Annotated in this window: 45 protein-coding genes (2 of these 45 only partly in view); 21 read left to right on the top strand and 24 right to left on the bottom strand. The window is 59.0% G+C overall.

Annotated features, from left to right (window positions below; translation table 11 throughout):
• Positions 1–106: the start of an IclR family transcriptional regulator gene (locus C1Y43_RS05005; RefSeq protein ID WP_021509502.1), read on the bottom strand. 608 nt of this gene lie to the left of the window's left edge; only the first 106 of its 714 coding nucleotides appear in the window; its start codon is at positions 104–106; its stop codon lies off the left edge, out of view.
• Between the two features lie 170 nt (positions 107–276).
• On the opposite strand from C1Y43_RS05005, the gene C1Y43_RS05000 reads away from it, so the two are divergent.
• Genes C1Y43_RS05000 through C1Y43_RS04985 form a run of 4 tightly spaced genes read left to right on the top strand, consistent with a single transcriptional unit; the run spans position 277 to position 4242 of the window.
• Positions 277–969 carry a diguanylate cyclase gene (locus C1Y43_RS05000; protein ID WP_021509503.1) on the top strand — a complete coding sequence of 231 codons (693 nt, stop codon included), beginning with the start codon at positions 277–279 and terminating at the stop codon, positions 967–969.
• Complete coding sequence (locus tag C1Y43_RS04995) at positions 969–1907, top strand: hydroxyacid dehydrogenase (RefSeq protein WP_104187238.1); 939 nt, start codon at positions 969–971, stop codon at positions 1905–1907. The genes C1Y43_RS05000 and C1Y43_RS04995 overlap by 1 nt, the downstream gene beginning before the upstream one ends.
• Positions 1904–2836: an SMP-30/gluconolactonase/LRE family protein gene (locus C1Y43_RS04990; RefSeq protein WP_104187236.1), complete on the top strand. Its 933-nt coding sequence runs from the start codon at positions 1904–1906 to the stop codon at positions 2834–2836. Before C1Y43_RS04995 ends, C1Y43_RS04990 begins: the two co-directional genes overlap by 4 nt.
• A gap of 38 nt (positions 2837–2874) precedes the next feature.
• Entirely contained in the window at positions 2875–4242 is a 1368-nt protein-coding gene (locus C1Y43_RS04985; RefSeq protein WP_104187235.1) for an MFS transporter, read from the top strand.
• 123 nt (positions 4243–4365) lie between these two features.
• Here the strand turns inward: C1Y43_RS04985 and C1Y43_RS04980 are convergent, their stop codons facing one another.
• Positions 4366–5706 carry an MFS transporter gene (locus tag C1Y43_RS04980; RefSeq protein ID WP_021509507.1) on the bottom strand — a complete coding sequence of 447 codons (1341 nt, stop codon included), beginning with the start codon at positions 5704–5706 and terminating at the stop codon, positions 4366–4368.
• 335 nt (positions 5707–6041) lie between these two features.
• On the opposite strand from C1Y43_RS04980, the gene C1Y43_RS04975 reads away from it, so the two are divergent.
• Entirely contained in the window at positions 6042–6428 is a 387-nt protein-coding gene (locus C1Y43_RS04975; protein ID WP_021509508.1) for a thioesterase family protein, read from the top strand.
• A 29-nt stretch (positions 6429–6457) separates the two neighbouring features.
• Here the strand turns inward: C1Y43_RS04975 and C1Y43_RS04970 are convergent, their stop codons facing one another.
• Positions 6458–7516, bottom strand: a complete 1059-nt coding sequence (locus C1Y43_RS04970; RefSeq protein ID WP_104187233.1) for a nitronate monooxygenase family protein — start codon at positions 7514–7516, stop codon at positions 6458–6460.
• A gap of 409 nt (positions 7517–7925) precedes the next feature.
• Between C1Y43_RS04970 and C1Y43_RS24270 the strand changes: the two genes are divergently transcribed.
• A complete protein-coding gene (locus tag C1Y43_RS24270; RefSeq protein ID WP_021509510.1) occupies positions 7926–9212 on the top strand; it encodes a PAS domain-containing methyl-accepting chemotaxis protein in 1287 nt (428 codons plus the stop codon).
• A 32-nt stretch (positions 9213–9244) separates the two neighbouring features.
• On the opposite strand, the gene C1Y43_RS04960 is transcribed toward C1Y43_RS24270, so the two are convergent.
• Positions 9245–10312, bottom strand: coding sequence for an acyltransferase (locus C1Y43_RS04960; protein WP_104187231.1), 1068 nt, complete (start codon positions 10310–10312; stop codon positions 9245–9247).
• A 450-nt stretch (positions 10313–10762) separates the two neighbouring features.
• Between C1Y43_RS04960 and C1Y43_RS04955 the strand changes: the two genes are divergently transcribed.
• Complete coding sequence (locus C1Y43_RS04955; RefSeq protein ID WP_282097693.1) at positions 10763–13357, top strand: EAL domain-containing protein; 2595 nt, start codon at positions 10763–10765, stop codon at positions 13355–13357.
• Positions 13358–13387: 30 nt separating this feature from the next.
• Here C1Y43_RS04955 and C1Y43_RS04950 read toward each other — a convergent pair whose 3' ends face one another.
• Genes C1Y43_RS04950 through C1Y43_RS04935 form a run of 4 tightly spaced genes read right to left on the bottom strand, consistent with a single transcriptional unit; the run spans position 13388 to position 17366 of the window.
• On the bottom strand, positions 13388–14701 hold the full coding sequence (locus C1Y43_RS04950; protein ID WP_021509513.1) for an MFS transporter: 1314 nt from the start codon (positions 14699–14701) through the stop codon (positions 13388–13390).
• Positions 14688–15329: a DUF4286 family protein gene (locus tag C1Y43_RS04945; RefSeq protein WP_104187229.1), complete on the bottom strand. Its 642-nt coding sequence runs from the start codon at positions 15327–15329 to the stop codon at positions 14688–14690. The genes C1Y43_RS04950 and C1Y43_RS04945 overlap by 14 nt, the downstream gene beginning before the upstream one ends.
• A 2-nt stretch (positions 15330–15331) precedes the next feature.
• The gene (locus C1Y43_RS04940; protein ID WP_104187228.1) at positions 15332–16675 is read right to left on the bottom strand and encodes an amidase; all 1344 of its coding nucleotides are present in this window, start codon (positions 16673–16675) and stop codon (positions 15332–15334) included.
• Between the two features lie 10 nt (positions 16676–16685).
• The gene (locus C1Y43_RS04935; RefSeq protein ID WP_104187226.1) at positions 16686–17366 is read right to left on the bottom strand and encodes a DUF2848 domain-containing protein; all 681 of its coding nucleotides are present in this window, start codon (positions 17364–17366) and stop codon (positions 16686–16688) included.
• Between the two features lie 114 nt (positions 17367–17480).
• Here C1Y43_RS04935 and C1Y43_RS04930 point away from each other — a divergent pair, with 114 nt between their 5' ends.
• Positions 17481–18155 carry a GntR family transcriptional regulator gene (locus C1Y43_RS04930; RefSeq protein ID WP_058770544.1) on the top strand — a complete coding sequence of 225 codons (675 nt, stop codon included), beginning with the start codon at positions 17481–17483 and terminating at the stop codon, positions 18153–18155.
• 2 nt (positions 18156–18157) lie between these two features.
• Here C1Y43_RS04930 and C1Y43_RS04925 read toward each other — a convergent pair whose 3' ends face one another.
• Positions 18158–19177, bottom strand: a complete 1020-nt coding sequence (locus C1Y43_RS04925; protein ID WP_059011305.1) for a LacI family DNA-binding transcriptional regulator — start codon at positions 19175–19177, stop codon at positions 18158–18160.
• A gap of 263 nt (positions 19178–19440) precedes the next feature.
• Here C1Y43_RS04925 and ascF point away from each other — a divergent pair, with 263 nt between their 5' ends.
• The 5 genes from ascF to C1Y43_RS04900 all read left to right on the top strand — a co-directional run bounded on the left by ascF (position 19441) and on the right by C1Y43_RS04900 (position 24914).
• On the top strand, positions 19441–20880 hold the full coding sequence (gene ascF / locus C1Y43_RS04920; protein WP_104187224.1) for a PTS cellobiose/arbutin/salicin transporter subunit IIBC: 1440 nt from the start codon (positions 19441–19443) through the stop codon (positions 20878–20880).
• 25 nt (positions 20881–20905) lie between these two features.
• A complete protein-coding gene (locus C1Y43_RS04915) occupies positions 20906–22342 on the top strand; it encodes a 6-phospho-beta-glucosidase (protein WP_104187222.1) in 1437 nt (478 codons plus the stop codon).
• Positions 22343–22664: 322 nt separating this feature from the next.
• Positions 22665–23228: a YfiR family protein gene (locus tag C1Y43_RS04910; protein WP_058775074.1), complete on the top strand. Its 564-nt coding sequence runs from the start codon at positions 22665–22667 to the stop codon at positions 23226–23228.
• Position 23229: 1 nt separating this feature from the next.
• Complete coding sequence (locus C1Y43_RS04905) at positions 23230–24444, top strand: diguanylate cyclase domain-containing protein (protein ID WP_104187220.1); 1215 nt, start codon at positions 23230–23232, stop codon at positions 24442–24444.
• Positions 24441–24914: an OmpA family protein gene (locus C1Y43_RS04900; protein ID WP_104187218.1), complete on the top strand. Its 474-nt coding sequence runs from the start codon at positions 24441–24443 to the stop codon at positions 24912–24914. The genes C1Y43_RS04905 and C1Y43_RS04900 overlap by 4 nt, the downstream gene beginning before the upstream one ends.
• Before the next feature lie 8 nt (positions 24915–24922).
• Here the strand turns inward: C1Y43_RS04900 and C1Y43_RS04895 are convergent, their stop codons facing one another.
• Positions 24923–25879: a UV damage endonuclease UvsE gene (locus C1Y43_RS04895; protein ID WP_058775077.1), complete on the bottom strand. Its 957-nt coding sequence runs from the start codon at positions 25877–25879 to the stop codon at positions 24923–24925.
• Between the two features lie 105 nt (positions 25880–25984).
• Positions 25985–28015 carry a choline transporter gene (locus tag C1Y43_RS04890; protein WP_104187216.1) on the bottom strand — a complete coding sequence of 677 codons (2031 nt, stop codon included), beginning with the start codon at positions 28013–28015 and terminating at the stop codon, positions 25985–25987.
• A gap of 241 nt (positions 28016–28256) precedes the next feature.
• Here C1Y43_RS04890 and betI point away from each other — a divergent pair, with 241 nt between their 5' ends.
• Genes betI through betA form a run of 3 tightly spaced genes read left to right on the top strand, consistent with a single transcriptional unit; the run spans position 28257 to position 32044 of the window.
• Positions 28257–28853, top strand: a complete 597-nt coding sequence (gene betI, locus C1Y43_RS04885; RefSeq protein ID WP_058758824.1) for a transcriptional regulator BetI — start codon at positions 28257–28259, stop codon at positions 28851–28853.
• A 13-nt stretch (positions 28854–28866) separates the two neighbouring features.
• A complete protein-coding gene (betB, locus tag C1Y43_RS04880) occupies positions 28867–30339 on the top strand; it encodes a betaine-aldehyde dehydrogenase (RefSeq protein ID WP_104187214.1) in 1473 nt (490 codons plus the stop codon).
• A 25-nt stretch (positions 30340–30364) separates the two neighbouring features.
• Positions 30365–32044, top strand: coding sequence for a choline dehydrogenase (gene betA / locus C1Y43_RS04875; RefSeq protein ID WP_104187213.1), 1680 nt, complete (start codon positions 30365–30367; stop codon positions 32042–32044).
• A gap of 174 nt (positions 32045–32218) precedes the next feature.
• Here betA and C1Y43_RS04870 read toward each other — a convergent pair whose 3' ends face one another.
• Positions 32219–33136: a LysR family transcriptional regulator gene (locus C1Y43_RS04870; protein ID WP_104187211.1), complete on the bottom strand. Its 918-nt coding sequence runs from the start codon at positions 33134–33136 to the stop codon at positions 32219–32221.
• 99 nt (positions 33137–33235) lie between these two features.
• On the opposite strand from C1Y43_RS04870, the gene C1Y43_RS04865 reads away from it, so the two are divergent.
• Positions 33236–34567, top strand: coding sequence for an aspartate aminotransferase family protein (locus C1Y43_RS04865; RefSeq protein WP_104187209.1), 1332 nt, complete (start codon positions 33236–33238; stop codon positions 34565–34567).
• Here the strand turns inward: C1Y43_RS04865 and C1Y43_RS04860 are convergent.
• Genes C1Y43_RS04860 through C1Y43_RS04845 form a run of 4 tightly spaced genes read right to left on the bottom strand, consistent with a single transcriptional unit; the run spans position 34560 to position 39477 of the window.
• A complete protein-coding gene (locus C1Y43_RS04860; RefSeq protein ID WP_104187208.1) occupies positions 34560–36872 on the bottom strand; it encodes a molybdopterin-dependent oxidoreductase in 2313 nt (770 codons plus the stop codon). The two genes, C1Y43_RS04865 and C1Y43_RS04860, sit on opposite strands and share 8 nt — an antisense overlap.
• 34 nt (positions 36873–36906) lie before the next feature.
• Complete coding sequence (locus C1Y43_RS04855; protein WP_058758829.1) at positions 36907–37668, bottom strand: amino acid ABC transporter ATP-binding protein; 762 nt, start codon at positions 37666–37668, stop codon at positions 36907–36909.
• On the bottom strand, positions 37661–38584 hold the full coding sequence (locus tag C1Y43_RS04850; RefSeq protein WP_104187206.1) for an amino acid ABC transporter permease: 924 nt from the start codon (positions 38582–38584) through the stop codon (positions 37661–37663). Before C1Y43_RS04850 ends, C1Y43_RS04855 begins: the two co-directional genes overlap by 8 nt.
• Complete coding sequence (locus C1Y43_RS04845) at positions 38581–39477, bottom strand: ABC transporter substrate-binding protein (RefSeq protein WP_021509534.1); 897 nt, start codon at positions 39475–39477, stop codon at positions 38581–38583. Before C1Y43_RS04845 ends, C1Y43_RS04850 begins: the two co-directional genes overlap by 4 nt.
• Before the next feature lie 492 nt (positions 39478–39969).
• On the opposite strand from C1Y43_RS04845, the gene C1Y43_RS04840 reads away from it, so the two are divergent.
• Positions 39970–42150 (top strand): TonB-dependent siderophore receptor, encoded by a 2181-nt coding sequence (locus tag C1Y43_RS04840; RefSeq protein ID WP_104187205.1) that lies wholly within the window; start codon positions 39970–39972, stop codon positions 42148–42150.
• 55 nt (positions 42151–42205) lie between these two features.
• On the opposite strand, the gene C1Y43_RS04835 is transcribed toward C1Y43_RS04840, so the two are convergent.
• The 4 genes from C1Y43_RS04835 to C1Y43_RS04820 all read right to left on the bottom strand — a co-directional run bounded on the left by C1Y43_RS04835 (position 42206) and on the right by C1Y43_RS04820 (position 46472).
• A complete protein-coding gene (locus C1Y43_RS04835) occupies positions 42206–43678 on the bottom strand; it encodes an MFS transporter (RefSeq protein WP_199189138.1) in 1473 nt (490 codons plus the stop codon).
• Between the two features lie 48 nt (positions 43679–43726).
• A complete protein-coding gene (locus C1Y43_RS04830; protein WP_058770527.1) occupies positions 43727–44323 on the bottom strand; it encodes a TetR/AcrR family transcriptional regulator in 597 nt (198 codons plus the stop codon).
• A 132-nt stretch (positions 44324–44455) separates the two neighbouring features.
• Positions 44456–45370 (bottom strand): alpha/beta fold hydrolase, encoded by a 915-nt coding sequence (locus tag C1Y43_RS04825; protein ID WP_058775084.1) that lies wholly within the window; start codon positions 45368–45370, stop codon positions 44456–44458.
• Positions 45371–45578: 208 nt separating this feature from the next.
• The gene (locus tag C1Y43_RS04820) at positions 45579–46472 is read right to left on the bottom strand and encodes a MurR/RpiR family transcriptional regulator (RefSeq protein WP_058770525.1); all 894 of its coding nucleotides are present in this window, start codon (positions 46470–46472) and stop codon (positions 45579–45581) included.
• A gap of 407 nt (positions 46473–46879) precedes the next feature.
• On the opposite strand from C1Y43_RS04820, the gene C1Y43_RS04815 reads away from it, so the two are divergent.
• Positions 46880–49012, top strand: a complete 2133-nt coding sequence (locus C1Y43_RS04815) for a TonB-dependent siderophore receptor (RefSeq protein WP_104187203.1) — start codon at positions 46880–46882, stop codon at positions 49010–49012.
• Positions 49002–50162 (top strand): ABC transporter substrate-binding protein, encoded by a 1161-nt coding sequence (locus tag C1Y43_RS04810; RefSeq protein ID WP_369974296.1) that lies wholly within the window; start codon positions 49002–49004, stop codon positions 50160–50162. The genes C1Y43_RS04815 and C1Y43_RS04810 overlap by 11 nt, the downstream gene beginning before the upstream one ends.
• Positions 50163–50713: 551 nt before the next feature.
• On the opposite strand, the gene C1Y43_RS04805 is transcribed toward C1Y43_RS04810, so the two are convergent.
• The 4 genes from C1Y43_RS04805 to fdhF are packed head-to-tail and all read right to left on the bottom strand — an operon-like array spanning position 50714 to position 56490.
• Positions 50714–51658 carry a cytochrome d ubiquinol oxidase subunit II gene (locus C1Y43_RS04805; protein WP_104187202.1) on the bottom strand — a complete coding sequence of 315 codons (945 nt, stop codon included), beginning with the start codon at positions 51656–51658 and terminating at the stop codon, positions 50714–50716.
• 11 nt (positions 51659–51669) lie between these two features.
• Positions 51670–53040 (bottom strand): cytochrome ubiquinol oxidase subunit I, encoded by a 1371-nt coding sequence (locus C1Y43_RS04800; protein ID WP_104187200.1) that lies wholly within the window; start codon positions 53038–53040, stop codon positions 51670–51672.
• The gene (locus tag C1Y43_RS04795; RefSeq protein WP_021509544.1) at positions 53033–53518 is read right to left on the bottom strand and encodes a hypothetical protein; all 486 of its coding nucleotides are present in this window, start codon (positions 53516–53518) and stop codon (positions 53033–53035) included. The genes C1Y43_RS04800 and C1Y43_RS04795 overlap by 8 nt, the downstream gene beginning before the upstream one ends.
• Positions 53518–56490 (bottom strand): formate dehydrogenase subunit alpha, encoded by a 2973-nt coding sequence (gene fdhF, locus C1Y43_RS04790; protein WP_104187198.1) that lies wholly within the window; start codon positions 56488–56490, stop codon positions 53518–53520. The genes C1Y43_RS04795 and fdhF overlap by 1 nt, the downstream gene beginning before the upstream one ends.
• 303 nt (positions 56491–56793) lie before the next feature.
• On the opposite strand from fdhF, the gene C1Y43_RS04785 reads away from it, so the two are divergent.
• Positions 56794–57671 carry the 5' portion of an SDR family oxidoreductase gene (locus C1Y43_RS04785; protein WP_021509546.1) on the top strand. The gene runs 16 nt beyond the window's last position, so only the first 878 of its 894 coding nucleotides appear in the window; its start codon is at positions 56794–56796; its stop codon lies beyond the right edge, outside the window.

The following is a 57671-nucleotide window of genomic DNA, read 5'->3' as shown; positions in this document are numbered from 1 at the left end:
CGGAAAGCTGCGACAGCGCAGTCAGCGACAGGCTCTCTTCGCCCGGCTTAAAACAATCCAGCAGCGACAACGCCTTCTCCACCGCATTAACGCCTTCATTTCCCATTTTTTCCTCCTGATTTGTGCCGTCCTGAGTGTACCTGAAAACTGTGAGTCACATCGTGTTTACATCACAAACACCTTCGTAACACTGGCATGCGGCGTCAGATCGTCGATATAGTTGTTTTATATTGTACAACATTGTTGTACCAGGTAAAACAAACCACGAGGTGAATTATGTCTGTCTCTGCAAATAACCTGATCAACCGCAACATCGAGCGCGTCAGTGCCCTGTCCGTCAGCCAGGCCGCCGCATTCCAGGCGGCGATTCTGGCCGATGTCGCCGGTCGTCGCGGCACCCTGCATGGCCGCGTTAAGCCGCTGTCGCCGCAGATGAAAGTCGCCGGGCCGGCCATCACGGTGGAAGTGCGTCCGGGCGATAACCTGGCGATTCACGCAGCGCTGGCTATCGCCCAGCCGGGTGATGTGCTGGTGGTGGACGGCAAAGGCGACATCAGTTGCGCGCTGCTGGGTGAAATCATGGCAACCCAGGCCGAAGCGTCCGGCATCGCCGGCATCATCATTGATGGCGCGGTGCGTGATGCTGACGCCCTCGCGCAGGGCAGCTATCCGGTGTTTGCTGCCGGCCTCAACCCGAGCGGCCCCACCAAAAGTATTCCCGGACGCGTTAACCATCCGGTGTCGGTGGCCGGTGCGTCGATTGAGCCGGGCGACCTGGTGGTCGGCGATGCCGATGGCGTGGTGGTGATCGCTAAACAGGATGTGGAACGCATCATTGCCCTGGCGGCGAAGAAGCTGGACGCCGAAACGCGCCGCATCGCGGGTATTAAGCAGGGCGATTTGCGTCCGGGCTGGCTGGAAGGTGCCCTGCGCGCGGCGGGTATGTTAGCAGAAGGAGAATCTCTGTAATGAGCAACGTAAAAACTATCCTCATCACCGGCAGTGACCTGGCTGCTGAAGCCGTCGAGCTGCTGCAGGACTATCAGCTGATTTATGCCGGACGCCAGCCGCAGGAAGCCGATTTGATCGCGCTGTGCGAGCGCCATAATCCTCAGGCGATCATTGTGCGCTACGGCAAAATCAACGGGCGCATCATGGACGCCGCGCCGGCGCTGCGCGTGATCTCCAAGCACGGCAGCGGTATTGACGTTATCGATCAGCAGGCAGCGGCGGAACGCCAGATTGCGGTCCGCGCGGCAGTGGGTGCCAATGCCGCTGCCGTGTCGGAGCATGCGTGGGCGCTGATCCTCGCCTGTGCTAAATCGGTGCCGCAGCTGGACCGCCGGATGCGCGACGGACACTGGGATAAAGCGCAGCATAAATCGCTGGAGCTGGAAGGACGCACACTCGGCCTGGTCGGTCTGGGCGCCATCGGCAGCCGCGTGGCGCGCATCGGCCAGGCCTTCGGTATGCAGGTGCTGGCCTACGATCCTTATGCGCAAACCTTGCCGGCTGGCTGTGAAGCGGTTGAATCACTGGATGAACTGTACAGCCGTGCCGATGTGGTGTCACTGCACTGTCCGCTGACGGACAGCAATCACCAGATGATCAACGCGGCCGCCCTCGCCCGTTTTAAGCCTGGCGCGATTCTGGTCAACACCGCGCGCGGCGGACTGATTGACGATCAGGCCGTGGCGACCGCGCTGCAAAACGGCACGCTGCGTGCCGCCGGACTGGACAGCTTCACCAGCGAGCCGCTGACTGCACCGCATCTGTGGCAGTCGCTCAACAACGTGATTATTACGCCGCACATTGGCGGTGTGAGCGACAATGCTTACGTGCGCATGGGCACCGGTGCCGCGCGCAACGCGTTGCAGGTTCTGCAGGAGCAGGAGGCGGTATCATGACCGTGCTCACCGTACCGGAGGTGCGCGAGTTAACGCTGTTTTCGCGCCTGCCGGAAGCGTTTCGCCGGCCGGACGCCGGCAATGTCTGGGCTGCCGCCAATCGCGGCGGCCAGCTTACCGACTCCTTTCTCGAAGGCCCGGTGTGGCATCCCTCCGGCAGTCTGTATGTCACCGATATTCCCTATGGCCGCATCTTTCGCGTTGATATGAGCGGCAACTGGGAGCTGGTGGTGCAGTATGACGGTGAGCCCAACGGCATGAAGCTGACCGATCCGGACACGCTGATCATCACCGATTACCGTAACGGCCTGATGAAGCTGTCAATCAGCAGCGCCACTATCACGCCGTGGCTGACGCGGCGTAACAGCGAAAGCTTTCGCGGCGTCAACGATTTAACGCCTGACAGTCGCGGCAATCTCTATTTCACCGATCAGGGCCAGACCGGGCTGCACGATGCCAGCGGACGCGTTTATCGGCTCAGCCCGGATGGCCGGCTGGATCTGCTGCTGGATAACTGCCCGAGCCCGAACGGCCTGGTGCTGTCGCCGGATGAGAAAATCCTCTACGTGGCGATGACGCGCGGCAACTGCGTGTGGCGCGTGCCGCTGCTGGCGGATGGTTCGGTGAGCAAAGTCGGACTGTTCTTTACCTCGCACGGACCCAGCGGGCCGGACGGGCTGACCATCAATCAGCGCGGCGAACTGCTGATCGCCAATCCCGGCCTCGGGCGCGTCTGGCGTCTTAACGATCTGGCTGAACCGGAAGAGATTCTGCTCAGTCCGCTGGGTCGCTCCACCACCAACCTGTGCTTCGGCGGGGCCGACCTTAATCAGCTGTTTATCACCGAATCGGTCAGCGGCAGCATCCTGACCTGCACCCAGAACACGCCAGGCCGCGCATTGCCGGCCATCGATACCTCGTTTCTCTGACTACAACTCTGCGTCATCCGAACGCACCGGAGATTACTATGACCCTGCACTCAACATCCAGCCCTGCGCCGGCTCAGCCGGCTGCGGTGCCACCCCGCCATGAAACGCTCAGCGAACAGGATTTCCAGGACAGTGAGCAGGCGGCCGCCAAAGCCTTTCGTCGCATTCTGCCGTTTATCTTTATCTGCTATGTGGTCAGCTACCTTGACCGCACCAACGTCAGCTTTGCCGCGCTGGGCATGAACGCCGATCTCGGCATCACCGCCGAACAGTTTGGCTTCGGCGCAGGCATGTTTTTTATCGGCTATTTCCTGTTTGAAATTCCCAGCAATCTGATCATGCAAAAAGTGGGCGCGCGCATCTGGATCGCGCGCATCATGATTTCGTGGGGGTTGATTTCGATGGCGACCGCGTTCATCAGCGGCCCCGTCAGCTTTGCCATTGCGCGCTTCTGTCTCGGTGTGGCAGAGGCCGGCTTTACCCCCGGCATCTATCTGTTCTTTACCTACTGGTTCCCCGGTAGCTGGCGCGCCAAAATCACCGCCGCGTTCCTGGTCGGCATTCCGGTGGCCAATATCATCGGCTCACCGATTTCCGGCGCGCTGATGCAGATCACCGGCCATGAGCATATCCGTAACTGGCAGTGGCTGCTGTTGATTGAAGGCTTACCGGCGGTGATCCTCGGCATCATGTGCCTGTTTGTGCTGAGCGACCGGCCGGAGAAAGCGCGCTGGCTGGCGCCGCGTGAACAGCAGTTGCTGAGCCGCCGCCTGGCCGATGAGCAGCAGCAAATCGCGGCAACGCACGGTTCCCAGATGCGCGACGCGCTGCGCAATCCGCTGCTGTATCTGCTGGCGTTTATTAACTTTTGCGGCATTGTGGGTTCGATCGGCGTGGGACTGTGGATGCCGCAGATCATCAAACAGCTCGGCGTGAGCCATACGGCAACCGGCTTTCTTGCCGCGCTGCCCTATGTCTGCGGTGCCGTGAGCATGCTGTTGTGGGCGCGCCGCGCTAATGCATCAGCGCATCGTATTCGCTGGATCAGCGGCGCGCTGGTAATCGCCGCCTTAGCCCTGATGTGCAGCGCGCTGAGCGATGCGCCGGTGATCAAAATGCTGGCGCTGTGCTGCACCGTCAGCGGTATTCTGGCGTTTCAGGCCTCGTTCTGGGCGCTGCCTTCCGGCTTTTTAACCGGCAATGCCGCGGCAGGCGGCTTAGCCATGATTGTCTCGATTGGTAATCTTGGCGGCTTCTTCGGTCCGTCGCTGATCGGCTATGTGCGTCAGTCTACCGGCGGCTTTATGTGGGCGCTGCTGGCGGTGGCGGCAGTCCTGATGATTGGCGCACTGGCGGTCGCCATGGTGAAAGATCCGTGGCGCCAGCGCAGCGCTGAGCAGAGATAATAACGCCGCGTTTCCCGGTGTGCCTGTGGCGCATCGGGAAACGGATGTTTTAAAGGATGAAAGCAGGATAACGGCAGAAGTGATAAGCCAGATGCGTGCCCTCCCTGGCACAGGCTCATGAGATTATTTCCCGGTGCTGGCCACCGGCTGTTCCGCTTCAACGTGTAGCTTTTTGCTGCGTCCCATCAGCAATACCGCAATGCCGCCCGCCGCGCACAGCAGCGCCAGAGGAATCATCGCCATCGCATGGCTGCCGGTTTTCTCATTGATGATGCCGTAAACGTTCACCATCAGCCCGCCACCAATCAGGTTGGCCATCGCGCCGATAGCAGCCAGACCGGCCGCTGCGGTGGTTGAGGACATCCAGCCCGAGGCCAGCGCCCAGAACGGCCCTTTCATCGAGTAAGCACCAATCAGTACCAGTGACAGAATCACCACGCTGCCCGCCAGCGTATCGGTCAGGAACGCCGCCAGCAGTCCACCGGCAATCAGGAACAGCGTCAGCGCGGTGTGCCAGCGACGCTCACCGCTACGGTCAGAGCTGCGGCCCCAGACAATCATCAGAATCGATGCCAGACCGTACGGGATCGCATTCATCAAACCGGTGGTGAAGTTATCCAGGCCAAATGATTTCAGCAGCTGCGGTGACCAGACGCTAAGCGTCGAACCCGCTGCCGACGCGCCGGCGTAAATCAGCGCCATCACCCAGATATGCTTGTGGCGCAGCAGCTGCCACAGGGTGATATGACCAATCGCTTTGCGCTGTGCATTCTCTTCAGCCAGTTTGCCGCTCAGCCAGTTGCGCTGTTCACTGGTCAGCCAGTGGGCATTTTCCGGACGGTTGCTGAGCAGGAAGAAAGCCAGCACGCCCAGCACAATCGCCGGGAACCCTTCGATGATAAACAGCCAGTGCCAGCCGCGCAGGCCGAACCAGCCGTCCATCGTCAGGATTGCGCCCGAGATCGGCGAGCCAATAAAGTTGGCTGCCGGGATCGCCACCATGAAAGTCGCAATCACGCGCGCGCGATATTTCGCCGGAATCCAGTAAGTCAGATAAAGGATCACGCCGGGGAAGAAGCCGGCTTCGGCGGCGCCCAACAGAAAGCGCAGCACGTACAGCATTTCCGCACTGCTGACGAACGCGGTGCACACCGAGACAATGCCCCAGGTCACCATGATGCGCGAAATCCAGATTTTGGCGCCAATCTTCTGCATCGCGAGGTTGCTTGGCACCTCAAACAGAAAATAGCCAACAAAAAACAGGCTGCTTGCCAGGCCAAACACCGCTTTGCTCAGCCCGAGATCTTCATTCATTTGCAGGGACGCCATGCCGATGTTGCCGCGATCGATAATGGCGATCAGATAGCAGACGATCAGGAACGGCAGAATGCGCCAGATGACGCGTTTTACGGTCTGCTGCTCAATATCGGGCACAGCGGCCGCGCGGGTTATCTTGTCAGACATAGGGTTCCTCACAGAGTCATGGCTTAACGCAAATCGGCCAGTGTTATTGTTTTACTCTGTACAACATGTGTGTACATAGTAAAACCATTATGTTTGGCCGCGCGACCCTGCGCAGAAAAATGTGTCCGGGCTGCGTGATTTGTCACAAAAAGGTAGCCAGTTGATTATGGATATGTGATGCAGCTGTCAGTTTCAGCTGCAGCACGGGAAAATACCAGCATTCATTCTGCCAGGCGACAGTGGAATTACTTTGCAACATCTTGCCATTTTCCCGCTACGTCATTCTGCGGTATACCCATTGCCTCACCGCGTAACGCGCTTATCAGGATGCAAAAATGTTCGTAAAGCACTATGACGTAGATGAAAGCCATATCGATTTTCAGGGCGTGGTCGACGGGCTGTACTACCCGTTTTACATGGAGTGGACGCGCCACGCTTACATGCGCGAGGCGCTGGGTATCGACATTGAAGAAGAGTTCAGTCAGGGCAAGATTTACATGGTGCTGGAGTACACGCTGCGCTTCCGCAAGAGCCTGGTGAAAGGCGATAAGGTGGAAGTCACCTGCGCGCTGGAGCAGAATGAGAAGCGCAATCGCGTGAACTTCGTGCAGCAAATCAAGGTCGACGGCGTGGTGTATGCCGAGGCCACGTTTGTCGCCACCTGCCTCGCCAATGGGCGGCCGTCAATGCCGGAAGCGGTAACGCGCGCGCTCGGCCTGTAACGTTACGCACTATGTGGCAGCAGCCTGCTTTATGCCTGCTGCCACTCAGCAACCAGCGTCTCCACCAGCTGTGCCGCCGGCAGCGCGCGCACCCGCGCCACGCCCTGACCCGCCCACTGCGCACCGAAGCCGTCCTCGCCGTGCGCCGCCGCTGCCGCCGCCAGGGCTTTACCCAGCGCATAGGTCAGCGGATAGTCGGGAATCTCCTCCGGCGTTACGTCATGGCACAATTCACAAAATGCGTTACGCACGCAGCGTGCCTGACGCCCGGAGATCGCCGCCGTCATTACCGTGCCACGCTCGCCAGCAGCCAGCAGCGCGCGACGATAGGCCGCACTGGCCGCCGACTCCGGACACAGCACAAACGCCGTACCGAGCTGTACACCGCTGGCACCCAGTTTCATCATCGTCGCGATGCCGGCGCCGTCCATCACGCCGCCCGCTGCCACCACCGGCAGCGCGGTGTGCTGTCGAATCGCCTGCACCAGCGCAACGGTCGAAAGCTGCTGGTCTGGCGCGCCCGGATCAAAATGGCCGCGATGGCCACCGGCTTCATAACCCTGCGCCACAATGATATCGATACCGCTGCGTGCAATTGCCCGCGCTTCCTGCGGACTGGTGGCGGTCGCCAGCGTGACAATGTCACGTTGCTTAAGCCGGGCGATGACCGTGGCATCGGGAATGCCGAAATGGAAACTGACCGCCGCCGGCCGCGCCTGCTCCAGCACCGTCAGCATCTCCTCATTGTGCAAAAAGCTTTGATAGATCTCCGTTAATGCTGGCGGTAGCGCCGTCTGGTACTGCGCAAACTGCGGACTGAACCGGCTGATCCACGCCGCCTCGCGCGCGGCATCCCGCCTTGCCGGCGCGTGACAAAATACGTTGACGTTGATCGGGGCACGCGTCAGTGCCTGGGTGTTGGCAATCATTTCTGCCGCCTGCTGCGGTGTCACCGCGCCAACGCTAATCGATCCCAGCGCCCCGGCATTGGATACCGCTGCGGCCAGCTGCGGCGTGGCGACACCGGCCATCGGTGCCTGAATCAGCGGATACTGCAGTTTTAACAGCTGGCACAGCGCGGTCGTCATGGTGGTTTTTCTCCAGGCCGTCATCGGGCGTTGATTGCGTCACGTCTCGGGCATTAACATACATTTAACATGCATCTTTTAACAAGTCCGCTAGGCACTTTTCTTACCCGCACGCGCGGTGTTGATCACTTTTTTCTCACATTTTTAACGCCACGGTCGATAATCAAAGTTGCATAGCAAAATCAGCTTTCAGCTTGCGCTGTAACAACATCAGGCAGGTAACACCATTACACACCCCACCTGCGCACATCGGTGCGCAGCGAGACAGCAGCCTGTGCCTGTGGCACGGCTGTAATGTACAACCGGGGAAATCATGCGGTGCCGTCCACTGGACGTGCCGAATGCGTTAGCACGCGCACATCTGCGCCTGCATTTCGTTCAACAGCATACCAAGCGCCTGAGGTCTCTCATGTTCGGGGTGAAAAAATCGAGCCTTTCTCTGCCATTTGCCAAAAGTGGCGACATTGCTAAGGACATTGAAGCGATAAAGCAGCATGTTGCATGGATTGAGTTTTCACCGGCCGGTGAAATCCTCAGCGCCAATGCGCAATTTTTACAGGTCACCGGCTATCAGCTGCATGAAATTCAGGGACAGCATCACCGGATTTTCTGCAGCCCTGCTTACAGCCAGTCTTCCGACTATTACGCCTTCTGGCAAACGCTGGCCGCCGGCGAATCGGTGAACGGCATTTTTGAGCGTTTCAACAAGCAGCATCAGCGCTTCTGGCTCAGCGCGACCTATTTTCCGGTGAGCGACGAGCGCGGCAAAGTGTACAAAGTGATCAAGGTCGCGAGCGACATCACCGCGCGTCATCAGGAACTGGAGCATAAAGAGGCGGTGATAACGGCGCTGGACCGATCAATGGCGGTGATTGAATTCACGCCGGACGGTCACATCATTACCGCCAACGCCAACTTCCTCACCCACATGGGCTATACCCTGCCAGCCATCGCCGGCCAGCATCATCGCCTGTTCTGCTTCGACAATTTCTACCGCGAGAATCCGGACTTCTGGCGCAAAATCGGCAACGGTCAGCATTTTGTCGGTCGTTTTGAACGTAAGACCGCCAGCGGCGAGCGCATCTGGCTGGAGGCGAGCTACAACCCGGTGTTTGACGGCGATGGTAAGGTCTACAAAGTGATTAAGATCGCCTCGGATATCACCGCGCGCGTCGAGGCGGCAAAGCGCGTGGCGGATATCGCGCTAACCACCTCTGAGCAGACCTCACAAATTACCGATAACGCTAATGAAGTGCTGGACGAAACGGTGCGTAACTCCGGACTGGTGGCGCAGCAGGTGAATGCCGCCGCCGAAATTGGCGCGCAACTCACCGCCTCGGCCAGGAGCATCAGCGACGTGGTGGAAACCATCAACCTGATTGCTTCACAGACCAACATTCTGGCACTGAATGCCGCCATCGAATCCGCACGCGCTGGCGAGGCCGGACGTGGCTTCAGCGTGGTGGCAGGTGAAGTGCGCCGCCTGGCGGCCTCGACCGCCAGCGCCACCAAACAGATTTCCGTGGTCGTGGAGCAAAATGCCGACCTGATCCAGCAGATGTATCAGCAGCTGGATGAGGTCAGGCAATTTGTGGTGACCGAACAGGAGAAGATCAGCGTGCTGTCGCGCAGCCTGCGGGAAATCAACAGTGGCGTACACGAGTTTGTGAACGTCATTCACCGGCTGGATGTGTAACAGCGTACGCGGGAGCGCTGGCTCCCGCGCGATTACAGCCCACTGCCCGCCTGCGGCGCGGGCTGCCGCTTCCACTTCAGCGCATTACGCAGCGCCGGTTCCGCATATTTACTGATCAGCCAGGCAACATAATACAGTACGCTGGCCACCACCACCGGCAGCATCGTCATCACCGCTTCATTTTTGATATAGCCATTAAGCTTTATCAATATCGCGATCATTAAATTTTCATGAATCAGATACAGGGCGTAACTGACAAATCCGATGGCGGTGAAAAAGCGCAGGGAAAGCCAGCGCTCAATCTGTCTGGAATAAAAGCTGGCGATAAAAAACAGCATTACCAGTAACAGCGGCACCACGGCGACCACGCCGCTGTTTTTAACGTAGTAGCTGAAATTAATCAGCAAGGCCAGCGCGGTCAGTGCGTAGTGATAACGTTTATCGCGCCCGTGCAGACGTTCATAAACCAGACAGCCGACCATAAACCAGGCGTAGTGAATAAAACCGAATTTTGAAATGACATCGATTAATAATGGATGGCCGAGTGATTTCAATACCGATGAGGCGGAAAGTAATAACATCGGCACAATCAGCGCCGGCAGACAATATTTACGTCCGAGGGTGAAATAAACCGCGCCAATAATCAGATAAAACAGCGCTTCAACATAGAGAGACCAGAACGATCCGGCCATGGAGCGGAATTCAATGCCGGTGAGCTGCGTCAGCGTCTCAGGATTAATAAATATCAGACCGGGCAGCAGGTTGCGGCTTTCCGGTGTCATCAGCGACCACTCCGGAAAAAAGCCGCCGGCAACGTACAGCAGCAGACTGGCTATCAGCATCGCCGGAAACAGGCGCAGCCAGCGTTTTTTGAGAAAGCTGAGGTAGCCGGATGATTTATCCAGCGTCATAAATATGACAAAGCCGGAGATCATAAAAAACAACTGCACGCCGACCCAGCCAAATGCCAGCAGCGGAATATGCTGGGTAGTGGCGGCATACGGCAACAGTTCGGGCCAGCGAGCATAGGCGTGATAAGTAATCACCAGCAGGATCGCTAATCCGCGCATGCCATCAAGATGCGTGATACGTGGTTGCATAAGTGGTCTCTGGAAAGAGGAGCAGATGGGTTTCAGCAAATTAGCACTGACAAAGATTTACACTCAACAAGAATAGTCCTGGATAACGCATCATCATTTAATCAGGAAATTCTTCAGGTCCTGAACGTTAAATCACGCTCTGATAAATTATGGCTGTAATATATTTATCGTCATCAGCATGAAATAAACACTAAGCTATTAACGCAACGGGGAAAGTTTACCGGCATTCGCCGTATTGCACTGGCGGAAACGCAGCGGCAGGACCTTTTATTAACACACTTTATGCAGATCTGATTACAGCACGGCATCGTCGGGCACCTGAACGAATATGCGATCTGTTTTTGCCGCTCCGCTCACGCTTTTTTTACTTTTTCGCCCAGGTTCGGCGCAGTCATGCCGATACTCATAACGTACTTATGAAATATCATTTTACTGGTTTGTGATAAGTCTATGATGGCGAAACGTTCACTGATGGATTTCCCGACCGATGGTCGGATGCGCGGACTGATGCGCCAGCCGATGCTGCTGATGGTGCTGCTGATTTTTCTCTCCTTTATGGTGGCGCTGGTGACGCTGTGCTTTATCGCCAGCGATCTCAACCAGCAGGAGGCGCGGCAAAACCGCCTGCTGCTGGAGAAGGCGTTGCAGACGCGTCAGGAAGTGATGCAGTTTCACCTCTCCGATAATGCAGAATGGGGCGAAGCCTATCAAAATCTGCACCGCACGCTGAATACTGACTGGGCGTGGACGCGGCAGAATCTGGGTGAATCGCTGTTCCAGACCTTTGCTTATGAGGGCGTGTTTGTCATCGCGCCGCGCGGCGACACGGTCTACAGCGTGATCGACGGTCAGCTGCAGCAACGCGATTTCACCGACTGGCTCGGTCGCCAGCAACTGCCCGCGCTGCGTCAGCAGTTGCAGCACAATGACGGTAAGGCGCTGTCGCGCTTTGTGGTGGTAAACCAGCAACTGGTGCTGCTGTGCGCGGCATGGATCACCACCGGTGGCGATAACAGCGTGCCGCAGGTGCCCGGTGCGCCATCGCTGATGATCTTTGCCGATCGCCTGACGCCGCAAAAATTACAGCAGCTGGGGCACGAGTACGGCATCAACGCGCTGCGGGTGGAATTCGCTGCACCCCGCGCGCCAGTGGCAGAAAGTCTGCGCCTCGCCGCCGACGGCCATGACGCCACGCTGCGCTGGGCCAGCAGCAACCCCGGCGGTAAATTGCTGACCGCCCTGCTGCCGCTGCTGGTGATCGCCATGCTGATCACCCTGTATGGCGCCATCATGCTGATGCGCAACGCGCTGCGTAAAGCGCAGCTCAATGATGAAAATACACTGTTGCTGGCGCAAAGCCAGCGGGCGCTCAGCGCCAGCGAACGCCGCTTCCGTGATATCGCCGAAATTACCACCGACTGGATTTGGGAGATGGACGACCAGCTGCGCTTCAGCTGGGTTTCCGGCCGCTTCCCGGTGGTCACCGGGTTTACCAGCGAGGAGTGGCTGCAACGCACGCTACTGGATTTCCTGCTGTGCGATGAGCACCAGCGCGCCCGGCTTTTGCAGCTGGCAGACTCGGGCGGGCAGCTCACGCTGAACGGCTGCCGCTATCTCTCCGCCCAGCATCAGCCGCGCTACTGCAATCTGACCCTCAAGCGCGTCAGCCTGGCGCACGGCGTCAGCGGCTTTCGCGGCAGCGCCAGCGACGTAACGCTGGAAGTTGAAGCGCAGGCGCGCGCGCACTATCTGTCGCACTTCGATGAACTGACCGGACTGGCCAACCGCGTGCAGATGCGCGAATTTCTTACGGGGCAGCTGAGCCTGCCGCTGCCGGCGCAGCCGCTGCTGGCGATGATTATGATCGACCTGGATAAATTCAAACCGGTCAATGATCTCTACGGTCATGCGGCGGGCGATCAGGTGCTGCATGCGGTATCAGATCGTATTCGGCGCACGCTCAACGGCAACGGCCTGGTGGCGCGGCTCGGCGGCGATGAGTTTGTGGTTATTCTGCCGGAGGCGGGCAGCCGCGAGCAGGTCGACGCGCTGTGTCAGCAGCTCATCGCCCAGCTCAATCTGCCGTTCCCGGTGTACGACAACGACATCCACATCGGCGGCAGTCTCGGCATCGCGCTGGCCCCGCAGGATGCCGACAACGCCAGCGATCTGCTGCGCTTCGCCGACATCGCCCTGTATAAAGCGAAAAACAGCGGCCGCAACCAGTGGATATTTTTCGACCGTGACATGGAAGAGAAAATTGTGCAGCGGCGCGAAATGGAGCATGAGCTGCGCGCAGCGCTGCAGGAGAACCAGCTGCGGCTGGTCTATCAGACGCGATATGACCTGATCGCGCAGCGCATCAGCGCGGTCGAGGCGCTGGTACGCTGGCAGCATCCGCGGCTAGGCTTACTGATGCCCGATCAGTTTATTCCGCTGGCCGAAGAGACCGGCCTGATCAGCACGCTGAGCGACTGGGTGCTGCTCAATGCCTGCGAGGATATCGCCCGTTACCGGCCGGAAATGGCGGTTTCAGTGAATATTTCCGCCAGCGAATTGCAGGATAGCGCCTTAGCCGAACGCATCACCCGGGTGCTGCAGCTCAGCGGTCTGCCGAGCCAGCGGCTGGAAATTGAAGTCACGGAAAACGCGCTGCTGAGCGATCCGGATAAAACCCTGGCGGTAATGCAGGCGGTAAAAGCGCTGGGGGTGAGATTTCTGATTGATGATTTTGGCACCGGCTATGCGTCGCTGTGCTACCTGCGCGCCTTCCCGTTCGATGGCATCAAAATCGATAAATCCTTTATTTTTCCGCTGGCCGATTCGCCCCAGGCGCGCCAGGTGGTGGAAAACATGATTGGACTCGGCAAAGCCTATTCCCTGTCGGTAACCGCGGAAGGCGTGGAAACGCCGGTGCAGATGTCGCAATTGCAGGAGCTGGCGTGCGATGCCATTCAGGGTTACTACATCGGACGACCGCTGCCGCTGCCGCAAATCTCGACCGAGCCGCCGCAGAGTGAACCGGCGCTGCACATGAATATTTAATAAAAGATGGCGATCCTTCGCCAGAGGTGATTACAGCGACTGGTGCGCGGTTTCTTTGGCTTTCCATAAGGCAAACAGGGTGATCGCCAGCGCCAGCGTCACATATAGCGACACCCACAGCGTGCTGCCCAGCTCTTTGTACAGCGAGGTAATGATCAGCGGGGCAAAACCGCCGCCGATGATGCCGGCCAGCGTATAGGCCAGTGACGAACCGGCATAGCGCACGTGACTGGGGAACTGCTCGGTGACAAACGCCGCCTGCGGACCGTACATCATGGCGTGAATCAGCAGGCCAATCACCACCGCCAGCACAATCAGCCACGGCTGGGTGCTGTCGAGCAGGACAAAAAACACAAACGACCAGACGATAGCCAGCAGCGCGCCGGCAATGTACACCGGACGGCGGCCAAGGCGGTCGGACAGCGCGCCAAACAGCGGCACCGTCAACGCGTTGCCAATCGCGCCGACCATCGTTGCCATCAGCGCCAGCGGACGCGGCAGCTGCAGTACGGTGGTGACGTAAGTCAGGGTGAACACCACCACCAGCGCGTACAGCACGTCAGAGCCGATGCGCGAGCCGCCGGCGATCAGCAGTTCACGTGGATAGCGCAGGAACACCTCTTTCAGCGGCGTGTGGCTGGTTTTCTCCGCCTGCTGCATCGCCACGAAAGTCGGGGTTTCTTCTACGCCGCGCCGCAGCCACAGGCCGAACATCACCAGCAGCAGACTGAGCAGGAACGGGATGCGCCAGCCCCACTCCTGAAATTGCTCGCCGCTGAGTGACAACGTCACTAAAGTAATAAAGCCGGTGCCAATCAGCGTGCCGCAGGAAGGCCCGACCTGGGCGAACGAGGCGTTACGCCCGCGCTTACTGGCTTCGCCGTGCTCCATGGAGAGCAACACCGCGCCGGCCCATTCGCCGCCCAGCGCGATGCCCTGCACAAAGCGCAGCGCCACCAGCAGAATCGGGCTCCAGATGCCCCACAGCGCATATCCGGGCAGCATGCCCATCAGCGCCGTGGTCACGCCCATGATCACCAGCGTGGTGATCAATACCGCCTTGCGCCCGGCGACATCCCCGAGATGGCCAAAGATAAAACCGCCCACCGGACGCGACACATAACCCACGGCGTAAGTTGAAAACGCCAGAATGGTCCCGACCAGCGGATCGAAGCTGGGGAAAAACACATGGTTAAACACCAGCGCCGCCATGATGTTGTAAACGGTAAAGTCGTACCACTCCAGCGCGGTGCCGATGGAGCTGGCCGCGGCAAGACGGCCGGTGTGGGTTTTCCCTGCTGCGGCACGCGCGGCGTGCGGCAGAGTTGAATCAGTATTCGCCATGAGCCATCTCCTGTTTAGTGAGCTGCCAGCTAAGCGCATAAAATTCAGCGCGGGCATTGAGCGCCTGTGACGCGGCGGCCGCCAGTGTCTGGCAGGCATCGGCGCTCGAGCAGCTGAGCAGCAGCATCGGCTGCATGGCGCGCTGCGCCCGATCTTCCTGTGGCAGCGGCGTGCTCAGCGTGGTGTCCGGCGTGAGTAAGCGCGAGGCGATATAGCCCGGCACCGTGGCAACCTGCTGCTGCCAGGCGTTGAGCGTTGCAGTTTCAATGCCAGCCTGTAGCGTCAGCACCGCAAGGTGGCTGCCGCTGCCCTGACCGTGCTGCTGGGTGATGGCGCACACGCGGCGCATCGGTTTGATCATCCGCTCCAGGTTCTTTACCGACCACGGCGTCTGGCGCGTAAAGGCGGCGTAGTAATCGGCACTGGTGAAGGTTTCCAGCGAGTGGGTTTCATACAATCCGAGGTACTTGCGTTCAGCATCCAGCGCCTGATAGCGCGTGCCGCTGAGAAAGCCGTCGATGGCGACGCGCTCGGCGACATGTTCATGGTCATACCATTGATTGAAATCAGCTTCGTTTTCAGCGGCGACGTTTGTGGCGACGAACAGCATGCCGTGAGGATGTGTCATTTTCAGAGACTCCGTTGCAGGATGGATTCAAGCGCCAGCGCCCAGCTGAGCAGCGCGGCATCGTGGCCATGGGTGGCGGCCAGCATCAGACCCACCGGCGCACTGCCGGGCTGATGACAAGGCAGGGAGATGGCGCAGCCGTCCAGCATGTTGATCACGCTGGTGTTGCGCAGCATCAGCAGGTTGACCTGGCGATAGCGCTCCGGGTCGTCGAGTTCGGCGATGGTCGGCGCAATCAGCGGCACGGTGGGCAGCAGCAGGCCATCGAACGGTGCCACCGCCTGCTCCACCCGCTGCCGCCAGTCGGCGCGCTGCTGATACAACAGTTGTGCGTCGGCCTCGTTCAGCAACGCGCCGCGCTCAATGCGCATCCGTACCTGCGGGTCATAACCCGTCGCGTGCGACTGCAGCAGCGACTGATGCCACTGCCAGGCTTCCCAGGCGGTGATGCCGCCACGGGCGTTCATGGTTTCCAGTTCTGCCAGTTCAGACAGCGGCAGCTCGGTGAGCGTGGCACCTTGCGCGCGCAGCTGTGCCAGCGCGTGGTGCCACGCCTGGCTGACCGCGAGATCCAGCCCGTCCAGCACCCGGGTCTGCGGAATCGCAAAGTGCGCCCTCGTGATATCACGCTCTGTCAGCTGCAAAGGCCGATCGGCGATGACGCTGTCGAGCAGCCAGCAGCTGCGCACGTCATGGGCAATTACGCCAATACTGTCGAGTGCCGCCGATAACGGTAGCGTGCCGGCCTGATTGATGCGGCTGGCGCTGGGTTTGAAGCCGGTCAGCCCACACAGCGCCGCCGGTATCCGCACCGAGCCGCCGGTGTCCGTGCCGACCGCCGCGAGGCACATGCCGTCGGCCACCGCCACCGCCGCGCCGGATGAAGAACCGCCGGGAATGCGTTTTTCGCCGCGCTGCCATGGGTTTGCCGGCGTGCCATAGTGCGGATTGATACCGAGCCCGGAAAAAGCGAACTCGGTCATGTTGGTTTTGCCGACGATAGCGGCACCGGCCTGTTTCAGCTGCTGCACGATATGCGCGTCGCGCGCGGCGGGCGGCGCATCCGCCAGCACGCGCGATCCGGCGCAGGTGGGTTCGTCCGCCACATCAAACAGGTCTTTGATGCTGATTGGCAGTCCGTCAATCGGGCTGCGCGGCTGCTGCTGTTGCCAGCACACATCAGCCTGCTGCGCCTGCTGAACGGCGCTGTCGGCGTAGGTTCGCGTAAACACGCGTGCGCCTTCGCCCGATGGCTGCTCAGCGGCGCGTAGTGCCTGTTGCGTCGCGGCGCTTGCGGTGAGATCTCCGGCGCGCAGTTGCTGGCTCGCCTGCCATAAGGTGGTCATCCGCGCCTCCTCAGGCAATCACCGGCAGCGCGCCGGTGACATAGTGGTGTTCCAGCGTGCGATTCAGCAGCGGATCGTGCAGCGCCATGCGGAACTCGCTGGCCGGACGGATGCCGCCAATCGCGCTCAACGTGCCGCATGACATCGCAAAGCCTTCACTGACCGGGCGATCGCCGAAGTAGCGCGCCAGCAGATCCATCGGCGTGAGCAGAGAGTCGAGCGTGCCCTGCTGATAAGTCACCCAGTCGCCGTTGACTTTGATCCACGCGCGCAGCTCCAGCCGATCCCAGTGCGGCTCAACCTCTGCCATACGCCACGCATGACCGGCGACCGGCTTAACGCAGGCCTGCTTCGACAGTGCCACGCTGAAAGTTTCCAGGTGACGGTCGGTGTGATCGGAAATCAGCGACACCCAGTATTCGCCGCGATGGAAAAACACAAACGGCTCGGCTTCGCCGGAGGTTTGCTCGCCCACCACTTCCAGCGGGCTGTGCTGCGCCAGCTGCTGGGTGGCTACGCGATAAAACAGCGGGACTGCACCAGGTGCGGGCACGCCCAGCGCTTCCAGCTCCCTGATATGGTGCAGCACCGCCGCCTGGTCGCGGCCTACCCACCCGGCAATGACCAGCTGCTTAATGTCGACATCCAGCACCGGGGCGGCTTGTGAGTCGGTTGTAAAGCGTAAATGCATGCGATGATCTCCTGATGAAAAATGCGTGTGAAATTTCACTGCAATTTCAAGATAGCCATTTTCATGCCAGGTTTTTGTGTAAGATGTCTCAGTACCCCAATAAGGATCTGCGTGATGAGTGATTCAGTTGCTGAAAATGTGAAGTCACAGGCCGGACAAAAAAGCGTTTCATTGAATGAACAGGCCTATCTGGCGTTCAGGCATCGCCTGATTACGCTGCGCTATAAGCCAGGTGAATATCTCAATACCGCGCAGGTGATGGAGGATCTGGCAATGGGCCGCACGCCGGTTAATCAGGCGGTACACCGGCTGGCGACCGAAGGGTTACTGCAGATTATCCCGCGTAAAGGGGTGATGGTGGCACCGCTGTCGATTGACGATGCGCTGGAGCTGATTGAGGTGCGGCTGGTGAATGAAGCGCTGTGCCTGCGGCTGGCGACGCAGCGCGTGAATCCGGCGCAGATTGCCCAGCTACAGGCGCTGAATCAGCGCATCGCCGCCGCCAGCGTGGCGCGCGATCGTGAGCAGATGATGCTGCTGGACCGTGAATTTCATCAGGTGCTGGCTGACATCGCCGGTAACGGTCGTCTGTCAGATATCCTCAGCATCATTCACGCCCAGGCGCAGCGCTTCTGGGCAACCACCCTGTCGAGCGCGCAGCACATGCAGGAGGTGATTGCCGAGCATGACGCAATCATTGCGGCGCTGGCGCAGGGTGACGTAACACGGGCAGAAGACGCTGCGCGCGTGCACATCTATTCGTTCAAGCAGGCGCTGCTGAACGCCTGATTTCAGCCAGGGTAAAACGGGCCGGGACCAACGGATTCACGCATAATCAGCTCGCCGGCAAAGGTTTTGCGGTTACGCATTTCGCCGCCGTCGAGCATCGACACCAGGCGTTCAATGGTTTCCTCGATCATGCCGGTCACCGGCATGCGCACGCTGGCCAGCGCCGGAATGGTATAGGGCGCCAGCGGAATATCGTCGAAACCCAGCACCGACACCTGCTGCGGCACGCGGATGTTATGCGCCGCCAGCGCTTTCAGCGCGCCCACCGCCATCTCATCGTTACTGGCGACCAGCGCGCTGAACGGTTTACCACGCGCCAACAGCGTTTCTACTGCCGCTGCCCCGTGCTGCGCCTGCCATTTGCCTTCCACTACCAGTGCGTCATCCGCCACCAGCTGATGCTGCGCCAGTGCCGCGTGATAACCGGCCAGGCGCTCGCGCCCGGTCGGCGAGTCGAGCGATCCGGTGATAAAAGCGATATCGCGATGGCCGAGCGCAATCAGCTGCGCCACCGCCTCGGCGCTGGTGCGCTGCTGATCGGAGTAGATGCAGTAACTGTCGTGCTGACGCAGCCGCCGGTTGATCACCAGAATCGGATGGCGGTGCTGGGCAATGATGCTGTCCATCTCATCGATGGTGAGAAAACGCGGATAGATGATCACGCCATCGCAGCGCAGATCGAGCAGAAACTGAATCGCCGCACGCTCCTCTTCGGCGCTGTGTTTGCCGTCCACCAGCAGTAGCTGACGGCCCTGCTGCTCAAGAATACGCGCCGAATGCTGCATCATTTCGCTGAAATAGCTGCCGGTATACAGCGTGTTGGTGATCACCAGGCCGATGGTCTGGCTGGATTTAGTCGCCAGATTGCGCGCCAGCAAATTCGGCCGGAAGCCGGTCTCGGCAATCGCCTGGTACACCCGATCGCGCTTCTCCTGGCTGACGTAGCCGTTACCGGACAACACGCGTGACACCGTCGCTTTTGACACGCCGGCCTTTTTTGCCACCTCAAGTATGGTTGCCATGCTTCACTCTGCTTCGCTGCTCATCGCCTCAGTGTACCTAAGCGATGAATAAGACGGGGAATTTTCTTGTCGCCCTGCGCCTGCGGGTGAAGATCCCGCCGCACGCCAGCCGATCAACATCACAAAATTAAAACGAAGATAGTGATTTTTATTGCCTGAATGAATGCGCCTGTTCATGATTTTGTGAAACCGGTTTCTCATGAACACATAACAGCCAGACGAAACCGACGTTTCCTCTACCCTACAATCAGAGACAAACATTCATGGCGACCAACTACGCTGACGCCGCACGAGCCATTGTGGCTTCGCTCGGCGGATTAGAGAATATTGAAGCCGTTACCCACTGCATGACACGCCTGCGCTTCGTGGTGAAAGACAGCGCGCGCGTCGACAACGCTACGCTGAAAGCCATTCCCGGCGTAATGGGCGTGGTGCACACCGACAGTCAGTGTCAGGTGATCATCGGCAACAACGTCAATCTCGCCTTTCAGGAAGTGATGAAACTCGGCACGCCGGGCAACAGCGGCAGCGCGCCGGTGAAACGGAAAATCACGCTGCGCAGTATCGGCGCGGGCATTCTCGATGCGCTGGTCGGCACCATGTCACCACTGATCCCGGCGATCATTGGCGGATCGATGGTGAAACTGCTGGCGATGATGCTGGAGATGAGCGGCGTGCTGCCCAAAGGCTCGTCGACGCTGATCATCCTGAATGTGATTGGTGATGGCGCCTTCTTCTTCCTGCCGGTGATGGTGGCGGCTTCAGCAGCGCTGAAATTTAAAACCAACATGTCGCTGGCGATTGCCATTGCCGGCGTGCTGGTGCATCCCAATTTTATCGACCTGATGGCCAAAGCGGCGCAGGGTCAGGTGGTGGAATTCGCCTCGGTGCCGGTCACCGCGGTGAAATACACCTACACAGTGATCCCCGCGCTGGTGATGACGTGGATTCTGTCGCACATCGAATACTGGGTCGATCGCTTTACCCCGGCGGTAACCAAAAACTTCCTTAAACCGATGCTGATTGTGCTGATTGCTGCCCCCATCGCCATCGTCTTTATTGGCCCACTCGGTATCTGGATCGGTAGCGGCATTTCGGCGCTGGTGTACACCATTCACGGTTATCTCGGCTGGCTGTCGGTAGCGATCATGGGCGGGCTGTGGCCGCTGCTGGTGATGACCGGCATGCATCGCGTGTTTACCCCGACCATTATTCAGACCATCGCTGAGACCGGCAAAGAAGGCATGGTAATGCCGTCGGAAATTGGCGCCAACCTGTCACTGGGCGGCTCATCGCTGGCGGTGGCGTTCAAAACCAAAAATCCGGAACTGCGGCAGACGGCGTTCGCGGCGGCAGCTTCCGCCATCGTCGCCGGCATTTCCGAACCGGCGCTGTACGGCGTGGCGGTGCGCCTGAAACGTCCGCTGATTGCCAGCCTGATCAGCGGCTTTATCTGTGGCGCGGTGGCCGGCATTGGCGGCCTCGCCAGCCACTCGATGGCCTCACCGGGCCTGTTTACCAGCGTCCAGTTTTTCGATCCCACCAACCCGATGAGCATCGTCTGGGTGGCTGGCGTGATGGTGCTGTCAGTGGTGCTGTCGTTCATTCTGACGCTAATTCTTGGCTTTGAAGATATTCCGGTGACGGAGACCGCGCCGCGCCCCGGTAAGTCGGAAGCGGCAAAGCCGCTCAGCGCGAATTAATAATGGACTGTGATTGAGGTGAGTGATGTCTGAAGTGACATTTCCTGCGGGATTTTTATGGGGCGGCGCGTTAGCCGCCAACCAGTCAGAGGGGAGTTATCGCGCCGGCGGTAAAGGCTTAACCACAGTGGACATGATTCCACACGGCGAGCACCGCATGGCGGTTAAACTGGGGCTGGAGCCGCGCTATACGCTGCGCGACGATGAGTTCTATCCGAGCCACGACGCCATCGATTTTTATCACCGCTATAAAGAAGATATCGCCCTGATGGCGGAGATGGGCTTCACGGTGTTTCGCACCTCCATCGCCTGGAGCCGCATTTATCCCAACGGCGATGAGCTGACGCCGAACGCGGAAGGTATCGCCTTCTATCGCAGCGTATTTGAGGAGTGCCGCAAATACGGCATCGAACCGCTGGTCACGCTGTGTCACTTCGATGTGCCGATGCATCTGGTCACCGAATACGGCTCGTGGCGCAACCGTAAAATGATCGATTTCTTCGCCCGCTACGCCCGCACCTGCTTCGAAGCGTTTGATGGTCTGGTGAAATACTGGCTGACCTTCAATGAGATCAATATCCTGCTGCACAGCCCGTTCTCCGGTGCCGGTCTGGTGTTCGCGCCGGATGAGCATCACGAACAGGTGAAATATCAGGCAGCGCATCATGAACTGGTCGCCAGCGCGCTGGTGACCAAAATCGCCCATGAGATCAATCCGCAGAATCAGATTGGCTGCATGCTGGCCGGCGGCAACTTTTATCCGTGGTCCTGCAAGCCGGAAGATGTGTGGGCCGCGTTACAGAAAGATCGCGAGAACTTATTCTTTATCGATGTCCAGGCGCGCGGCGCTTATCCCGCTTATGCCGCCCGGGTATTTCGCGAGAAAGGCGTGGAGATTGTCATGGCGGAAGGCGATAGCGAACTGCTGCGCCATACCGTCGATTTCATCTCCTTCAGCTATTACGCCTCGCGCTGCGCGTCGGCAGAGATGAATGAACAGAACAGCAGCGCCGCCAACGTGGTGAAGTCACTGACCAATCCGCATCTGGCGCGCAGCGCCTGGGGCTGGGGCATTGATCCCCTTGGCCTGCGCATCACCATGAATATGATGTACGACCGCTATCAGAAACCGCTGTTTCTGGTGGAAAACGGTCTCGGCGCGCACGATGAAATCAATGCCAGCGGGGAAATTGCAGACGATTACCGCATCAGCTACCTGCAACAGCACATTCGCGCCATGGGTGAAGCGATTGCTGACGGCGTGCCGGTGATGGGCTACACCACCTGGGGCTGCATCGATCTGGTCGCGGCGTCGACCGGTGAAATGAGTAAACGCTACGGATTTGTCTATGTCGATCGCGACGACCACGGCAACGGCACGCTCAACCGGCTGCGCAAAAAATCCTTCTGGTGGTATCAGCGGGTCATCGCCAGCAACGGCCGGGATTTGGATTTTAATTAAAAAAATGCGGTGAATGGCGCTGAATGATTGTTCAATTCAGGGCCATTGCGCCACAAAGGGAATATCCGGCGTCGCCGGACAATTCATTTTGCGAAAAATCGCGCCGCTGCGCTAATTTTGCTGCGGGAATATCCGGCAGAAGTCAGCCTTAATACGCTTATTCTGCTGAATTTTTATTCATTACTCTTTTAACTCTCTATTTAAATCCGGTCCTGACGAATTTATTCTACCCTGCCCGATCGCGGTATCAGCGCCTGTACGGCGGTACTCTTTTGTACAGCGCGATGGTACTATTTCCCGGTTGCTGTTCAGAGATAGCGCTATGTTACAACTACAATTAAAGGTGAAGGGCGACAGCCAGCTGCTCTATTTATTACAGGGCCTGCGCGCATTTCTTCCCGTATTTTCTCTCATTTATCTCCTCTGTTTTCCTGCTGCTCAGGCGGCAAACAGTGCGGTTCAGCGTGACGATCAGGCTAACCGCATCGTCAGCGGCATCATCAGCTTTAGCCACTGGCCCCAGTTAACACAGCCGCCACAGCTGTGCGTATTCGCTTCAGCACAGCACCTTGCGCAGCCTCAGGGCCCGACGCCGTTCAGCGTGGTGTGGATTAACCAGACCAGCGAACTCAGCCGCCAGCGCTGCGATGCCATTTACTTCGGCGATCAGACGCCGCAGCAGCAAACTGAACTGCTGGCGATGCTACAGGGTAAAGCCGTCCTGTCCATCGCGGAAAACAACCCGGACTGTGCGGTTGGCGCGGCCTTTTGTCTGATCTTTAACCGCGATCACACCGCATTTTCCGTCAACCTTGACTCGCTGGCGCGCAGCGGTGTCAGAGTGAGCCCGGACGTGTTGTTGCTGTCCCGCAAAGGAAGCAAATAAGATGAAGTTTGATAGCATAAAAAAAGATAAATCATCGATTCGCAATAAGTTGCGTCGTATCAGCACCGTCAATGCCGCCGTGATATTACTGCTGTGCTGGCTGCTACTGACATCGACGTCTTTACTGTTTATTAAACGCTATGAGAAAAGAAACCTCGAACTCATTGCCGCCACACTCAGCACCAGCCTGACCGCCGCGACGGTATTTGAAGACAGCTATGATGCCCGCAACAAAATAGCCCTGCTCGGTAATGAAGGGATGTTTGCCTCCGCGAAGCTGGTCACGGCGGGCAATACCGTACTGGTGGACTGGCAGGATCGCCAGCAAGAGAGCGGCTGGTATGAAACGCTACTGCGTCGCTGGATTTATCAGCAGCCGCTGGCGGTGGAAATTAATCACGCCGAAACTCAGGTCGGCCATTTAATGCTGGCCGGCACCGTCAGCGGTGCGGCCGATTTTATTCGCTATTCGGTGATGATTTTATCCATCGGTATGCTGTGCGTGCTGGTGATTTCCTGCCTGCTGAGTGAATTTCTGCATCGCGGTATTCTGCGCTCGCTGCGCAATATCACCAGCGCCATCCATTACGTGATTCGCTCTGGCGATTTCTCGACGCGCGTACCGCAAAATCCGACCAAAGAGTTTCAGCTGTTTTCCGAAGATCTCAACTCGCTGCTGAGTGAAATGCAGACGCTAAAAGCCTCGCTGCTGCGTGATAACCGTTCACTGGCGGCCAAAGCGCTGGAGGATCCATTAACCGGACTGGCCAACCGCTCGGCGTTCGTTGGCCGCCTGTCGCAGTTGCTGGATCAGCAGCTGGCGCATGAGAATTTTGTGCTGCTGTTTCTCGACGGCGATCGCTTCAAGAGCATTAACGACAACTGGGGACATGCCGCCGGTGATGAAGTATTGAAGGCCATCGCGGCGCGCCTCAGCGCGCTGGCGTATCAGGACGATCTGGTGGCGCGGCTGGGCGGTGACGAGTTTGCCATGCTGATCACCAGCCGCACCTCAGAAGCCGATCTGCAGCAGCTGACGGAAGATATTCGTGCCGCAATCGCGCAATCGATTGTGATTTCGGAAGGCACGCAGATCACCACATCGGTGACCATCGGCTACGCCTGGTCGCAGCATGGCGATTCGGTGGCGTCGATTCTGGAGCGCGCCGATATGCACATGTATAAAAACAAAGGAATGAGTAAGGTACGCGTATGAAACTGAAATCATGTTTGCTGGTTATGGTGCTGGCCTGTGTCGGCTGTCAGTCAACCGGGCGTTTTAGCGACGCGCAGATTAAAGCGATGCGCGACGCCGGCTTCAGCGAAAACACTGAAGGCTGGGGACTGGGCCTGTCCGATAAGATCCTGTTTGGCATCAATGAATCTGACCTGACGCCCGCCAGCAAAGCCAGTATTGCGCAGATGGCGAAAAGACTGGCCGCTACCGGCATTGAACATCTGCGCATTGACGGCCACACCGATAACTACGGCAAAGCGGATTACAACCAGCAGCTGTCGCTGAAGCGCGCCAACGCGGTGGCCGATCAGTGGGCCACCGGCGCGGCGATTCCACGGCAAAACATCGTGACGCGCGGGCTGGGCATGAGCGCGCCGGTCGCCAGCAATAACACTGCGCAGGGCCGGGCGCAAAATCGCCGCGTCGCCATTGTGATCACGGCGCCGTAAGCGGTTAATCAGCGCGTCTGCGCATAATCATACAGGCGATCGCGCGCGAGGTTCTTCATTTTGACTTCGCACATGATGTCGAAGCGATCAAACGACAGCGCCCAGTCATTCAGCGTCTGGTTGAAATAGTAGTCAGAATGGGCGCGCAGCTTCGGCTTTGAGGCGGCGAGTTGCTCCTGATCGGGAAAGCCGCTCTCCGGGATCAGCCCTTCCTGGGCGATCGAATAGTGCAGCACCGGCCGCACGCCGCGCCACGACTCCAGAATCAGCGCCACGCGCGCATCGCTGGCCTGAATAAACTGATTCTCTTTCACCCAGTGATGGTGAATATCCAGTACCACCGGACACAGCGCACGCGCCTGCAAGACGTCATCCAGCGAGCAGGAAATTTCGTCATTTTCCACCGTCAGCATATTGCGGGCTTCCGGGCTGAGGCGCATAAACGCCGCGCGAAAACCCTCAATACCGCGTTTGCCGTTCATGTGGATGTTGATTTTGAAATCCTGAAACTGCCTGCCGTAGCCCATCAGCACCGCGCACAGCGTGTGGTACTCGACATCCTCCAGCGCCCGATCCACCACGTCATCATTATCCGAAGCCAGCACCGTATACTGGCCGGGATGGAACGACAGGCGAATGTTGTGCGCGCGGGCCAATTCGCCGCAGCGGCTAAACAGCGGCTGCAGCTCGGGCAGAATATCGCCATACAGTTCTGTGGCCAGCGGCACGGTGTACAGCGGCAGCAGATCGCTGCCGATGCGCATCATGCGTAATGCATCCGGCTGCTGCGCCAGCTGTTCCAGCGTCAGAGAGAGGTTCTGCAGGTTATTTTGTGCCAGTGCCAGTAGCAGCGTGGCCGCCGCGTTACGCTCCATAGCGAGAAAGCGTGTGCGGGTGGTGGTTTTAAATGGAAATGGCTGTTTAGCCTCAGAATCAAAGTACTTACACGCAAAACCCAATTTCATTATGTTCCCCTTCAGGTCAGCTAGTGAGTCTAGCTGCCGCTGGCAATTATGCGAGGAACGCCACGTGATTAAACGGGCAGCCGCCTTGCACGGCTGCCCGCACTGTTACACGCTCGGGTAAGTGATATTACTGCCCGGCGCTTCACGATGCAGATGGATAAAGTTCAGGTGACGCTCGTACTGATCGAGAATGTCGATGATCACCTGCTCCTTGTTGTAGTCCATCAGATCGTTGCCCTGGCTGCCTTCCAGCAGGAAGGTTTCGAGACGGTAGTAGTGCGACTTACCGCTGCGGGCACGATAGGTAAAGCCCGGCACCGAATACTGCTGCGGCCACACCTGATAGACGAAATCCTGCTCCTCGCCGAGGTGCACGCGCAGATCAAGGTAGCCCAGCGGCTGGCCCTCTTCCGGCGCGACGCTCTCCAGCGATACGCGACCGCCGCGCAGCTCCAGCTCTTTGGCGACATCCTGCATCGCCGGATAGATCACCGTTTCCATCATCTGCTGGGTATAGCGCGTGCCAGGATAGTTCATCAGGCGCGACAGCCGCTTTTTCCAGCTCAGACGATCATTGCTCGCCGGAATATAGGGCGCGGTATCACGGCTGGCGCTGGCGCGGCGATGATCTTCCACTTTGAGTGATTTATACAGCCCGGCCATCACAAAGAAAATCACGAAGCTGAACGGCAGGCCCATGATCACCGTGGTGTTTTGCAGCGCAGAGATGCCGTTGGTCATCAGCATGCCCATGGTCAGCACGCCAATCGCCACCGACCAGAAAATGCGCAGCCAGTTTGGCGCATCGCTGTTGATGTCTTTCAGCTTCGAGGTGAAGTTCCCCAGCACCAGCGAGCCGGAATCCGCCGAGGTAACATAAAACAGCATGCCGGTAATGGTGGCGACCGAAGCGCTGAACTTAAACGCCGGGTACTGCGCCAGCAGGCTGTAGAACCCGCGCTCGGCATGCGCCATCACTTCCTGGGCAAAACCGGCATCGCCGTGGATGATTTCGTACAGCGCCGCGTTACCGAACACCGACAGCCACAGCAGCGTGAAGGTGAACGGGATAATCAGCGTGCCGAGCACAAACTCACGGATGGTGCGGCCGCGGGAAATGCGGGCGAGGAACAGGCCGACAAACGGCGACCACGCCACCCACCACGCCCAGAAAAACAGCGTCCAGCTGTTCATCCACTGCGTCGGACGATCAAACGCAAAGGTGTTGAGTGTCATGCCCATAAAGCGGTTGATGTAATCACCGACGTTCAGCACCAGCGCGTTGAGCAGGAAATCCGTCTTGCCCATAAACAGCACAAACAGAATCAGACCAAGCGCCAGCGCGACATTCAGCTCCGACAGGATGCGAATGCCTTTATCCACGCCCGAGGTCACCGAAATGGTGGCGATCACCACCGACAGTACAATCAGCGCTATCTGCGCCGTCAGCCCTTCCGGCACATCAAATAACACTTTCAGCCCGTAGTTGAGCTGTACCACGCCGATACCCAGCGTGGTGGCGATACCAAAAATGGTACCGATCACCGCCGCGATATCCACCGTGTGGCCAATCGGGCCGTTAATGCGCTTGCCGAAGATCGGATAGAGCGCTGAGCGAATGGTGAGCGGCAGATTATAGCGGTAGCTGAAGTAGCCGAGCGCGATGCCCATCAGCGCATACATCGACCAGCCGGTCAGACCGTAGTGAAACAGCGTCCACACCATCGCCTGACGCGCCGCTTCCAGGGTCTGCCCGGCCCCTTCCGGCGGCTGCATATACTGGGTGACCGGTTCCGCCACCGAGAAGAACATCAAATCGATGCCGATGCCGGCGGCAAACAGCATCGCCGACCAGCTCAGCAGACTGAATTCGGGTTTGGACTGCTCCGGGCCCAGCTTGATGGCGCCGTAGCGTGAACAGGCCATATAGATGACGAAGACGATATACAGCGTAGCGGCCAGCATGTAGTACCAGCCAAAGGTGGACGATACCCAGTTGACGGCGCTCTGGATCCAGCCGGCAGCGAGATCGCTGTACAAAATGGTGACAAGTGAAAATGTCAGAATCAGTCCGGCAGAGGTGTAAAACACCACGGGATTGATTCTGTCTTTTTCACTGGCAGGTGGATTAATCATCGGTTACCTCTGGTTAATTTCCTGTAATTATTCAATGAAGTAGCAGGGCCGTAGCGATCGGCCTTATCGGTATCGTTCTCCTGTTTTCCCTCCTGATTGTTCGGCACGGTTCAGCATTCACCATCCCGTTGCGCTTTTATAACAACCGAAGCACAGTATCCTAACAAGTTTCTTTTTTATATTGAACGTGCAATCAAAAAAAGTTTTAATAGGGGCCTAACATTGCGGTGGAGCTGGAGTCATGCCAAAGGTGGGAATGCAGCCGATACGTCGTCGGCAACTGATTGATGCGACCCTGAGTACCATTAACGAAGTCGGGATCAATGACGCGACCATAGCGCAGATTGCGCGGCGCGCCGGCGTCTCGACCGGCATCATCAGCCACTACTTCAAAGACAAAAACGGTTTGCTGGAAGCCACCATGCGCGACGTGACGCGTCAGCTGCGTGATGCGGTGGCGGCACGACTGAAACCGCTGGCGGGAGCTGGCACCGAAGCGCGCCTGCTGGCGATTGTCGAAGGTAACTTCGACGACACCCAGGTGCACAGCGCAGCGATGAAAGCGTGGCTGGACTTCTGGGCCAGCAGCATGCATCAGCCGCAGCTGGGTCGCCTGGAACGCGTCAGCAGCCGTCGCCTGTTTTCTACGCTCGCTGCCGAGTTTCGCCGCGAGCTGCCGCGTGAGCAGGCGCGGCTGGCCGCGCACGGTCTGGCCTCGCTGATTGATGGCCTGTGGCTGCGCGCTGCGCTGAGCGGCAAACCGTTTGATCTGGCGATTGCCAGAACGCTCACCACCCAATTCATTCGCCAGCAGCTGGCTGGTGCCGCGAATCACTGAGGAAGGAGCAACCATGTCCCGATTCACCGAGCAGCATTTATACATTGATGGTCAATACGTTGCCGCAGCAGCGGGCGACACATTCCAGACCATCAACCCGGCCAATGGCGAAGTGCTGGCCGAGGTCCATGAAGCCGCGCAGGCGGATGTCGATCGCGCGGTCGCCGCCGCGCAAAAAGGCCAGAAAATCTGGGCGGCCATGACGGCGATGGAGCGGTCACGCATCCTGCGCCGTGCGGTGGATATCCTGCGCGAGCGTAACGATGAGCTGGCGGCGCTGGAAACCCTCGACACCGGTAAACCGCTGAGTGAAACCCAGGCGGTGGACATTGTTACCGGTGCCGATGTGCTGGAGTACTACGCCGGCCTAATTCCGGCGCTGGAAGGCCAGCAGATCCCGCTGCGTGATACCTCCTTCGTCTATACGCGCCGCGAACCGCTTGGCGTGGTCGCCGGTATTGGCGCATGGAACTATCCGATTCAAATCGCGCTGTGGAAATCTGCGCCGGCGCTGGCGGCCGGTAACGCGATGATCTTTAAACCCAGCGAAGTGACGCCGCTGAGCGCGCTGAAGCTGGCAGAAATCTACAGCGAAGCCGGCGTACCGGACGGCGTGTTCAACGTGCTGAACGGGCGCGGCGCGGTGACCGGTCAGCTGCTGACCGACCATCCGGGCATCGACAAAATCTCCTTCACCGGTGGCGTGGCCAGCGGCAAAAAAGTGATGGCCAACGCGGCCGGCTCCACGCTGAAAGAGGTGACCATGGAGCTGGGCGGCAAATCGCCGCTGATCGTGTTTGACGATGCCGACCTCGATCTCGCCGCCGACATCGCCATGATGGCGAACTTCTACAGCTCCGGTCAGGTGTGCACCAACGGCACGCGCGTGTTTGTGCCGACGGCATTGCAGCAGGCGTTTGAAGCAAAAATCGCTGAACGCGTGGCGCGCATCAAAGCTGGCGATGTCAACGATCCGGCCACCAACTTCGGCCCGCTGGTCAGCTTCCCGCATCGAGACAATGTGTTGCGCTATATCGAATCCGGCATTAGCGAAGGCGCGCGCCTGCTGTGCGGCGGTAAACGCATGAGCGGCGCGGCGTTTGATAACGGTGCCTGGGTAGAGCCGACCGTGTTCACCGATTGCCGTGATGAGATGACCATCGTACGCGAAGAGATTTTCGGACCGGTGATGTCGATCCTGACCTACGACAGCGAGGAAGAAGTGGTGCGCCGCGCCAATGCCACCGAATACGGCCTGGCGGCGGGTCTGGTCACCCGGGATCTGAATCGCGCGCACCGCGTCATTCACCAGATTGAAGCGGGCATTTGCTGGATCAACACCTGGGGTGAATCCGCCGCTGAAATGCCGGTGGGCGGTTACAAGCACTCCGGTATCGGCCGCGAGAATGGCCTGATGACGCTGCAGAGCTACACCCAGGTGAAATCTGTGCAGGTCGAACTGACCCGTTTTCAGTCGGTATTTTAATCAAGCTTAACCTGAGGAGCGACTAATGGAATTTGATTACATCATTATCGGAGCCGGATCCGCAGGGAACGTTTTGGCAACAAGACTGACCGAAGACAGCAGCGTGAACGTCCTGCTGCTGGAGGCCGGCGGTCCCGATTACCGCTTTGATTTCCGCACGCAAATGCCGGCGGCGCTGGCCTGGCCATTACAGGGCAAACGCTACAACTGGGCGTACGAAACCGAGCCTGAGCCACACATGAATAACCGCCGCATGGAGTGCGGACGCGGTAAAGGGCTGGGCGGTTCGTCGCTGATCAACGGCATGTGCTACATCCGTGGTAACGCCATGGATCTCGACAACTGGGCGCAGCAGCCGGGTCTGGAAAACTGGACTTACCGCGACTGTCTGCCCTACTACCGCAAGTCGGAAACGCGCGATATCGGTGCTAATGATTATCACGGCGGCGAAGGCCCGGTGAGCATCACCACCTGTAAGCCTGGCAACAACCCGCTGTTCGCCGCGATGATTGAAGCCGGCGTGCAGGCGGGCTATCCGCGTACCGACGATCTCAACGGTTATCAGCAGGAAGGATTTGGTCCGATGGACCGTTTCGTGACGCCGCAGGGCCGCCGCTCCAGCACCGCGCGCGGTTATCTGGATACGGCAAAACAGCGTCCGAACCTGAAAATCATCACCCACGCCACCACCGATCGCATTTTGTTCGAGGGCAAACGCGCGGTCGGCGTGCAGTATCTGCACGGCGCCAGCGATACGTCGCACACCGTGCATGCGCGGCGTGAAGTGCTGCTGTGCGCTGGTGCTATCGCCTCGCCGCAGATTCTGCAGCGCTCCGGCGTTGGCGCGGCGGCATTGCTGAAGCAGCACGACATCCCGCTGGTGCATGATCTGCCGGGCGTCGGTGAAAACCTGCAGGATCATCTGGAGATGTACCTGCAGTACGAGTGCAAAGAGCCGGTATCGCTCTATCCGGCCCTTAAGTGGTGGAACCAGCCGAAAATTGGTGCCGAGTGGCTGTTCAAAGGCACCGGTATCGGCGCCAGCAACCAGTTTGAGGGCGGTGGCTTTATCCGCAGCCGGGAAGAGTTTGCCTGGCCCAACATTCAGTACCACTTCCTGCCGGTGGCGATTAACTACAACGGCTCGAATGCGGTAGAAGCGCACGGTTTCCAGTGTCACGTCGGTTCGATGCGTTCGCCAAGCCGCGGTCACGTGCGCATTAAGTCGCGCGATCCGCGCCGTCATCCGGCGATTCTGTTTAACTACATGGCGCACGAGCAGGACTGGCATGAGTTCCGCGATGCCATCCGCATCACGCGGCAAATCATCAACCAGCCGGCGCTGGATAAGTATCGCGGCAAAGAGATCAGTCCGGGGCTGGAGTGCCAGAGCGACGAGCAGCTGGATGAGTTTGTGCGCAACCATGCTGAGACCGCTTACCATCCGTGCGGCACCTGTAAAATGGGCAGCGATGAGATGGCGGTCGTGGATGGCGAAGGTCGCGTGCGCGGCCTGCAGGGGCTGCGCGTAGTCGACGCCTCAATTATGCCGCTGATCATCACCGGTAACCTGAACGCCACCACCATCATGATTGGTGAGAAGATCGCCGACAACATTCGTGGTCGCCAGCCGCTGCCGCGCAGCGAAGCAGACTACTTCGTGGCGGGCGATCGCCCGGTGCGCGGCGAGCCGCTGCGCGCATAAAGCAGTGATATCTCAGGGGGAGAACGTACGGTTCTCCCCTTTTTTTCGCCCTCTTCTCTCTCGTCACCCCGCCTGCCATCAAGGCCTGTCAGACTTTACGCCGCACGGTGCTGGCACCCGGGTTGATGTAGCAAACTAACAGTATGTTGTAACTAGATAGCCTTAGCACCTCCGCTAAGCGCCGTGCTCGTCCAGCGCCAGCGCCTGCAAAAAGCGTTGCAGGATGGCGTTGTGACGCGGGCCCTGGCGGGTGACGAGCGCGATTTGACTGTGGTAATGGAACTGCTGCGGCGCGAGGGCGCGCATCTGCTTTTTCTCCACCCACTGCGCGGCGTAGTGGTCCGGCAGGAAACCGATATAGCGCCCGGTGAGAATGAGAAATGCGATCCCTTCGCGATCGGAAGCGGTGGCGCTGCAGTTCAGCTGCTGATGCAGCGCAATCGCCTCCGCCGGCATGCGAAACAGCGGCGCTATCGCATCGCAGGCCGCCAGCGCGTGGTGTTCCGGCCGCTCCGCCTGGTTAAATAGCGGGTGCGCGTGGCTGCAATAGAGCTGCGCATGTTCATCATACAGCTGTGCGTACGCCAGCCCGGAGACCGGCGCCGCCATCGGCAGCGCGCCCACGTGCAGGCGTCCTTCCAGCAGGCCTCGCTCGATGTCCGCCGCGGTTAACATACTGATGTTGATCCGGATCCCTGCCCCGCTCTCCCGCAGCGCCGCCAGCGCATGGGTGAGACGCATGCGCGGCTGCGTCACCAGATTATTGATGATGCCGATGTTGAACTCCCCGCGCAGCTGCTGATGCATCTGGTTCACCTGCTGGCGAAAATCTTCCACCGCCGCCATCATGGTCTCGCTGTGTCGTAAAATTTCACGCCCTTCCTCGGTGAGCGCAAACCCGGCGCGACCGCGCTGGCACAGGCGCATGCCCAGCCGTTTTTCCAGATCGCTCATATGCAGGCTGATGGCCGAGCGCGTAATACCGAGCAGGCTTTCGGCGGCGGAAAAGCTGCCGCACTCGCTGACGGTTTTGAAAACGCGCAGCAGTCTGAGGTCGAAGTCGGTCACCTGGGCCAGCGTTTTCTTTTTCATTCAGGTGAGTAAATCCATAAGTGAAGACAAGTTAATTAGCATTTAACTTAACCGGCGGCGGATTGCAAACTCTGCTTAACACATGCCGGAGAAAACCCGATGTCACAGCCGATCAATACCGCCGACCTGAATTTACAGGCGCACTGGATGCCGTTCACTGCTAACCGCTATTTTCAGCAGGATCCCCGTTTTATTGTCGCCGCGCACGGCCACTGGCTGACCGATGGCGACGGCCGCCAGATTTTCGATAGTCTGTCCGGTTTATGGACCTGCGGCGCGGGCCACACGCGCCGTGAAATCCAGCAGGCGGTCGCGCAGCAACTCGGTACGCTGGATTACTCGCCGGGCTTTCAGTATGGCCATCCGCTGTCGTTTCAGCTGGCCGAGCGCATCGCCAGCCTGATGCCCGGCCATCTCAACCACGTGTTCTTTACCGGTTCGGGGTCGGAGTCGGCGGATACTGCGGTGAAAATGGCGCGCGCCTGGTGGCGGGCCAAAGGCCAGCCCAATAAAACCCGGTTGATTGGTCGAGCGCGCGGCTATCACGGCGTGAACATTGGCGGCACCAGCCTTGGAGGAATCGGCGGCAACCGTAAGGCCTTTGGTCAGCTGCTGGAGGTTGATCACCTGCCGCATACGCTGCAGCCAGAGTTGGCGTTCACCCCCGGTCAGCCCGCCACGGGGGGCGAGGAGCTGGCGGACGAGATGCTGAAGCTGATTGAACTGCATGATGCTTCGACTATTGCCGCGCTGATTGTTGAACCGCTGTCCGGATCTGCCGGCGCGATTATTCCGCCGCACGGCTACCTGCAGCGCCTGCGTGAGATCTGTACGCAGCACGATATTTTGCTGATATTTGACGAGGTGATCACCGGCTTTGGCCGCATGGGACGCTGGAGCGGCGCGGAGTATTTTGGCGTCACACCGGATCTGCTCAACTTCGCCAAACAGATTACCAACGGTGCCATTCCGCTGGGCGGCGTGGTGGCCAGCAGCGAAATCTATCACACCTTTATGTCTCAGCCGCTGCCGCAGCACGCGGTTGAGTTTGCGCACGGCTACACCTATTCGGCGCATCCGGTGGCCTGCGCGGCCGCGCTGGCGACGCTGGACGTGCTGGAAAACGAGGCGCTGATTAGCCAGTCGGCCGAACTGGCACCGCATTTTGAACGCGCGCTGCACGGGCTGCGCGATTGTCCGCAGGTGGTGGATATCCGCAACTGCGGGCTGGTCGGTGCCATTCAGCTGGCACCCCGTGAAGGCGACGCGACCGTGCGGCCGTTTGAAGCGGGCATGGCGCTGTGGAAAGCCGGCTTTTACGTTCGCTTTGGTGGCGATACGCTGCAGTTCGGCCCGATGTTTGATACCCAGCCGGCCGAACTGGACCGGCTATTTGATGCGGTAGGCGAAGCCCTGCACGGCCTCAGATAATCTCAGTGCTGTAGCTGACCGGCTGCGGCGGAATAAATGCCTGCACCGGCGTCAGTTCGCCGCGGTATTTGCGCAGCTGCACCACGGTGATTTGTCCGCTACAGCCCTGCGCCAGCGATGAAGTGCCGATATCCAGCGTCAGCACATTCGGATTGCCGTGGCGGCACAGCGGTCGCAGCGCGGTGGGATCGACCGGATCGTACCAGGCGCCGGTCGGCAACTGCACCACACCCGGCATAATGCTTTCGGTAACGCGAGCGCTGGCCAGCACGTGACCGCGCTGATTGTACAACTCGATAATGTCGCCGTCGGTAATGCCGCGCGCGGCGGCATCGTGTGGATGCAGGCTGCACACCTCACGTCCTTCGCGTTTGCCGCTCAGGCTGTAGTCACCAAAATCCAACTGGCTGTGCAGACGCGTGGCCGGCTGATTCGCGATCAACCACAGCGGATGTTCCGCATCCGGCTGCTGCTGCGGCGCGCGCCACACCGGATGGCCGGGGCAATTTTCATAGCCAAAGCTGGCGATGGTGGCGGAAAAGATTTCGATTTTGCCGCTTGGCGTCGGTAGCGGTGCCACCGCCGGATCGGCCCGAAACGCATTGATCATCCGCCCGCCATCTTTCAGCTGCGGCAGTTCAATCACACCCTGCAGCCAGAACTGGTCGAAGTCAGGAATCGTCACCTGATGCGCGGCCAGTTTTTCCTGCAGCTGCGCATAGTGATGGCGCAGCCAGCCGCGGGCGTCGCGTCCTTCGGTGAATGCCTCTTCACGGCCTAAACGACGCGCCAGTTCAGCAAAAATGGTGTAGTCATCCTGCGCCTGCGCGTAAGGTTGCGCCACCGGCTGCATGGCAAACAGATGACGATCGGTCGGCGCACCGCCGATATCTTCACGCTCCAGCGTCATGGTGGCAGGCAGCACGATATCCGCATGGCGCGCGCTGGCGGTCCACGCGGTCTCGTGCACAATCAGCGTATCCAGCTGGCAAAACGCCTGCCGCAGCCGCGCCAGATCCTGATGATGATGGAATGGATTGCCGCCCGCCCAGTAGGCCAGACGGATGTGCGGATAGGTTAAGCGCCGGCCGTTGTAATCAAATTGCGTGCCGGGATGCAGCAGCATATCGGCGATGCGCGCCACCGGAATCAACCGGTCAATACCGTTCCTGCCCTGCGGCAGCGCCGGGAAACTCACCAGGTTATGATGCTTACCGTAATGGCCGAGTGCGCCGAGCGCATAGGTGTAGCCTCCGCCCGGCAGCCCCGGCTGGCCCAGCGCGGCCGCCAGCACCAGCCCCAGCCATACCGGTTGCTCACCGTGTTCCGCGCGCTGCAACGCGTGCGCCACGGTAACCAGCACGCGCTTGCCGTGCAGCTGGCGGGCAAAATCGGTGATTGTTGCCGCGCTGACGCCACAAATCTCAGCCGCCCACTGTGCGTCGCGCCGCGTACCGTCCTCTTCGCCGCGAATATAGGCGACCATTTGCGGCCAGCCGACGGTGTAACGCGCGAGGAAAGCTTCATCGGTGCGCTGCTCGTCAATCAGCACCGACAGCAGACCGAGAATGAAGGCCGCATCGGTACCAGGACGCAGCGCCAGCCACTCTCCCTGCGCCTCATCGGGCAGATCGCTCTGCAACGGGCTCACCGAAATAAAGCGTGCGCCGCGCTCTGCCGCCTGCTGCATAAAGCCGCGTTCGGTGTGTTCGCTCAGACCACCGCTTGCCACCTGCGAGTTTTTCAGCGCCAGGCCGCCGAACGCCAGCACGATCTCGCTATGCCGGGCGATCTCTTCCCAGCTGACGCCGCGGCGGGCGATCTCATTCATGTCGCCGACGATATGCGGTAACAGCACCGAAGCCGAGCCGGAACTGTAGCTGTTCACCGAGCGCACATAGCCACCCATCACCGTGTTAAGAAAGCGGTGCACCTGGCTCTGCGCGTGGTGAAAGCGGCCGGCACTTGACCAGCCATATGAGCCACCAAAAATACCTTCCGGCCCATACGCGTCACCGACGCGCTGCAGTTCGCGCGCCACCAGCGTGTAAGCCAGCTCCCAGCTCACCGCCACATAGTCGTCATTACCGCGACGTGGATCCGCGCCGGGCCCATTTTCCAGCCAGCCACGGCGCACCATCGGTTGCGCCACGCGCGCCGGGTGATGCAGGACATTGTGAAAGTTTTGCAGCAGCGGGCTGGGATCCGGATCGCCGTGAAACGGTTCGATAGTCAGTCGATCGCCCTGCAGGCGGGCAGTAAAAGCACCCCAGTGGGCGCTGTGCATCACCGGTTTTTGCGTCATCATGCTTCCTGGAGTCAAAAATGAAAAACGGTGCTTACAGCACCGTTGCAATAAAGTTTCTTACCCGTCCGTTTTCCGGATCGTCGAGCACCTGCTGCGTCGGCCCCGCCGCCACAATCCGCCCGCCTTCCATAAACACGATGTTATCGGCCACCTCGCGCGCAAAACCGATCTCGTGTGTCACGATCACCATGGTGATGCCGGAGTGCGCCAGTTGTTTAATCACCTGCAGCACTTCACCCACCAGTTCCGGATCGAGCGCAGACGTGGGCTCATCAAACAGCATCACGCCGGGATCCATCGCCAGCGCACGGGCGATCGCCACACGCTGCTGCTGACCACCGGAGAGATTCTGCGGCCACTCTTCTTCGCGCCCGGCCAGCCCCACCTGCTTAAGCAGCGACAGCGCTTTGCTGGTCGCCTGCTGGCGGCTCTGTTTTTTCACCCGCATCGGCGCATCGACAATGTTTTGCAGTACGGTGCGGTGCGGGAACAGGTTGAACTGCTGAAACACCATGCCGATTTCGGCACGCTGACGCGCAATCTCGCTGCTGCTCAGCTCGTGCAGCGCCTGGCCTTTCTGCTTGTAACCAATGATCTCGCCACCGATACGAATCGTGCCACCATCCAGTTTTTCCAGATGGTTGATGCAGCGCAGCAGCGTCGATTTGCCTGAGCCGGACGGTCCGAGGATCACCGTCACCGAGCCAGCCGGGATATCAAGATTAACTTCATCCAGAATGGTGACGCCGGAAAAACGTTTGGTCACCTTACGTAAGGCGATCGCTTCAGCCATTGCTTACGCTCCTTTCGGCTTTAGGCGCGGAGAAACCGGGCAGCGACTTGAGTAAACTGCGCTTTTCGCGGCGCGTGACGCCACGGCCAAAGTAGCGCTCGACATAGAACTGACCAACCGACAGTACCGAGGTCATCAGCAGATACCACAGCGTCGCCACCAGCACCAGCGGGATCACTTCATAGGTGCGCTGATAGATGATCTGCGCCGAAAACAGCACATCCTGCAGGGAGATCACCGATACCACCGCCGTGGTTTTCAGCTGGCCGATGATTTCGTTACCGGCCGGCGGCATGATGGCACGCATCGCCTGCGGCAGTACGGTATGACGGAAAATCTGCGCCGGACGGTAACCCAGTGCACGGGCGGCTTCCAGCTGGCCGTTGCCAACGCTCTGAATCCCGGCGCGCACGATCTCCGCCGCATAGGCAGACTGATGCATTACCAGCGCGATCACCGCCGCGCTGAACGGGCTGACCAGCGCATTAGACTGGGTACTCCAGATCTCACCCAGACCCGGCAGCGACAGCGAAATGGTCGGGTACAGCGCCGCGATGTTGTACCACAGGAACAGCTGTACCAGCATCGGCACGCCGCGGAAAAACCAGGTATAGAACCAGCTGACGCCGACCAGCACCGGGTTGGATGACAGGCGCATCAGCGCCAGCACCGTGCCAAAGGCGAAGCCCAGCACCACCGAAATCGCTGTCAGCTGCAGCGTCATCAGCACGCCCTGCAGGATTGACTCGCCGGTGAAGTTTTCCGCAATCACGCCCCATTCGAAGCGCGGATTGTTGATCATCGAATGCGCCATCGCCACCACGCACAACAGCACCACCAGCGCACTGAGCCAGCGTCCGTAGTAGCGTTTACCGACGATTTTCAGATCGTCGGTGTGGTCGTGAAAGTCACTCATTGAAAGATATCCTGATTACGTTTTGACTCTTTAACCGCGCCAAAGCCGATGCCCCAGTTATCCAGGATCTTCTGGTAGCTGCCATCTTTAATCAGCGAGTTCAGCGCTGCCTGTACGGCAGGTTCAAGCGCGGAATCTTTCGGGAAGGCGACCGATACCGGCGCATCATGCACGGTGATTTCGCCGCTCATGGTCAGCGGTTTGATCACTTTCACCTGCCACAACAGGCCTTCGTACGGACCGAGGAACATCGGCACACGCCCGCTGACCACGGCCTGAACACCCGCCGGGCGATCCGGGAACACTGACACTTTAATCGGTTTTTTCCCGGCCGCTTCACAGGCTTTGCTGGCCTCTTCCAGACGGGTCACCTGAGTGGTGCCGGAACCGGCGCCGACTTCTTTACCGCACACCTCGTCGAGGGTTTTGAACGGCGCGACGTTGGCGTCTTTCCGCGAAATAATGCCGAGACGGCTGGCGTCGTAGTAACTCACGAAGTCGATAATTTTGGCGCGCGCCGGCGTGGCGTTGATGTTGGACAAGGCCACATCGTAGCGGCCGGTTTTCAGTCCCGGAATGATGTTGTCGAAGCCGCCGGTATCACGCCACTGCACCTGAATGCCGAGACGCTCACCGACCGCGTTCATGATGTCAATTTCACGGCCGGCCAGCGTTTTATTGTCTTCTTTATAGAAGGTGGTGGGCGGCGTGTTTGGGTTGGTTCCTGCCACAATATAGCCACGCTTCGCCACGTCGGCGGGCACCAGGCTTTTCAGCGCGGCATCAGCCTGTACATGCAGTGAGCTGTCGGTTGGGACGGATTGTTCGGCGGCAAACGCGGTGTGCGCACTGAGAGCGAGTGCGAAAAGGGTGATACCTTTTGCGAATTTCACTGGAACCTTTCTCCTGATATTTAAAATGTTTCCCGGCAGGGAAAAGGCGTCGAGGTAGCGATGTATTTTTCCCTTTGCCCATGTCGCGTAAAGCCGCGCGGCGCAAAGGATTGTCATCCTCAAAACGTCCCGCAGCCATTCTCAGGAAGATAGGCAGCGATCACAAATGCGAAAAACAGATATCTATTGCCGAAATCCGGCAATAGGGTTCTTTGCTGGCCTGAATGCGGCCCTGTCGTCGCGCAAAAATCAGATTGTTACCGCAAATCAGGCACCTGCTTATGCTGCCATGCTGAATGATTTGCTTATTAGCCATAACGTACCCGTCTAAGCATCTATGTTGCCCTCTTGACAAAAACTGACAAAAAAGCGGCGCGATGAGTCGATTTACGCAGGAATGTAAAGAAGTTGCACGCCAATATACAATGCAAACCATTCTCATTATCATGCGCATTTGCTTACAAATGTTAACGCATCAGGGAGATGATATAAGTGAATGTAACTGTATGTGGCAAAAAGTGTCCGGTCGCACTGTGCCTGGCGGGCCTGTTAACCTCACCGGTATTTGCCGCTGAACCCACGGAGAAGCTGGCCGACGATGAGTCGATGATTGTGACGGCAGAGCAGGAGCTGAAGCAGCAGCCGGGAGTTTCCACCATTACCGCTGAAGACATCAAAAAAAGTCCGCCCGTTAATGACCTCGCGGACATCATCCGCAAAATGCCCGGCGTTAACCTCACCGGTAACGGCGCCAGCGGCAGCCGCGGTAACAACCGCCAGATCGACATTCGCGGCATGGGCCCGGAAAACACCTTAGTGCTGATCGATGGCGTGCCGGTCACCTCCCGTAACTCGGTGCGCTACAGCTGGCGCGGTGAGCGCGACTCACGCGGAGATACCAACTGGGTACCGCCGGAAATGGTGGAACGCATTGAGGTGATACGCGGTCCGGCCGCTGCCCGTTATGGCTCCGGTGCCGCCGGCGGTGTGGTCAACATTATTACCAAACGCCCCACCAATGACTGGCACGGCTCGCTGTCGCTGTTCACCAACCAGCCAGAAGATGACAAGGAAGGCGCCACCCGCCGCGCGAACTTCAACCTCAGCGGTCCGCTGGCCGGTGAGGCACTCACCATGCGGCTGTACGGCAACCTGAACAAAACGGATGCCGACGCCTTCGACATCAATACCGCGCAAAATGGCGCTTATGCCGCCGGACGCGAAGGCGTGCGTAACAAAGACATCAACGGCGTGCTGTCGTGGAAAATTACCCCGACGCAGATTGTCGATTTCAGCTATGGCTACAGCCGCCAGGGCAATATTTATGCCGGCGACACGCAGAACAGCAACAGCAATGCCAGTGCCAACGGACTGGTTGAGGCGCTGTACGGCAGCGAAACCAACCGCCTGTATCGCCAGAACTACGGAGTGGTGCACAACGGCATCTGGGACTGGGGCACCTCTAAGCTTAACTTTAGCTATGAGAAAACCAACAACACCCGCCTGAAAGAAGGCTCCGGCGGCAGCACCGAAGGGATGATCAACAGCGATACGTACGCTACCAGCCGGCTGGAGAGCTATCGCGCCGGCGGCGAGATCAATTTCCCGCTGCAGCTGCTGGTGGATCAAACCGTTACGCTGGGTGCTGAGTGGAATCGCGATGAGCTGAACGATCCGGCATCGGTACAGGCCACCAGCGCACCGGGCGTCGATTTCGGCGGCGTTTCCAGCGACGGTTCGCAGCGTGACAGTAAAAACAGCGCCACCATCAGCTCGCTCTATTTCGAAGACAACATCGCCGCCACCGACTCCACCGAAGTGATTCCCGGCCTGCGCTTCGACTATCACAATCAGTTTGGCGCTAACTGGAGCCCGAGCCTCAACCTGTCGCAGGGCCTCGGTGATTACTTCACGCTGAAAGCCGGAATTGCGCGCGCCTTTAAAGCGCCCAACCTGTATCAGTCCACTGAGGGCTATATCCTGTCGACGCGCGGCAACGGTTGTCCGATTGGCCTGTCACGCTGTTACCTGCTGGGCAGCAAAGACCTCGATCCCGAGATCAGCGTGAATAAAGAAGTGGGCATCGAGTTCAGTAATCAGGGCTATGTCGCGGGCATCACCTGGTTCCGCAATGATTACAAAAACAAAATCATCTCCGGCACCACGCCGGTGGCTTCAACCGGCTCGTATAACCTGCTGCGCTGGGAAAACGGCGGCAAGGCGATCGTCGAAGGGCTGGAAGGCAATCTGAGCATCCCGCTGATCGCCGACACGCTGGAGTGGCGCACCAATGCCACCTATATGTTCCGCTCGGAGAGCAAAAAAACCGGCAACCCGCTGACGGTGATCCCGGAATTCACCATCAACTCGCAGCTGGAGTGGCAGGCGACCGAGGCGCTCAGCGCCAACATCAACTGGACGCAATACGGCCGGCAGAAGCCACGTCAGTATGCGGAAACCAGCCTCGAGGCCAGCCGTGGTCTGTCGCAGCGTGAAATCAGCCCGTATTCCATTGTCGGACTGAACCTCAACTACGACATCACTAAAAACCTGAGCGCCAACGCCGGTATCAACAACCTGTTTGATAAGCGCGTTTATCGCGAAAATGCCGGGGCATCGACCTATAACGAACCGGGCCGCGCCTGGTACGCCGGTGTCACGATGTCGTTCTGAGGAATGGACGCCATCGGGTAAGGTGCTGGGGATGATCACACCCAGTCTTCAGCCATCAATCCCGCAAGGCGTTGGAACTCCGGCGTGTTTTAAGCACCGCCGTCTGTGCGGCAGGCCTGCGCGCTAGCCGGATGCTCAGCAGCGCGCCGGCCGCCAGACAAATCGACATACACACTATCGCCACGATGAAGGCATGGGTAATCTCTCCTGGCCCCTTGCCCGTGCCCAGCACGGCATAAAAGATCCCGCCGATAATGGCCACGCTCAGCGCCGTGCTCAGTTGCAAGGTGGAGCTGGCGATACCGGCAATCATCCCGGCCCAGGCGGGAGCCACGCGTCCGGTGACGATGTGCATCAGCGTCGGCAGCGCCAGCCCCTGGCCAAACCCCACCACAAACAGTCCCAAAGCCAGCGGCAGCGCCGCTGGTGACATCCCAACCGGCGTGCTGGCCATCAGCCACGCCAGGCCCAGCAGGCCGACCACTTCCAGCACCATCCCAGTGGCGTTAACGTAAGGCCCAATCAGCCGTCGCGCAGAAGGCGTGGATAACGGCCCCAGCAGAAAACCCGCACCAAAGGGCAGAAAGATCAGCCCGGCGCTCAGTACGCCCTGATGCAGCGCGCCCTGTAAATAGATCGAGAACAGCAGGAAGAATACGCCAATCGAGTAGAACAGCAGCGCCAGCAGCAGGGACAGCCCCAGCCCCGGCACGCTGAAAATCGCCGGATCGATCAGCGGATCGCCGCCCTGCTTTGCCAGCCGGCTTTCATAGCGCCAGAACAGAGTGCCCAGCACCGGCACCAGCAGCAGTGATAGCCACGCCCACAGCGGCCAGCCCGCTTCCCGCCCTTCAATCAGCGGCACGATCAGCAGACCCAGCGTCATCATCGACAGTCCCATTCCGCCAAAATCCAGCTTGCGCGCGTGCTGAGCTCGCGTCTCTTTAATCAACGGGATGCCAAACAACACCACCAGCAGCGCCACCGGCAGATTGACCAGGAAAATGGCGCGCCAGCCGCTATTAAACAAGTTGAGTGAGATCAGGATGCCGCCCAGCGCCTGGCCAATTACCGAGGCCAGACCAAATACCGCGCCGTACAGGCTCAGCGCGCGCGATTTCTCCGCCTCCGGGAAAATCGCCTGAATCGAGGCCAGCGCCTGCGGTGCCATAATCGCTGCAGTGATGCCCTGCAGCACGCGACCAGCGATCAGCGCGCCCGGTGACCAGGCAAAGCCACACAGCGCAGAAGCCGCTGCAAAACCGGTCAGTCCAGCGAAGAACATGCGCCCGCGGCCAAACAGATCGCCGAGGCGACCGCCGGTGATCAGCGTGACGGCATAAAACCCGGCATAGGACGAGATGACAAATTGCTCCGCCGAGCCGGACGTGGCCAAATCGCTCTGAATCGACGGCAGCGCCACATTGACAATAAAGAAGTCCAGCGGGGGTAAAAATGCGCCTGTCAGCAGGACGATAAACATCGCCCAGCGGCGTGGCTCGGGATTTAACGCGTGCGGATCGGACATCACAACACCTCACTAAGGAACCGATCAGTTCCAATATGGATAAAAAAATTAGTCGAGCAGACGCATCGTGCAGTCCACTACTGCGTTCATTTCTGCTTCCGTTGCCCCGGTTTTACCGAGGATACGCATCCCTTCAATCTGGCAAACCAGTAAGCGGGCCAGCACCTGCTCATCACGCTCGGGCAGTTCTCCGCTCAGCTGACCGCGCACCAGTGTTGCCGCATACAGCTGCTGCAAACGCCGGAACATGCGTCCCGTGCGTTCGGCAATCTGTTCATCATGCGCGGCCATCTCGGTGGTGAGTGACACCACCAGACAACCGCGCCGCCCTTTCTCGCCGCTGGAGAGCGCGGCATAACGCAGCAGCGAGGCGCGAATCGCCGCTTTAACCGCGCCGGGCTGCGCCAGAATATCCGAGGTGGCTTTCAGACCTTCGGTCATGTAGATATCCAGCGCGGCCAGCAGCAGCCCTTTTTTATCGCCGAACGCCTTGTAGAGACTGCCGCGCGATAAACCGGTTCCGGCGATCAAATCCGGTAGCGACGCCGCTTCATAGCCGCGATCCCAGAAAACGTGCATGGCGCTGCGGGCGGCCTCTTCCAGCTCGAACTCGCGCGGGCGACCGATGACGGTCAGGTTCTTCATCACTGCCCTCCCCTTTAATTATAAACCAACTGGTTCCTATCTTAGCCGCAATGCAGTGGCTATTGCAAGTCAGCCGCCCCCCCCTTCACGGCTCGGCCGCTTACACATGGATAATCAGGGTTAAGTGATGCGTCACACAAAGAACTGACGTAACGCGTCGGCCAGCGCCTGCGGTTGCTCATCCGGGATAAAGTGACCACAGTGCGCAAGACGAATCCCGCTGACGTCGGCCGCAAAAGTGCGCAGCGGCTGTGCCATATCGGCAATTGAGCCCTGATCGGCGCTTACCGCCAGCAGTGGGATCGCCAGTTTGCCCCGGGTTTGCAACAACTGACGATTCTGCTCCGCTGAGGTGCTGACTTCACGGTACGCCGCCATGCCGGCGCGCAGCGCGCCGTTTTGCTGCAGCAGCCGCACATATTCCGCCATCTCTTCGTCACCAAACACCATCGGGCTGGCTGCTTTGCGCTGCAAAAACCACTGCAGATAGAGCGCTTCACGACCGGCGATCAGCGCTTCCGGCAGATCCGGCAACAGGTGAAAAGCAAAGTGCCAGGTTTTCCAGGCTTTGTCCGGCGTCGCAGGCAGCGCATCCGGCAGCGTCACTCCGGGAATGCCGGCATCCAGCAGCGCCAGTTTGCTGATGGCATCACCGTGCAGCATCGCCAGCGGCCAGGCAACCCAGGCACCCACGTCATGCGCGGCCAGGTAGTAACGCTCAACACCCAACTGCTGCAACAATCCCTGCACGCTGTGCGCCAGTGAGGTGGTGTCATAACCGCTGGCAGGCTTGTCGGAGTCGCCCTGGCCGGGCAGATCCGGCGCAATGATGAAATAGTCTGCCGCCAGCTGCGCCATCACCTTACGCCAGGCAAACCAGCTCTGCGGAAAGCCCGCCAGCAGTACCAGCACTGGTCCCTGCGCATTGCCGCCGCTGACATAGTGCAGCCGCACGCCCGCGACCGTGGCGTAAGCATGGTTAAATTGCGGCAGGTGATCGACGGGCTGTGACCAGCGCGGCGCGGCGTCCAGGGCAGGCAGTGACATAAGCGTTCTCCGGTTATTTTGGTAAAGAGTGTTTCCTTATTGGATGCGATTCTGCGCTACCGCGCCGTTAACGCGGACTCATTAAGGAAATGTTTATTTCCTTAATATTAACGACAGCCACGCGCGCCTTGCAAGCGAGTCTGTGAAATAGATCCGGAAGCGAACGGCGGAGTGAATCGCCCCGCCGCCGCGCCTGAGCGATGCGCGGTTATCCCGCCTTCTTCGACGTGGGTTTCAGCGATCGATTGAGATCCTGAATGCGTTTCATGGTTTTAACCGTGCGTGCCGAACTGGCGGAGGCCACCGCCAGAATCAGCATTTCGAGGCACACCAGCACCGTGCCGTGCAGCGGCATGCGACCATTTTCACCGCCGCGCGGCACGTTAATCACCACATCCGCCTGCTGCGCAAACGCCGAATCCAGCGCGTGGGTCAGCAGAATCACCGGCATACCCAGCCGCTGCGCCTCTTTCAGCGTCGTCATGCCCTCACGGTGCGCCGATTTCTGCGCCATCATGATCAGTACATCGCCGCGCTGTAGCGTTATCAGCTGTTCCGCCAGCGCAATCCCGGCACGGTTAAGCGTCACCGCCGGCAGGCCGATGCGCCGGAACAGTCGCGCGCTGTACTCCGCCAGAATGCCGGAAGCGTTGATGCCAAACAGCGCCACCTGACGCGCTTCCAGCAGCAGTGTCACCGCAGCCGCTACCGCCTGGCGGTTGACCGGTTCTGCCAGTACTTCGCAGGCGCGCTGATGGCCGCCCAGCACAAAATCGATGCCGGAGTTGATGTCACACGACAGTTCGCTGATGGTCGCGCTCATCTTCTCTTCCGAGTTTTGCGCCGGGCCAAACCACGCGGCCAGCGTGGTTTTCAGATCGCGCAAACCGGCAAAGCCCAGCGCCTGCACGGTGCGCACCACGGTGGCGTCAGAAGTTTGGGTGGCCTGGGCGATATCCAATGCAGTCGCGTCTAATATAGCCTCACGATGTTCGTGGATATATCGCGCCACCGTTTGCAGGCTGGCCGATAATGTCGTGACGCGCGCACGGTAGCGTTCACCGAATACATCCACCCGATTTTTAATGTTATTTGCCGCCATTATGTTGCCTGTTAGTAATACCGCATCGTTGTGAACCGCGTCGGCAGGCCGGCTTGTAGTAAAAATTTGCGCCGCTACCGCTGCCCACTCCCTTCACGCCTGGCTTAACCCGGCCAGCTTCAAACTACAAAAAAAGCATAATCGACTGATTGTAAATAAATTTTCTGACAATCCCGGTTCAAAATTTTCTACCGCGTTCTGCTGTAGTATCCACACCATCATTTACGTTTACTACTACATTTTTTCATGTTTGAATGATTCTCAATTACATCTCAGCCGCCTTTTTCCGCTGACTGATGGCATAACAATGCCGGGCCGCGAATGTCCTGTTCGTCAACGGCAGTATTTTACTGATAGCTTCGTTGCGCGGAATAAATAATCCCGCAATTACACCAGGTTTATATTCGATGCAGAACAACTCACCGCGGGCGGTTAAATTACTGTGCCATCCGGCTATCCTTGCCGCTATTTACGGCGTAACGGCACTCAGCAGTACTGACAGCCTTGCCGCTGAACAAAACAGCACCCTCACCGTGACGGCGCAGCAGCAAAACAGTGACGACGGCTATAGCGCCACCAGCAGTTCGGTCGCCAGTAAAACGCCGGTGTCGCGCCTCAATGAAGCCCAATCGGTGAGCGTGGTGACGCAACAGCAGCTGGAGGATTATCAGGCCGCCAGCCTCGCCGACGCGCTGCGCTTTGTCAGCGGCGTAAGCGAAGGCAATACGCTGGCAGGTACCGAAGATGGCTTTGTACGCCGCGGCTTTGGCAGCAACTCGGATGGTTCCATCTATCGTGATGGCGTGCGCAGCAGCCAGGGGTTGAATTTTGATGCCACCACCGAACGTGTCGAGGTGCTGAAGGGCTCGGCTTCGCTGCTGTACGGTATCCAGAATCCCGGTGGCGTGATCAATATTGTGAGCAAAAAGCCGCAATACACCTGGCACACCAAAGTCAGCGGTCGCGCAGCCAGCGAGGGCGGCGGCGCCGGCACGCTGGACGTCACCGGCCCGCTCGGCAACGGTTTTGCTTTCCGCCTGATTGCCGAAAAGCAGAATCAGGATTACTGGCGCAATTTCGGCAGCGATAAACACACCTTAATCGCCCCCTCGCTACAGTGGTATGGCGAGCAGGCCAGCTTCCTCATCAGCTACGAAGATTATCAATACGATATTCCCTACGATCGCGGCACGGCGTTTGTTAACGGTAAGCCGGTAGCGATTGGCTATAAAGATCGCCTGGACGATAAAGCTAACCATGCGTGGGGCCACAATAAAACCCTGAACGCGCACTACGACTGGCAGTTCAATGAGGCGTGGAGCACGCGCCTGACTTTTGGCTGGAACCAGCGTCAGTACGACAACAACGAAGTGCGGGTTACGGCGATCAACCCCACCACCGGCGTGGTGACGCGCCGCGCCGACGCCAACCGTGGCTTCAACCATAAAACCAAATACGTGGCGTGGGATGTGATCGGTTCACCGCAGCTGTTTGGCATGACGCACGATGTGGTGTTCGGCACCGATTATGAAATGAACCAGACTTACCGTGCGCACCAGTATCAGGGCAAAGCGAACACCGCCTTCAACCTGTACGATCCGCAATACGATATGCTGGCACCGCTCACCAACAGCAGCAGTGAAAACAGCGCCAACGCTAACCTGCTTAACCGCTTGCACAGTCGCTCGGTATACGCCAAAGACAGCATTTCGCTCACCGACGACTGGATTGCGGTGCTGGGCGGACGCTATCAGCACTATGAACAGCGCGCGTCAAAGGGCTTCGATCCGGTGGTGCAAACGCTGGATAGCGAGGGCAACAAGTTCCTGCCGCAGGCCGGGCTGATTTACAAACTGACGCCGGATGTCTCACTGTACAGCAGCGTGAGCAAATCCTTTACGCCGTCGACTGACGTCGACGATGACGGCAACGTCGGCAAGCCGGAACAGGGCACCACATGGGAAGTGGGCAGCAAGTGGCAGATTTCGCCCCGGCTGTTTGCCAGCGTAGCGCTGTACCGCATCGACGAACGCGATATGTCGCTCAACATTAACGGCACCACGCGCGCCATCAATAAAGCGCGTTCGAGCGGCGCTGAATTTGAGCTCAATGGGGAAGTGCTGCCGGGCTGGGATCTGAGCGCCAACTACAGCTACGATAAGGCTGAAATCGTCGACGATGGCGTCAATCCGGCGAACAATGGCAACCGCCTGCAGAATGCACCTCGTCACGCCGGGGCGCTTTACCTGAGCCATAACCTGACGCTGAACGGCATTCCCGGTGACTTCCGCGTCGGCGGCGGTGCGCGCTACGTTGGCTCACGCGCCGGTGATCCGGAGAACAGCTTTACGCTGCCGGATTATGTGGTCGCCGACAGCTTTATCGCCTGGAATAATCAGCTGTTTGGCGAGAAAACCCAGCTGAAGCTTAACCTGAATAACCTGTTCAATAAGCACTATTACACCTCCAGCGGCGGCAACCTGCGCGTGCGCGAAGGGGAAACCCGTAACATGATGGTCGAGGCCAGCGTTGAATTCTGATCGAGCGAAAAAGCCGCTGACGTGGCGTGCCTGGCTGGCAGCCCTCCTGCTGCTGGCGTTCAGCACCAGCGCGCTGGCCAGGGTGATCACCGATATTGACGGCAATCGGGTGGAGATTCCCGATAATCCGCAGCGCATCGTGCTGGGTGAAAGCCGCATGCTGTATACCCTGGCACTGCTGGCGCCGGATGACCCGTTCCGCCACATCGTCGGCTGGCCGCGCGATCTGCAAAAGTATGACAGCCAGACGTGGAACAGTTTTGCGCAGCGGTTTCCGCAGATGCTGAACATCCCGACGCTCGGATCGGGCGGCCCTCAGGCGATCAATCCGGAGCAGATTCTCGCCCTGCGGCCGGACGTGGTCATTCTGCCCAGCCTGGCGCGCTACGATGATGCCGATCTGAGGCTGGTCAGCATCCTGAATGCTGCGCATATTCCGGTAGTGAAGATCGATCTGCGCGTACATCTGTTAAAGAACACCCGGCGCAGCGTAGAGATTTTTGGTGAGGTGCTGAATCAGCAGGCGCGCGCGGCGGCATTCAACCGCTTTTACAGTGCGCATCTGCAGGTGATTGAGGAACGGCTGGCGCGCTATCACGGGCCGAAACCCACGGTGCTGTTGCAGTTGCATCTGGGACGGCGCAACGAGTGCTGCGTGACGGCGATTAACGGCAGTCTGGGCGAGCTGCTCAACGCCGCCGGCGGCGACAATATTGCTGGCAAAACTCAGCACGGCGTGTTTGGCCGTTTGAGTGAGGAGCAGGTGATCGCAGCCCAGCCTGAGTATTACTTTGCCACCGGCTTTGGCGATAACGCCAGCGCAGGCCTGCTGCGCCTCGGGCCGGACGTCGCGCCCGACGCGGTGCTGAGCAGTTTCCGCCAGCTCACCGCGCAGCAGAACGGCCTGCGTGAGCTGAAGGCGATTCGCAACGGCCATGCAGCGGCAATCTGGATGAATTTTTACCTCAGCCCGTGGCACATTGCGGTGACCGAGTTTATGGCAAAAACGCTATATCCGCAGCTGTTCGCCGACATCGATCCGCAGCAGACGCTGGAAACCCTGTTCCGTGATTTCCTGCCGATCCCCTATCGCGGCACGCTGTTTATGCGGATTCCGGCGGTGGATTCATCCAGCCAGCACAAGCCATAGCGGCGCAGCGGTTGGATCAGCGCGATAAATCGCGCCGCTACAAAGCGTGCCAGCGAATAATTCCGTTATTACATACTGCACCAATCGTAGCGGCGCAATTTATTGCGCAAAAACACAGCGGCGCAGCGGTTTGATCAGCGTGATAAATTGCGCCGCTACGAAACGTGCCAGCGACCCGTACCGTTATCACATTCTGCACCAATCGTAGCGGCGCAATTTATTGCGCGAAAACACAGCGGCGCAGCGTTTAGATCAGCGCGATAAATCGCGCCGCTACAAAGCGTGCCAGCGACCAGTACCGTTATCACATACTGCACCAATCGTAGCGGCGCAATTTATTGCGCAAAAACACAGCGGCTCAGAGGTTTGATCAGCGCGATAAATCGCGCCGCTACGAAACCTGCCAGCGACCCGTACCGTTATCACATTCTGCATCAATCGTAGCGGCGCAATTTATTGCGCAAAAACACAGCGGCGCAGCGGTTGGATCAGCACGATAAATCGCGCCGCTACGAAACGCGCCAGCGAATAATACCGTTATAAACACTTATTTATGCCTGCGGCTGGCGCTTAAACACCCAGAACGCCCAGCTGTGGTACAGCAACGTCAGCGGCAACACAATCAATAAACCCGTCACCACAAACCCCTGCGTCACCGGCGAGGAGGCCTGCTGGTGCATCTCCAGCTGCCACGGCAGCAACCACGGATAAAGCCCGCACGCCAGCGCCGCGACCACCACGCCCGTCTGCACCAGCGTGATCATCAGCAACGCCACCATCGCTTCACGCCACAGCGTGAGCAGCTGCAGCAGCCACAGCGCTGGCAACAGGCTCAGCAACACTTTTCCCGGCCAGCGCTGCCAGCTCTGCTGCCACAGCGCCGGCTCCAGCAGCAGCACGGCGATAAAGCAAGCCAGCGTCACCACCCACCACAGCATGGCCAGCGCCCGCGCCCGCTCCACCACCGGCTCACCAATGCGCCAGCACAGCCAGCAGCAGCCCAGCAGCAGATCAACCGCCACCAGCCCGAGACCGCACAGCAGCGGCACCAGCGAAAAATCAATCACAATCCCGCTGGGCGGACGCGACACCAGCATCAACCCGCTCATCCAGCCTGGCAGAAACGCCGCCAGCAGCGAGCTGAACATCAGCAGCCGGTCCAGCCAGCGTCGCCCGGTCTCGCCAGGCTGGCCGCGATACGCCAGCGCCAGCCCGCGCAAAAACAGCGCCAGCAGGAAGAGAAACAGCGGCACTTTCAGCGTTTGTAACAGCAGACTGTACAGCGGCGGAAACAGCGCCAGCATGCCGCCCGCCAGCAACACCAGCCAGGTTTCATTGGCATCCCACAGCGGCAGCAGACTGTGCACCATCCACTGCCGCTCTTGTGGCTGGTCGAAACTGTACAGCAGCATCCCCACGCCGCTATCCGTGCCATCCAGCGCCAGATACATCAGCAGGGCAAACAGCAGGAGCACCGCAGAAAGTTCGACCAACATTCTCACCCTCCTCAGGCTGGCGTCTGTATGGTTTCCGCTACCGCCGTCGCCTGCGGATCCGGCAGCGGTGCCGCCAGGTGGCGCAGCAGATAACACAGGCCAAAGGCAAAACTCAGTGCGTAAATCACCACCACCGACACGAAAATGGCGACGCTGCTGCCGAGGGACATTGGCGCCAGGCTGTCGGCGGTACGTAGCATGCCGTATACCGTCCACGGCTGCCGGCCGACCTCCGTCACCACCCAGCCCGCCAGCAGCGCAATGAAGCCAGCCGGTGACATCAGCGCCAGCAGACGCAGCACGCGCCGCGACTGATCAAGGCGGCCGCGCCAGCGCTGCACATTGCCCGCCAGGCTGCTCAGCAGCATCAGCAGCGCCAGTCCCACCATCAGGCGAAAGGCAAAAAACACCGGCAGCACCGGCGGCAGGCTGTCGCGCGGGAATTCACCCAGGCTTTTGATGTGGCCGCTGAGGTTATGGCGCAGGTAGAGCGAGCCGATAGCCGGGATCGCCAGCTCGGCGTGATTCCGCTGCTGCGCCTGATCGGGCAGCGCAAACAGCCGCAGCGGCTCGCCCTCCCCTGGCGCAGGCGGCTGCCAGCTGCCCTCGATCGCCGCCAGTTTAGCAGGCTGATAGTCACGGGTGTTTTCGCCATGCAAATCGCCCACCACCATCTGCAGCGGCAGGATGCACAGCGACACCGTCAGCGCGCTGCGCAGCATCAGCCGGCTGGCGGCCTCGCCAGCATTACGCAGCAGGCGCCACGCTGCGACGCCACCCAGCAAAAACGCCACGCTGATCCATGAGGCCAGCAGCATGTGCGCCAGCCGCCAGCCAAACGAGGGCGCGGAAATCAAACTCCAGGCGCTGTCCGGCGTGAACTGGCCGGCGTCATTGAGCGTAAAACCGCGCGGCGTTTGCATCCAGGAGTTAGCGGCAAGGATCCAGAAAGCGCTGAAAATCGCGCCAAGCGCCACCAGACAGGTAATGGCGAAATGCACGCCGGGTTTCACCCGATCGATGCCAAACAGCATCACGCCGGTCAGCGCCGACTCGAGGAAAAAAGCGATCAGCACTTCATACAGCATCAGCGGACCGATAATGCCGCCCGCTTTGCTGGCAAACACCGACCAGTGGGTGCCGAACTGAAACTCCATGATCACGCCGGAAACCGTGCCAATCGCCACGGTGAGCGCGAATACCTTGATCCAGAAGTGCAGCGCCTGATGCGCTTCCGGCCGTCTGCTCCATAGCCAGCGCGCTTCAAACCATACCAGAAACGGGGCCAGCCCCAGCGTCAGCGCTGCCAGGGTAATGTGCATGCCCATTGTCAGGGCAAACTGACCGCGCGCGATCAGCAGCACCCACTCCTGGCTACTCACGGCTCGGCTTACCGCTGTAGCGGGTTATCGGCTTCTCCTCATCACCCTGCATGGCGCGTGCGAAGGTTTCCAGCGCCGCCAGCAGGGGCCGGATGCCCTGCCATAGCGCCTCATCATTCAGCAGTTTGAGCACACCGCTGACGCCCGGCGCGCTTTTTTCCTGCTGCGCCGTGTCGCTGGCCGGCTTCATCGCCAGCAGGGCATCGCGCAGCGCCAGCAGTAAATGGTTGAAACGCTCCGGCGGTACGGTGCTGAGCGTCATAAACAGCAGCGACAGGTTCTGAACCGCATTCTGCGTGCCGGGCCGGTTAAGCCCGGCGGCGACGATTTTGCCGATGTCATTGTTGGCTTTTACCATGTCATTAGCCAGGCGCAGGAAACCGTGCTGATGCAGATTCTCCAGCAGTTCGTTCAGCGCCTCCTGCGCGCTGGGTTCGGTGCGCGTCGGAGTGGGTTGATAGTGCAGCGGTTCGGCCATTAGCTTTTCTCCGGATGCGAAACGTGTTCAGGCGGCAACCGGTATTCAGGCTGCTGCCATTTTTGTTCAACGGGCAGATGATCCAGCGGCGTGCGCTGGCCGTGGCGGAAGTTGTGCAGCGGAATCGGGTGCGGCTGTGGCGCATGCGCCAGTTTACGCATCGTCACCGCAATCTCTTTATAGGCCGGGGTGTTGACGTCGGGATCGTGGTGTTCACCGGTCAGCCCGTTCACCCCCGGTTTGCCATGGTGGATAGGAATGAACAGCACATTGCCGGCCATCCGTTCGGTCACCACCACTGGCACCTCTACGCTGCCCCGGCGCGAACGCAGCTCCACCCAGTCGCCCTGCTGTAGTTGCCGCTCCTGCGCCAGCTGCGGCGAAATCTCAACAAACCAGTTGGGCGACAGCGATTTGATGCGCCCGCCCTGCCCGGTCTGATTAGTCGACTGGAAATGCTCCAGCATGCGGCCATTGTTCAGCAGCAGGTCGTACTGCGCATCGGGCGCTTCCATCGGCGGCTGCCACGTCAGCGGGTAGAGACGCGCTTTGCCATCAGGAAAGGCGAAACGCTCGGTGTACAGCAGCGGCGTGCTGCTGCCGTCGGCGTTTACCGGCCACAGCTGTGACTGCCAGCCGACGAGGTTCTCATAGCTGACCCCGGCAAACAGCGTGGCGATACCCGCAGCTTCTGCCATGATGGCGCCGGGATTCGGGTAGTGCCAGTGATGGCCAAGACGCGCCGCGACCTTCGTCAGTATCTGCCAGTCGGGCCGGCTGTCGCCGAGCGGCGCAAACGCAGGCGAGAAGTGCTGAATGCGCCGTTCGGTATTCACGAAGGTGCCCTCTTTCTCCAGGCTCGGACAACCAGGCAGCACCACATCCGCAAACTGCGCGGTACGGCTCATGAAGATGTCCTGCACCACCATGAAATCCAGCCGGCTAAAGGCTTCGTGCACTTTGGTTGAGTCCGCATCAGAAAAGGCGGTCTCTTCGCCGATGATGTACATGGCGCGCACCCGCTGTTTATGCGCGTCTTCCACCATCATGAAGTTATCCAGCCCGGCTTCATCGGAAAGCGCTTCCGGTGCCACGCCCCAGGCGCGCGCCCATTTTTCCCGCACCTGCGCATCGGTCACTTTTTCGTAGCCGGGATAGACATTGCTTAAGCAGCCAAAATCGCTGGCGCCCTGCACATTATTGTGACCGCGCATCGGGTAGCCACCGGTGCCGGGGCGACCGTAGTTGCCGGTGACCAGCAGCAGATTAGAAAGCGCGGTGCTGGTATCCGCACCGTGGCTGTGCTGCGTAATGCCCATCGCCCACAGCAGGCAGGCGCTGCCCGCGTTGCCAATCATCTCGGCGGCTTCGGTCAACTGCGCCACGCTCAGACCGGTGACTTCACTGGCCATCTCAAGCGTAAACGGAGCCAGCGAGGCGCGATATTCCGCCACCTGATTAACGCGCGTGCGCAGGAATGCTTCATCGGCATAACCGTGATCGAACATGTAGCGCGCCATCGCCGATGCCCACACCATGTCGGTACCGGGACGGATGCGCAGATAACAGTCGGCGCGCTCGGCCATTTCGTGACGGCGCGGATCGACCACCAGCAGCTTTTGTCCGCGATGTTTGTGGCTCTGCTTGATATGTGAAGCAAAAACCGGGTGGTTTTCCGCCAGGTTGCTGCCAACAGTGATGATCAGGTCGGTCTGCTGCAGATCGCGCAGCGTACCGGCATCGCCGCCGTAGCCCACTGTGCGAAACAGCCCTTCCGTCGCCGGGTTCTGGCAATAGCGCGAGGAGTTGTCCACGTTATTGGTGCCGAAAATCAGACGGGCGATCTTCTGCGTCAGGTAGGCTTCCTCATTGCTGGCTTTACTGGAACCAATAAAACCAATGGCGTTACCGCCGTGCTGGCGCGCCACCGCGCGCAGGCCGTCGGCCACGCGCTGTAGCGCCTCTTCCCAGCTGGCCGGGCGGAACTGGCCGTTTTCACGAATCAGTGGCGTGGTCAGCCGGTTCGGGCTGTTCACAAAATCCCAGCCAAATTTGCCTTTGACACAGGTTGAGATGCCGTTAACCGGCGCATCGGCCACCGGCTGGATTTTGAGGATGTGGCGATCGCGCGTCCAGACTTCAAAACTGCAGCCGACACCGCAATAGGTGCAGACGGTTTTGGTTTTTTTGATTTCGACTTTGCGCAGCGCATCATCGATCAGCGAAATTCCGGTGATCGGCTCCATGCCGATGCTGTTTTCCAGCGATTTGACGAAATCAATCAGCGGCCGCTTCAGGTCTTCATCCATCGCGGTGAAGGGTCCGGCGTCGGGCTGCATGGTTTTTTCCAGCAGCGCGTTGCACGGGCAGACGGTCACGCAGTGCCCGCAGCTGACGCAGCTGGAACCGGCAATCTGCGTTCCGCCATCCCACAGCACGCGCGGGTGATCGGCGCTGTAATCAATCGACAGTGTCTCATTTACCTCGACATTCTGGCAGGCTTCCACGCAGCGTCCGCACAGAATGCACTGATCCGGATCGTAGGTATAAAACGGATTACTGTGGTCTTTGCTGTCCGGTTTGCGCTGGTAGGGGTAATACTGAATCGGAATGTGCATATCCGCGACGGTGTTATGCAACGTGCAGTCGCCGGTATTGTGTTCACATACCGTGCAGTAGAGTTCGTGGCGATTGAGGATGCGGTCCATGCCCTCCTGCTGTGCCGCCTGCAGCACCGCGCTCTGGCTGACCACGCGTAAGCCCTCGGCGCTGCGTAACGTGCAGCCGCGCACCGCTTCGCCATCCACCTCCACCCAGCAAACATCACAGGTTTGCAGCGGCGGCAGCGCCGGGTGATAACAGACATGAGGCAGTTTTTTTCCCTGCTCCTGCAGAAAATCAATTAACGGTTGATTTGCGGTTCCGCTTAAGCGCTCACCATTAAATATAATGGTACATTGTGCTTCGCTCATTTAACGCCTCGTTTAAGCCATCGCTCATAATTATTCGGGCCGGCCAGCGCCGGTTATTATGTAAAGTTATGCTTAGAGCTTAGAAACAAATATCTTTCGTGCAAGCAGGCCGACTCGCTTAATAACTCGCATGGCTTACGCAGCGTTAAAATAATCATTACGTTAGTGATTTTGTAACTAAAAATATCATTTCAGTTACGCCCGTCCCGCTTTAATAAAGCGCGACTGCTTATTTTTTGACGTGACAAATATCACATCTCTGCCAGGCTTAATTTATACGTTCCACTGTACAAGGAGATAGGTATGACTTCATTTACTAACAAAACGCTGATTACCCAGGAATATCCAAAGCCGCCATTCAAAAAGCAGCATCAGCCCATTCCGGGATTAGCCAGTAAGATGGAACCCCGTCCCGATCACGGTGAAACCAGCTATCGCGGCACTGGCCGTTTAACCGGGCGCAAAGCGCTGATTACCGGTGGCGACTCCGGCATTGGTCGCGCGGTAGCCATTGCGTATGCCCGCGAAGGGGCAGACGTGGCGATCAACTACCTGCCGGAAGAGGAGCAGGACGCCGCTGAAGTGGTGCAATTAATCGAAGCGGAAGGCCGTAAAGCGGTGGCGATTCCGGGTGATATTCGCTCAGAATCTTTTTGCCAGCAGCTGGTAAAAGAGGCAGCAGAAAAACTCGACGGCCTGGATATTCTGGTGAATAACGCCGGTCGCCAGCAATTTAATGAGTCTATCCGTACGCTCTCAACGGAAGATTTTGACGCCACCTTTAAGACCAATGTTTATGCGATGTTCTGGATCACCAAAGCGGCACTGGAATATCTGCCTGCCGGATCATCCATTATTAATACCTCGTCGGTTCAGGCGTATGAACCGAGCGCCATCCTGCTGGATTATGCGCAAACCAAAGCCGCGATCGCCGCCTTTACTAAAGCGCTGGCGAAGCAGCTGGGCGAGCAGCAAATTCGCGTCAATGCTGTAGCACCAGGACCGTACTGGACCGCGCTGCAGGTGTGCGGCGGTCAGCCGCAGGAAAAAATCGAGAAGTTTGGTGCCAGCGCGCCACTGGGGCGTCCGGGTCAGCCGGCTGAAATCGCGCCGTTGTACGTGACCTTCGCTGAAACCACCAACAGCTTCACCTCAGGTCAGGTGTGGTGCTCCGATGGCGG

It is taken from the genome of Pantoea sp. ICBG 828 (assembly GCF_002928355.1).
In the GTDB taxonomy this organism is placed as follows: domain Bacteria; phylum Pseudomonadota; class Gammaproteobacteria; order Enterobacterales; family Enterobacteriaceae; genus Pantoea; species Pantoea dispersa.
Note: the sequence above shows the minus strand (reverse complement) of the source record. Positions and strands in the feature narration are given on the sequence as shown.

Coding starts and splice junctions, on each gene's coding strand:
- C1Y43_RS05000 (WP_021509503.1), top strand. CDS start 277: ATGTCTGTCTCTGCAAATAACCTGATCAACCGCAACATCGAGCGCGTC.
- C1Y43_RS04995 (WP_104187238.1), top strand. CDS start 969: ATGAGCAACGTAAAAACTATCCTCATCACCGGCAGTGACCTGGCTGCT.
- C1Y43_RS04990 (WP_104187236.1), top strand. CDS start 1,904: ATGACCGTGCTCACCGTACCGGAGGTGCGCGAGTTAACGCTGTTTTCG.
- C1Y43_RS04985 (WP_104187235.1), top strand. CDS start 2,875: ATGACCCTGCACTCAACATCCAGCCCTGCGCCGGCTCAGCCGGCTGCG.
- C1Y43_RS04980 (WP_021509507.1), bottom strand. CDS start 5,706: ATGTCTGACAAGATAACCCGCGCGGCCGCTGTGCCCGATATTGAGCAG.
- C1Y43_RS04975 (WP_021509508.1), top strand. CDS start 6,042: ATGTTCGTAAAGCACTATGACGTAGATGAAAGCCATATCGATTTTCAG.
- C1Y43_RS04970 (WP_104187233.1), bottom strand. CDS start 7,516: ATGACGACCGCGCTGTGCCAGCTGTTAAAACTGCAGTATCCGCTGATT.
- C1Y43_RS24270 (WP_021509510.1), top strand. CDS start 7,926: ATGTTCGGGGTGAAAAAATCGAGCCTTTCTCTGCCATTTGCCAAAAGT.
- C1Y43_RS04960 (WP_104187231.1), bottom strand. CDS start 10,312: ATGCAACCACGTATCACGCATCTTGATGGCATGCGCGGATTAGCGATC.
- C1Y43_RS04955 (WP_282097693.1), top strand. CDS start 10,763: ATGATGGCGAAACGTTCACTGATGGATTTCCCGACCGATGGTCGGATG.
- C1Y43_RS04950 (WP_021509513.1), bottom strand. CDS start 14,701: ATGGCGAATACTGATTCAACTCTGCCGCACGCCGCGCGTGCCGCAGCA.
- C1Y43_RS04945 (WP_104187229.1), bottom strand. CDS start 15,329: ATGACACATCCTCACGGCATGCTGTTCGTCGCCACAAACGTCGCCGCT.
- C1Y43_RS04940 (WP_104187228.1), bottom strand. CDS start 16,675: ATGACCACCTTATGGCAGGCGAGCCAGCAACTGCGCGCCGGAGATCTC.
- C1Y43_RS04935 (WP_104187226.1), bottom strand. CDS start 17,366: ATGCATTTACGCTTTACAACCGACTCACAAGCCGCCCCGGTGCTGGAT.
- C1Y43_RS04930 (WP_058770544.1), top strand. CDS start 17,481: ATGAGTGATTCAGTTGCTGAAAATGTGAAGTCACAGGCCGGACAAAAA.
- C1Y43_RS04925 (WP_059011305.1), bottom strand. CDS start 19,177: ATGGCAACCATACTTGAGGTGGCAAAAAAGGCCGGCGTGTCAAAAGCG.
- ascF (WP_104187224.1), top strand. CDS start 19,441: ATGGCGACCAACTACGCTGACGCCGCACGAGCCATTGTGGCTTCGCTC.
- C1Y43_RS04915 (WP_104187222.1), top strand. CDS start 20,906: ATGTCTGAAGTGACATTTCCTGCGGGATTTTTATGGGGCGGCGCGTTA.
- C1Y43_RS04910 (WP_058775074.1), top strand. CDS start 22,665: ATGTTACAACTACAATTAAAGGTGAAGGGCGACAGCCAGCTGCTCTAT.
- C1Y43_RS04905 (WP_104187220.1), top strand. CDS start 23,230: ATGAAGTTTGATAGCATAAAAAAAGATAAATCATCGATTCGCAATAAG.
- C1Y43_RS04900 (WP_104187218.1), top strand. CDS start 24,441: ATGAAACTGAAATCATGTTTGCTGGTTATGGTGCTGGCCTGTGTCGGC.
- C1Y43_RS04895 (WP_058775077.1), bottom strand. CDS start 25,879: ATGAAATTGGGTTTTGCGTGTAAGTACTTTGATTCTGAGGCTAAACAG.
- C1Y43_RS04890 (WP_104187216.1), bottom strand. CDS start 28,015: ATGATTAATCCACCTGCCAGTGAAAAAGACAGAATCAATCCCGTGGTG.
- betI (WP_058758824.1), top strand. CDS start 28,257: ATGCCAAAGGTGGGAATGCAGCCGATACGTCGTCGGCAACTGATTGAT.
- betB (WP_104187214.1), top strand. CDS start 28,867: ATGTCCCGATTCACCGAGCAGCATTTATACATTGATGGTCAATACGTT.
- betA (WP_104187213.1), top strand. CDS start 30,365: ATGGAATTTGATTACATCATTATCGGAGCCGGATCCGCAGGGAACGTT.
- C1Y43_RS04870 (WP_104187211.1), bottom strand. CDS start 33,136: ATGAAAAAGAAAACGCTGGCCCAGGTGACCGACTTCGACCTCAGACTG.
- C1Y43_RS04865 (WP_104187209.1), top strand. CDS start 33,236: ATGTCACAGCCGATCAATACCGCCGACCTGAATTTACAGGCGCACTGG.
- C1Y43_RS04860 (WP_104187208.1), bottom strand. CDS start 36,872: ATGACGCAAAAACCGGTGATGCACAGCGCCCACTGGGGTGCTTTTACT.
- C1Y43_RS04855 (WP_058758829.1), bottom strand. CDS start 37,668: ATGGCTGAAGCGATCGCCTTACGTAAGGTGACCAAACGTTTTTCCGGC.
- C1Y43_RS04850 (WP_104187206.1), bottom strand. CDS start 38,584: ATGAGTGACTTTCACGACCACACCGACGATCTGAAAATCGTCGGTAAA.
- C1Y43_RS04835 (WP_199189138.1), bottom strand. CDS start 43,678: ATGTCCGATCCGCACGCGTTAAATCCCGAGCCACGCCGCTGGGCGATG.
- C1Y43_RS04830 (WP_058770527.1), bottom strand. CDS start 44,323: ATGAAGAACCTGACCGTCATCGGTCGCCCGCGCGAGTTCGAGCTGGAA.
- C1Y43_RS04825 (WP_058775084.1), bottom strand. CDS start 45,370: ATGTCACTGCCTGCCCTGGACGCCGCGCCGCGCTGGTCACAGCCCGTC.
- C1Y43_RS04820 (WP_058770525.1), bottom strand. CDS start 46,472: ATGGCGGCAAATAACATTAAAAATCGGGTGGATGTATTCGGTGAACGC.
- C1Y43_RS04815 (WP_104187203.1), top strand. CDS start 46,880: ATGCAGAACAACTCACCGCGGGCGGTTAAATTACTGTGCCATCCGGCT.
- C1Y43_RS04805 (WP_104187202.1), bottom strand. CDS start 51,658: ATGTTGGTCGAACTTTCTGCGGTGCTCCTGCTGTTTGCCCTGCTGATG.
- C1Y43_RS04795 (WP_021509544.1), bottom strand. CDS start 53,518: ATGGCCGAACCGCTGCACTATCAACCCACTCCGACGCGCACCGAACCC.
- fdhF (WP_104187198.1), bottom strand. CDS start 56,490: ATGAGCGAAGCACAATGTACCATTATATTTAATGGTGAGCGCTTAAGC.